The sequence below is a fragment of the Novosphingobium olei genome, assembly GCF_012927405.1.
Taxonomy (GTDB): Bacteria; Pseudomonadota; Alphaproteobacteria; order Sphingomonadales; family Sphingomonadaceae; genus Novosphingobium; species Novosphingobium olei.
In genome coordinates this window covers 55849-113519 of record NZ_JABBGM010000004.1, presented here as the reverse complement: position 1 = coordinate 113519, position 57671 = coordinate 55849, and the positions used below count along the sequence as shown (strand labels likewise).

The window sequence follows — 57671 nt, the reverse complement described above, 5'->3', positions numbered from 1 at the left end:
CCCTGCGCGCTGGGCCTTGCCGTGCCGGTGGCGCAAGTCGTGGCGGCGGGCGCGCTGATGAAGCGCGGCATTCTCGTCAAGGACGGCTCGGCGATGGAGCGCCTAGCAGAGGTGGACCGCGCGCTGCTCGACAAGACGGGTACCCTCACGCTCGGACGGCCCGTGCCCGATGAGGCCGCGCTCGATGCACTGTCGGCCGCTGATGCATCGGTCGCGCTCGCGCTGGCGAGTCACAGCCGCCATCCGCTCTCGCTCGGCCTGGCGCAGGCGCTCGCCGCGCGCGGCGTCCATGCGGCGGAACTGGGCGATGTGGCGGAAGAGCCGGGCAGGGGCGTCAGCGCAACCTGGCAGGGCCGCCGCGTTTCGCTGGGCCGTCCGTCGGTGGCCGATGGCATGGCCGCCGCACTCGATACCGGGATGGGCCCCGCGCGCGTGATCGGCTTTGCCGACCGCCTGCGGCCCGATGCGCTGGACGCGCTCGATGCGCTGGAAGGGCTTGGCATCGAATGCTCGATGCTGTCGGGCGACGGAATCGCCGCCGTCACCGAGATCGCGCGCCAGACCGGGCTCACTGCGCGCGCCTCTGCCTCGCCGGCCGACAAGCAGCAGAACATCGCCAGCCTGCAAAGCGTCGGGCGCAAGGTGCTGATGGTGGGGGACGGGTTGAACGACGGCCCCGCGCTCGCCGCAGCCGATGCCTCGATTGCGCCGGGCAGCGCGAGTGACGTCGGGCGGCAGGCTGCGGACTTCGTGTTCACCGGCGACAGCCTGCTGGCCCTGCCGCGCGCCGTCCGGGCGAGCCGCCGGACGATGCGGGTGGTGCGGCAGAACTTCGTGCTGGCGATCGGCTACAACGTGCTGGCGGTGCCGCTGGCGATGGCCGGGATCGTCACCCCGCTGATCGCGGCGGTGGCCATGTCGACCAGCTCACTGATCGTGGTCGCCAATTCGCTGCGGCTGCAGGGGGCGGCGCGATGACATCGATCGCCTTCCTGTTGCCCATCGCGCTGGGTATGGGTCTTTGCGGATTGGCGGCATTCTTCTGGGCGCTGAAGCGCGGCCAGTTCAGCGATCTGGATGGCGCGGCGGCGCGCATCCTGATCGAAGAGGACGAGGAGCGGTGAGCCGCGCGCTCGCCTTCCTCGCCCCGCTCGCGGTGCTGCAGATGGCGCTGCCGGCGCCTGCGCAGGCGGCCTTCGTTCTCGTGCCGATCTGCGGCGAGCCGGGCCATTCCGCACCGATCCGCATTCCTAGTCGGAACGAGGGGCCCGGTCGCAGCGACGGGCCGGGTGGCGCGCCGTGCTGCAAAATTTGCCATATCTCAATGCGCAAGCGGATCGGCGGCGATAGCTGTTGCGACCATGGCGAACCTTCTGAGGATGAGGCCGATGTCGGCTGATGCGTCGCGCAGCGAAAGCTACGGCGACTGGACCTATTATCCGGAGCTGCTGGCAACGCCGGTGCCCCGCTACACGAGCTATCCCACGGCGGCCGAGTTCGTCGAGGAAAGCTTCGAGGAGGCGCAGCGAACCGCGTTGCAGGCCGTGCGCGGCAGTGCCTCGCTCTACATTCACATTCCCTACTGCCAGGAAATCTGCTGGTATTGCGGCTGCAACACCGGCGCCGCCAACAAGCGCCAGCGGCTCGCCTCCTATCTCGAGGCGCTGCATCGCGAGATCGAGATGGTCGGCGAACTGCTCGATCCGTCGGTACGGATCGGGCGGATTTCGTTCGGCGGGGGCAGCCCCAACGCGATCAAGCCTACCGACTTCGTCCGGCTGATCGACGCGCTGACGCTGAACTTGCGGATGGAGAGCCCGGTGCTTTCGATCGAGCTCGATCCGCGCAGCATCACGCCCGACTGGTTCATGGCGATCCGCGGCATCGGCGTGATCAAGGCGAGCATGGGCGTGCAGACTTTCGATCCGCGCGTGCAGACGGCCATCGGGCGCGTGCAACCGGCCGAGATGATCGAGCGCGCGGTCGAAGGTCTGCGCCGGGCCGGCGTCGATTCGATCAATTTCGACCTGATGTACGGCCTGCCGTTCCAGACGGACGCGGTGCTGGCCGAAACGCTCGACCGGACGGTGGCGATGGGCGCGGACCGGGTGGCGCTGTTCGGTTATGCCCACGTGCCGCACATGATCCCGCGCCAGCGCCGCATCGATGCGAGCGAGCTGCCCGACCAGCGTGCGCGCTTCCGCATGGCGGCAGAAGGGCACGTGCAGCTGGTCGATGCAGGCTATCAGGCGGTCGGCTTCGATCACTTCGCGCGGCCAGGGGACGATCTTGCCCGTGCGGCGCTGGCGGGCACGCTGCGGCGCAATTTTCAGGGCTTCACCGATGACGATGCCTCCACGCTGATCGGCCTTGGCGCGAGTTCGATCAGCGAGTTCGACGGGCTGTTCGTGCAGAACGAAAAGAACGCCGGGCGCTATCGCATGCTGGTGGGGGCAAACCTGCTGCCGGGGCGCAAGGGCGTGGTTCGCACAGTGGAGGACCGGCGGCGCGGGGCGATCATCACCGACCTGCTGTGCCAGGGCCACGCCCGTGTGGACCGCGACCTGCTGATCGCCGCGCGCGACCGGCTTGATGGATTTGCCGATCGCGGGATCATCAGCCTGGACGGGGATATGCTGGTGCTCGAACGGGGCAGCGAACCGTATGCCCGGTCGGTGGCGGCGCTGTTCGATGCCTATCGCGGCGGGGCGCACCAGTTCAGTTCGGCGGTTTGACCGCACCTGTCGTGGGGTAATAGCTATGCGCGGGCGCGGTTAGCGGCTGCACAATAAGGTGTTGCGCGTTAGTCGTGAGGCAGACCATCATCTGTCCCATGAAAGAGTAGCGCCCCATGAAGCCGATCGAAACCATCATGCGCACCGCGCCCGTGATTCCGGTGCTGGTGATCGACACGGTGGAACATGCCGTTCCGGTGGCCCGCGCGCTCGTCGCCGGCGGCCTGCGCGTGCTGGAGGTGACGCTGCGCACGCCCGCCGCGCTCGATGTGATCCGCGCGATGAAGGGTGTCGAAGGTGCCATCGTCGGCGCCGGGACCGTGCTCAACCCTGATCAGCTGAAGGCTTCGATCGATGCGGGCGCGGAATTCATCGTTTCGCCCGGCCTGACCCCGCGCCTGGGCGAGGCGGCGGTGGCTTCGGGCATACCGTTCCTGCCCGGCACGGCGAATGCGGCCGATCTGATGCTGGGGCTGGATCTCGGCCTTTCGCACTTCAAGTTCTTCCCGGCGGCAACCTCGGGCGGGCTGCCCGCGCTCAAGGCGCTTGCCGCGCCGTTCCACACCTGCAAGTTCTGCCCCACCGGCGGGATCACGCTCGAAACCGCGCCGGACTGGCTCGGGCTCGATCCGGTCCTTTGCGTGGGCGGGAGCTGGATCGTTGGCAAGGGCGTTCCCGACGAGAGCAAGATCGAAGCCGCGGCGCGCGCCGCTGCGGCGCTAGCACAAGGCTGAAGCGCGCGCATCGTGGCAAAGAGTGCGCGCAAGGGGGGTAATCGGGCGATGAAGACGGTAGAAGCCTTGCGCGAACGCCTGCAGGTCCTGCACCAGCGGACGGCGGAAACCCCGCTGTTCAATCCCGTCTTCCAGCTGAGCCACGACTTGTCGCGCCAGCTCGAAGGCGGGGCGCTCTCGCTCGACGGGGTTGAGTCGCTCGTGGCGGAGCTGGAGTGCGAGGCGCTGCAGAGCCGCGCCGCGCGCCTGCGCCGTCTGATTGCGCCCACCGATCCCGCCCAGAACCTCGAGCGCGTCGCGGCGCTGCTGAATGAGGAAGACGGCTTTTCGGAATTCCGCGCGCGCTGGGAAAAGCCGCTGCTGCATGCGGTGTTCACCGCGCACCCGACGTTCCTGCTCAACCCGGTTCAGTCCGATGCGGTGGCCACTGCCGCGCTGGCTGATGATCCGCTGGCCGCGACGGTCTGCACCGTGCCTGCCGATGGCCCGGCGATCACGCTCGATTTCGAGCATGTCGAGGCGATGGACGCGATCGAGCGCGCCGGCACCGCGCGCGACAGGATCGTCGCCGCGCTGCTCGGCCATGCGCGCGCGCGCTGGCCGGGGCGCTGGCTCGATTTCCGCCCCCTGCCGTTCCGCTTTGCCACCTGGGTCGGATACGACATGGACGGGCGCACCGACATCGGGTGGCATACCTCGATCTCGTATCGCCTCGCCGAAAAGGCGCGGCGGCTTGCAGGGTATCTCGCCTCGCTGCAGGCGATCGATGCGGCGCATCCGCTGGTCGCGACGCTCGAAGCGGCGCAGGCCCATGCGGCCGAGATGGCCAGCCTGTTCGTGCGCCCGCTCGATGCGCCCGATGCGCTGGCCGCAGCGGCCAATCGCCTGACGGCGGACGATCCGGCCAAGCTGCTGAGCCTTGCCCCGCTGATCGCCACGCTGGAGGCCGATGCCAAGGCAGCGGACGGCGAGAAGGCGCTGGCGCTCGCGACGCTGGCGGCGGCGATGCGCGCCGACGGCCTCGGCATGGGCTGGATCCACTTCCGCGTGAACGCCAGCCAGCTGCACAACGCGCTGCGCCGCCGGATCGACCCCGACGCCACGCTCGACCTTTCAAGCAAGAGCGCGATTTCGCGGCTGCGCGAACTGCTGGCCGACGTGAAGCCGCTGCGCGTCAACTTCGCCGCGCTGGCGATCGAGACCAGCACGGCGATGCGCCAGTTCCTGGCCATGGCGCAGATCCTGCACCATATCGACGCCGATGCGCCGATCCGCATGCTGATCGCCGAATGCGAACAGCCGCAGACGGTGCTTGCCGCGCTCTATTTCGCCAAGCTGTTCGGCATCGATGACAAGGTCGACGTATCGCCCCTGTTCGAGACGGAGACCGCGCTGGAACACGGCGGCCGCTTCCTCGAAGCGCTGCTGGCCGAGGAAAGCTATCGCGATTACGCAAGGCTGCGTGGCCGCGTATCGATCCAGACCGGCTTTTCGGATGCCGGCCGCTTCATCGGCCAGCTTCCAGCAGCGCTCGCCATCGAACGTCTGCAGGGCCGCCTGGCCGAAGCGATGAAGGCGAGCGGCCTCACCGATGTGGCCGCACTGATCTTCAACACGCACGGCGAATCGATGGGTCGCGGCGCGCATCCCGCCGGCTTTGCCGATCGGCTGACCTGGCCGCTCTCGCGCTGGGCACGGGCGCGCTTTGCCAAAGCCGGGATCACGCTCGAACCCGAAGCAAGCTTCCAGGGCGGCGACGGCTACCTGTTCTTCCGCAACGACGACCTAGCGCTCGCAACGCTGACCCGGATTGCCGAGGCCGAGGCGGCCATCGCCGGGGAGCTCGTAGAAGGGGCACGCGATCCGTTCTACGACCGCACCGACCTCAGCCTAGATTTCTACCGCTCGATCCGCCGCGTGCAGCGCGAACATCTGGAAAGCGCGACCTATTCGCGGGCGGTCACCGCGTTCGGCCTGGGCCTGCTGAAGGCCACCGGCAGCCGCGTGTCTCGCCGCCAGTCCGACGTGGGCTCGGACCGGACGATGAGCCTGCGCCAGATCCGCGCGATCCCGCACAACGCGATCCTGCAGCAGATCGGCTATCCGGTGAACGTGATCGCCGGCGCAGGCACGGCGGCGGGTGACGAGATGGAGGCGATTGCCGACCTGCTCGGCCATTCGGGACGCGGCAGCCAGCTTGTGCGCCTGCTGCGCAGCGCAAACGGGCTCGCCTCGATCAAGACGGTCGCGGCCTATGGCGAACTGTTCAATTCGGCCTATTGGGCGAGCCGCCCCTATCGCGGCACCGAAACCGCGCTGGAGACGGCGTGCCTGACGATGGCCGAGCACCTGACCAAGGACGATCGCGCGGGCGTGTTCCGCCGCCTGGTTTCGCGCCTGCGGGTCGATTGGATGAAGCTGCATCGCCTGCTGGCGCTGACCGCCGGGGGTTCGACCGAGCGCGATCCGGCAGCCGATGCGGAACGGCGCAATATCGGGCTGCTGCAGTCGGTCCGGCTCGCGCTGCTGATGCACATGTTCCTGCGCGCGGTGCAGGTGCCGCCGTTCGCGCGGTCGAACGACGTCAGCCGCGACGATGTGCTGGAAATGGTGCTGTCGCTGCGCGTGGAGGATGCGCTGGCGCAGATGCGCCGTGCCTATCCGGTGGTCGAGCCCGAAATCTCGGACTTCGCGGTGGACGAGCCGACCGACTTCCCTGACAGCCAGGGTGAGGATTACGGCGCGATCCGGGCGCGGTTCATCGATCCCATCGAACGCGCGCACGCGCTCAACCTGCGCATCGCGGTGGCCATCGCCAACTATTTCGGGGCCCACGGCTGAGCAGCGCAGCTGGGCCGCTTGCGGGCTCGCGGCTCAATCCTCGGCCAGCACCGCAACGCCCCAGGCCGGCAGGTCGATAGGCTGGCGCGCGCCCACGGCCTTGCCGCTCAGCAGATCGTGCGCGGCAGGCAGGGCGATCGGTACGCTGGCGGGCGTTGCGGCGTAGTTGAGCACGTAATGCACCCGCTTGCCATCGGTCAGGATGCCAGATCGCTGGATCAATGGCCAGTGCAGTGCCGGTCGTTGCACCCCGGCGCGATCGCTCGCTTCGGCAAGGATCTTCTCGGCCAGTTCCGGTGAGGGCATGAAGCCCAGGTATTCCACTTCGCCCTTGCCGAAGGCGTTGCGGGTCAGGGCTGCCGTCCCCGGCCAGCCGCCGCCATCGTAACGCGCCAGCACGCTGGCCGTCGTCGGCTGAAGCATCTCCTGCCAGTCGCTGGCGGTGTTCGCGGGGCCCGCCTTATAGGGATCTCCGGCCAAGGTGACGCCTTGCGGCACCGCGAATTGGCTGAAGGTAACGCCCGCCGCTTCGGCCAGCCCGCCCGGCTGGACGCTGGCGCGTACGCGGGTGTTCTCGTCCGAAAAGCCGCTCTTGAAGGTGTAAAGCACGTGCCCGCCTGCCTTGGCATAGGCATTCAGCTTGGAGATTTCGGCATCGCTCGCGGCATAAAGCGCAGGCACGATGACCAGCTTGTAGCGCGACAGGTCGGCTGCGCCGTCGGGCGAGACGATGTCGGCCTCGATGTTCTGGCGATAGAGCGCATCGTACATCCGGCGCACCACGTCGTTGTACTTGAGCTTGTCGCCGGTGACGAAGGCAAAGGAATCCATCCCCGTAAGCGCGGCGTTGCTGACATAGAGGGCGACCTTGTTATCCTTCTTCAGGTTCACCAACCGCTTGCCGAGACGCTTCAGGTCGGCGCCGATTGTGGACGCTTCGGCCAGGACAGGATTCGGCGCGTAGTCCTGGGAAAGCAGCCCCTTCCAATAGGTTTCCAGCCCGGCGCCGGTGCTGGCCCAGTGCCAGTAGGCGATCATGTTCGCGCCACTGGCAAGGTGGCTATACGCCTGCAGCCGCAACTGCCCGGGGTAGGGCGTCCATTGCGGAAAGCCCTGTGCCTGCGTTTCCACGACAATGTAGTTTTGGCCACCCTTGATCGAGCGGGCAAGGTCGCCGCCAAAGGCAATTTCGGCGCCGGTCAGCGCACCTTGCGACGGGTGGTAGATATCGACGCCGGCCACGTCGAGCGGGCGCGCGGCCTGCCAGTGGTTGACCTCTGGCTGGACGCCATAGGAATAGCCGCGCCATTCAAGGTCGAAGTTCTGCGTCAGGAATTGCTTCGGCCGGGCATGCGCTCGGACGAGGCCCGCCTGCCAGGCGAGGTATTCGTTGACCAGCCCGCGCTGGTATTCGGCGAACGCGTTGCCGAGGCTTGCGTTGATCGTGCCGGTCACGTCGGGAAAATCCTCCCAACTGTTGATCCGGTTCGACCAGTAGTCCAGCCCGAATGTCTTGTTCAGCGCATCGGTGGAGCCGAAGCGCTCGCGCAAGCTTGCCTGGAACGCAGCCTGGACGCGGGCGGAGGCTACGCCATAAGCCTTGGTTTCGTTGTCGAGCTGGTACCCGATCACGGCCGGGTGATCGCGCACGTGGTCGATCAGTGCCACGATCACGCGTTCTGCGGCTGCGCGGAAATCGGGGTCGGTGATGTCCATGTTCTGACGCGGGCCGTAACGCGCGGGGCCGTCCTTGCGCACCACCAGCACGTTGGGATGGGCCTTCGCCAGCCATGTCGGAATGGCATAGGTCGGTGTGCCGACGATCACCTTGATGCCGTTGCGGTGCATCGCGACAAGCGTGCGGTCGATGCTGGTGAAATCGAACTGGCCAGGCTGGGGTTCGAGCGTCGACCACGTGCTTTCGGCGATGCGCACCACGGAGATGCCGGCCGCCTTCATCATCGCGGCATCCTGCTCTGCGCGAGGCGATGGCGTGTATTCGTCGTAGTAGGCCGCGCCGAACAGGACCGTATCGGGGAGCGAAGGCGCTGCCTGCGCGGGCACCGCTGCGATCGAAGCGGCAATTGTGGCGACGCTGCAGACAAACTTCACCACGTTCTCCCACCCTAATGACTTACGCTGTCAATCGATAGCGAGCTGCATTGCCCGCGCAAGTCAATTGTATGAGTAATTGCAGCGATCGAGCCATCAAGGGTTTTGGCCCGCCACGCTTAAGCGCGTAGCATTGCGGATCGGACGCGAAGGGCCTTTGCCAGCTCTGCGCGCGTAAGGGGAGTGTCCTGACAAGGCGCCAAGCGCCGGTTCTTGCAAGATCTTGCGGGAGTCCGTGCGCCAGTGCTGGGGGGCACAAGGCATGGATGCATATGACCTGATCGTCATCGGCTCGGGACCGGCGGGCCGCCGCGCGGCCGTGCAGGCGGCCAAGCTGGGCAAGCGGGTGCTGGTGGTGGAAGGCCGCCGCCGGGTGGGCGGGGTCTCGGTCCATACCGGCACGATCCCGTCGAAGACGCTGCGCGAAACCGTGCTGAACCTTTCGGGCTGGCGCGAGCGCGGGTTCTATGGGCATTCGTATCGTGTGAAGCAGGAGATCGGCGGAGACGACCTGACCCACCGCCTTGGCAAGACGCTGGAGCACGAAGTGGCCGTGCTGGAGCATCAGTTCCACCGCAACATGATCCGCACGATTTCGGGCACGGCGCGCTACACGGGTGCGCACGAAGTCACGATCACGCGCGGCGACGGCAGCGAACTTGCGGTGCATGGCGAGCGCGTGTTGATCGCGGTGGGCACGGTGCCGTTCCGCCCCGACAACGTGCCCTTCGATGGCACCCACGTGATCGATTCCGATACGATCATCGAGGACCTGCGCGTGCCGCGCAGCCTGTGCGTGGTGGGCGCGGGCGTGATCGGCATCGAATATGCGACGATCTTTTCCGCCATGGACGTGCCGGTCACCCTGGTCGAGCCGCGCGAGACCTTCCTCGATTTCGTCGATCGCGAGATAATTGACGAATTCACCCACGAACTGCGCGATCGCGGCATGATCATCCGCCTCGGATCGCCGGTCGCATCGGTGGTGAAGGACCCCGGAGGATGGGTCACCACGACACTGGCCGACGGACGGAGCGTGCGCAGCGAGATGCTGCTCTATGCCGCCGGGCGCACCGGCGCGACCGCAGACCTCGGGCTCGAGCATTGCGGGCTGGCCACTGACCATCGCGGGCGCATCGCGGTCGATCCCAAGACGTTCCAGACGAGCGTGCCCCACATCTATGCCGCGGGTGACGTGATCGGCTTCCCGAGCCTTGCCTCCACTTCGATGGAGCAGGGCCGCATCGCCGCCTGCCACGCCTTCGGCCTGCCGCTGCCGCCCGCGCCGCAGTACTTCCCTTATGGCATCTACGCCGTGCCCGAGATCTCGACCGTGGGCATGAACGAACAGGAAGTGAAGGCGCGCGGCATCGGTTACGAAGTGGGCATCGCGCGCTTCCGCGAAACCAGCCGGGGACACATCATGGGCCTCAACTCCGGCATGATGAAGATGCTCTTCTCGTTGAAGACCCGCCGCCTGCTCGGCGTGCACATCATGGGCGAGGGCGCGACCGAACTGATCCACATCGGGCAGGCGGTGCTGAACCTCAAGGGCACGCTCGACTACTTCATCGAGAACACCTTCAACTATCCGACGCTCGCCGAAGCCTACAAGATCGCCGCCCTCGATGCCTGGAACCGCATGCCGAAGTGAGGTGATCTGGTTCTACATAAGCGTGGGGCGCACCAGCGGGAAGTGGAGCAGGGCGGCGAGCGGCGCTGCAGGATCGGGCACCCCTTGCACCACGTTGTCGGCCACTTGCAGCACGGCCTGCTCGTGCTCGCCCATGAAGCGCGCGATCGCTGCGGCTTCGGCGTCCTCCTCCGGCGTGACCAGCGTGGCGAGTTCGAGATAGCGGGGCAGGTAGGTCGCGCGGATCATGTCGCCCAGCGCGTCGAACCGGTCCGTCCACGGCAGGGAACTGAGCTGGTTGGCCGCCGCCGCACCGCCCACACTGGTGCCTTCGCTGTCGGTGATCGGAAGGCCAAGCCGGGTGAGCAGTGGCCGCATCACCACCTTGGCCTCGGTTTCCGCCTGGAGCAGCGTCGAGAGGATATAGCGCTGCTCGCCGTCCTGCGCCCGAACCAGCATGACTTCGAAAACCGCTTCGGCGGCATAGACGCTCAGATAGACGTCGAGCAGGCATTCCTTGAACCGCGCCGAAACCATCGCTCCCCCCCCCCCCTTGTTCACCAAAATATATGCGCGACGCAGCTTGCGGGTGATAGTGGCCCAAGGGGTGAGCCAATGCCCCGCAGTCGTTGCGGCGGGGATTGACGTCTGCCGTGCAAACGCCACTTTGCGATGAGGGTGACCGACCCTTTGTGCATAGGCTCGCCATGAAATTCAAGACACCCGCTCCGTGGTTTGCCGCCAAGCGATACGGCTATGGCGTAGGGATGCCAATCGCGTGGCAGGGCTGGGCACTGCTGGCGACCTATATCGTGGCGATGGCGCTTTCGAACGCGATGCTATCGGGTTGGCAGCGCCCGGTCGCGATGGGCGTGGCAACTGTCCTGCTGGTGGTCATCGCATCGCGCCGCACGCAAGGCGGATGGCGCTGGCGCAACGGGCGGGATTAGGTCGACCAGGTCCGCCCCTGCTTCACCGGCCGCGCCGGCGTGGTGAAGATCGCGCCGGCCGAAAGGCGGCTGCCGCGCACCACCAGCATGACCTGATCGCCCGCCTCGATCTTCACGTCCTCGCCCGGATGCTCGATCGACTGGCCATTGGCGCGCTCGATGCGCACGATGAAGAACGCACCGTTGCCGCGCCGCTCTGCTTCGCCCACGCTTTCGCCGGTCAGCGCGCCCTTTTCGGCGGCCCGCACCACCTCCAGGTCAAGGCCGAAGTCGTGGAGGTTGCGCTTGACCGCCCCCATCTCCGCGCCTTGCGTCACCGCATCGGTCGCGGGGTAGAGGATCAGTTCGGTGATCCGTTCGGCGCCGATGTGCGTGGGCAGCACGACCTTGTCGGCGCCGGCGTGGAACAGCTTGCTTTCGGTGCTGGGGGCTTCGCCGCGCGCGATGATCTGGACGCGGGGGTTGAGGTTCTTGGCCGAAAGCGTGATGAACACGTTGGCGGCATCGTCGGGCAGCACTGACGCGAGCACGCGGGCGCGTTCGATCCCGGCATCGCGCAGCGTCTCCTCCTGCGTCGCTTCGCCGATCAGCGTCAGGTAGCCATGCGCCTTGGCCTCCTCGGCCTTGGCCACGCTTCGTTCGAGGATCAGGAAAGGTGCCGCGCCTCGGTCAACGCCTTGGCGAGTTGCACGCCGATCCGGCCATAGCCGCAGATGATCGCGTGGTTGTTCAGCTTTTCGATCTCGGTCTGCATCTTGTCGAGCCCCAGCAGGCGACGGAACTGGAAGAGGGTGAAGACCTGCACGAGCGCGCCGGTCAGCACGATCATGCCGGTGCAGCCGAGCACGATCGTCATCGTCGTCCACAGCCGCAGGAACGTGGTGTCGACCGGGCGGATCTCGCCATAGCCGACCGAGAAGATCGTCAACAGCACCATGTAGGCCGCATCGCCGAGCGGCCAGCCCGCGCGGACGTAGCCCATGGTCGAGATGACGAACAGCGTGGCGACATAGATCACCGTACCCGACAGCAGCCGCAGCGGCGAGCCGAGCACGGAATTGGCGCCCGCCGAGAGCGCCGAGAGGTCCCCGTTTCTGTCCATCCCGCGTGCGATCTTGGGGGAAGCGCGTGGAGCTTGTCCAGTGTGTCTCGACTTCGCTCGACACGAACGGATCGGTGTGAGCTTACGGTGGCCGTTCCACCCCGTCCGCCCTGAGCTTGTCGAAGGGCTGCCCTTCTTGTCGGTCAGGGAGGGGCTGCAACGAAGAAGAACGGCCCTTCGACAAGCTCAGGGCTACGGAGACGGAAACCTTGCCTCCGATACTGGCGAGCGAAGTCGAGCGGTATTACAGGCCTAAATCGCGTCGAGCGCCTGCGCGAAGTCGGCGATCAGGTCGTCGGGGTCCTCGATGCCGATCGACACGCGCACGAGGTTGTCGGTGATGCCGAGCGCGGCCTTGCGCTCGTCCGGTACGGAAAGATGCGTCATCGCGGCAGGATGGCTGGCGAGCGTTTCGGTGCCGCCGAGGCTGACCGCGAGCTTGGCGATGCGCAAGGCATCGAGGAAGCGGAAGGACTCCGCCTCGCCGCCCTTGATGAACAGCGAGAAGGTGGAGCCGGCGCCGCTGCAGTGGCGGTCGAAGATGTCCTGCTGGCGTGCGTCGGCGATCATGCCGAGGTAGCCGAGGCCGTCGACCTTGGGATGGTCCTTGAGGAAGGCGCAGACCTTGGCGGCGTTCTCCCCGGCGCGGGTCATGCGCAGCTCGACCGTTTCGAGGCTCCTCAGCAGCATCCACGACGAATGCGGATCGAGGATCGTGCCCATCACGTTGCGAAGCGAGCGGATCGGGTCCATCCACTTCTTCGCGCCCGACAGGCCGCCGGCGACAAGGTCGGAATGGCCGCCGACGTACTTGGTCAGCGAATAGACCACCACATCGGCGCCATGGCGCAGCGGCTGCTGCCACAAGGGGCCGAGGAAGGTGTTGTCGATCGCAATCGGCGCGCCGTCCGCGCCCAGCACCGCGTCGCGCGCGGCGCGCACCGCCTCGATGTCGACCAGCGCGTTGGTCGGGTTGGCCGGGCTTTCGAGATAGACCAGCGCCAGCTTGCCGCCCTGCTTCGCCGCCTGCGCCTTGCCCTGTTCAAGCAGGGCCGCGATTTCGGCCTGCGTCGCTCCGGCAGGGAAGTCCAGATACGTCACGCCGAAGCGAGAGAGGATCTTGGCGATGAAGGTTTCGGTCGCGGCATAGAGCGGGCCCGAATGCACCACGACATCGCCTTGCCCGCATTGGGCGAGCAGCAGCGTGGCGATGGCGGACATGCCGCTCGAGAACACGAGGCTCTGTTCCGCTTCGTCCCAGATGGCGAGGCGATCTTCGAGGATTTCCTGGTCGGGTCCGTTGAACCGGCCATAGACGAGCCCGTCCGCGCCGCCCGGGCGCTTGCCGGTGATGCCTTCGAAATGGCGCTTGCCCGCCGCCGCGCTTTCGAAAGCGAAGGTCGAGGTGAGGAAGATTGGCGGCTTCAATGCGCCTTCGGACAACTTGGGGTCGTAGCCCGCGCCCATCATCCGGGTGGAAGGCTTGAGCGTGCGGTCGGACGGGCTGGCGGTCATCGGAAATCCTCTGGCAAAACTCTATTGGTTTCAACTGTAACCAACAACTGACTGCTATGCCAGCCCGGTTCGCTCGGCGAGCCAGACAAGCGCGGCAAGGCCGGTCGCGCCCGCCAGAACGAGCCGCACTGCGTTGCCGTTCCGCAGCCGGGGCAGCGTCATCAGAACCGGCAGAGCGACCAGCACGACGATCAGCTGCACCGCCTCGATGCCCAGGTTGAAGCCGAGGATCGCGGTGGCCCGCGTCGCAAGGTCGAGCCCGAAGTTGGCGATGGTGGTGGCGAAGGCGAGGCCGTGGACAAGGCCGAACAGCCCTGCGACGATCGCCTCGCGCCCCGGGAACAGCGGCCTTGCCGCATGGATCGCAGAGACGAGGACCGAGAAGGCGATCCCCGCTTCGACCGGCGCTGCGGGGAGGCGTGCGCCGAACAGCGCGGCGAGGATCAGCGTGGTGCTGTGACCGATGGTGAAAGCGGTAACGATCGCGGCGAGATGGCGAATTGTCTCGCGGGTCGAGCGCCTTCCGCTCCAGCGACCGCCGCGCGCCAGCAGCGGCGCGGGGAGCAGCAGGGCTAGCAGGAACAGCAAGTGGTCGGTCCCCTCCGCGATGTGCCGCGCACCGAGGCGGAACGCGCTGGCAAGGAGCGAGGGCAGGCCGACATCGCCTCGGTCGACCATAAGGCTGGGCCGCGCAGCGGTGAGCGCGCCTACCAGTTCGCGCGCCTCCGCCGTGCCGCCGACGAGATCGCCGCCGACGACCAGCAGCGCGAAATGGGTCGGGACTTCACTGGTTATGACGCGCCAGTCGAAGCGGAAAGCGCGGTCGCTTGCGCCGGGAGGTGGCAGCAGCACGAGGCTGGCGTGGAGATCTGGCGCCCCGGCGATCGTCTCGAAGCGCAGCCGGCGTATTTCCACCTTCCAGTGCGCGCCCGATGGGGCGACGACGGCCATGTGCGAGAGCAGGTAGCGCGATGCGGCGCTTATGCTGCGAGGGCTGTTGTCGGTGGCAAGCCCGGTCGCGTAGCCGAATTCGCTCTGCGGCACGACCACGTCGGCGGTGACTGCACCGGGGGCGAAGTCTAGCCGAATTTCGGAATTGGGCGTGAGGTGTGCGGCGGCAGGCGTGGACAGGAAAAGCAGGAACAGTGTCGCCAGCCAGCGCCGCAATTCAGTCATGCCCGAACCACACGTACCGCGCGGCGGGATCGGCGGCGTGGGGATTGATCGCCAGCGCGGCATTGCGCGCGGCTTGCGCCTCGCCGTCGCGGCCCAGCGCGTCCAGCGCCTCGGCCTTTTGCATCAGCAACAGCGCAGAGCGCCAGCCGCCCTTTTCGGCGCGCTCGATCGTCGCCAGCGCAGCCTTGGCATCGCCGGTCAGCAGTTGTGCGCGGGCGAGCAGCGCCAGCGTCGCGCCGTGGGGGCGCAGCGCGGCGTCCTTGCGCGCAAGGTCGAGTGCGCGGGCCGGATTGCCGACCGCCAGTTCATGCTCGGCAGCGTGGGCATAGGCTGCAGTGGGGAGGGCCGCCACGCGCCTGGCCCACAAGGTTCCGGCGCGCGCAGCCCACACATTGCTGGCATCGCGCCGCCCCTGCAGACGCAGCAGGTGGGCGAGCGCGTCCATGACTTCGGGCGCGTTGCTGCGGTTCGCAAGATCGGTGTAGCGGTGCACCGCTTCGTCCGCGCGCCCCTCCACTGCGGCTTGCTGCGCGACGAAGGCCTGCGCCAGCCATTGCCCGGGAAAGACCGCATCGGCCCAGCGGACCCATCGACCGGCCGTGGCCCAGTCGCCCGTGGCATAAGCGATGGTCGCGCGCTGCAGCGCGGCGGTCTGCAGCGCCTGGCGCGTCAGCCGCTTGCCGCGAAGCACCGCATTGACCCGGCGACGGGCAAGTTCCGGATCGCCGGTGCGCAGCGCGAGCATCGACTGGCGCAGCGCAAGGCCAGCATTGTTGGCCGCTGCCTCTGCCTTGCCGTAAAGATCGCGTGCTGCTGCATAGTCGCCACGCTGCATCGCGACATCGCCGCGCAGGGCGAGGGCGCTCGATGCTTCGTCGGGCAAGGGCTTTGCTGCTTGCGCGTCAAACCTCGCCAGCGTCGTTTCGACTTCCGGTAGGCGGTGCAATGTGTTCGAAAGCGCCGCGCGGCTGAGGCTCGGCCCGGCGGGGTATTCGGCCAGCGCAAGCGCTTCGGTCAGCGTGCGGTCCGCCTCGGCAAGGTCGTCCCAGCGGCCGGTCAGGCGGTAACGACCGACCAGCGTGTCGCCCAGGATCTCAAGATGGAGCCAGTCCTTTTGCCCGCGCTCGATCCGCTCGCGCGCGCCGGTGATCTGGCTATCGGCCAGCACAATGGCTTCGGCCGCGGTCTTCGGGCCGAACCACGGACGGATGGCGACGGGGTCGGGGTCCGGAGGGCCCTGATGGTGCTGGCGCCATGACCGTACGCCAAAGCCTGCCGCCAGCACCACCAGGACGGCGATAAGCAGGAGCAACGGCCAGGGCGCGCGGCGCCTGCTTTCCCCGGTTTCGTTCATTTAAAGGGCGACCGAAACGCGTGGGTCAGGAGGTCTTGGCGCAAATCTTGAGGCCCAGCCCAACCAGATCGTCTCCGATCAGGTGGAACAGCTCGCCAAGATCGGCCTTCTCCTCCGCGAAGTACTTGTCCGTTTCGTCCGTAGCGGGATTGTCGTCGTTGTACTCAACCTTTTTAGGGCTGCGGATCAGTGCGGTGGCCACGGCCGGATTGCCCATGCGGTCGACGTTGACGTAGGCGCTGTCGGCATCGGTGCGGAAGTTGAAGCCACTGCCCGTGCCGCTCGCCACCTGCGGTGATCCGTTGGGCGTCGCCAGGAACGGGAAAGTGAGGCTGAAGGGCTTGTCGTTCGATGGCGGATCGAGCGGGATATTGGCCAGTGTGTTCGGACCCTGTCCCGAAGCGCTCATGTCGAGGAACAGCGTTGCCAGCAACAGGTCGACCACGGGATCGGACGGGTGGCGGCCATTGGGCCAGCGTGTCGCGCGGGTAATATCGAGTTTGAGCGTATCGGGGATGATGATTCCCTTCAGGGTGGCGGTAGCCCCCGTCTGGCCCTGGATCGTCTGGGTGAAGCACGGGCTGACATCGTAGGCGATCTCGGTCGCGGTGGGCGTCGCAGTGGGCGTGCTGGTAGTGCTCGGCAGCGGAGCCGGCACGACGACGGTGCTGCCCGCGCCATCATCGCCACAAGCCGCGAGGGTGAGGACCAGCGCAAGCGGCGCGGCAAACAACGCAGCGGCGCGGATGGGGAACGTGTTGGCCATCACAGGTTCCCTCCGAAGCGCAAGGTCTGGCCCCACAATTCCAGCTGGCTGACATCACCGCCGAACTTGGCGTCAGGAATTTCGAACACGATTGCAGTGTCGTTCTGCCCGTCGAAGAAATTGCGGTTGTTGCGGATGCGGATCTCGCCGAACGAGCGCGTTTCTCGAAAGCCGATCAGGTCGAAGAAGAACGGTTCGTCGAACAGGCCGGCGCGCGCCTTGACCCCGTCTTTTTCCAGCGTGGCTTCGACCGGCCCTTCGATCGTGCCGACCCCGGGCACGCCTTCGAAGCGCACGCCCCAGTCCTTGTCGCCCGATCCCTTGCCGAAGCGGGCCCGGATCGTGAATTCGTCGGTGGTGCCGGGCGCCTTGGTCGAGATGTGGATCTTGTAGAGAACGTCTCGATCGTAGTGCAGCGGATCGGTCGTCGCGACAGGGCCGGCAAAGGTCATCGCGATCTTCACCGTGCCGTTCGAATGCCAGGCGAAAACGTCGGCGATATCGGCGGGCACATCGGGCGTGGCGTCGAAGCCGGCGTCGGTGCGCGTCGGCGGATCAAGATGGTCGGCGCTCATCGCGCTGTCCGACGGTACGAATGCGATACCAACGAGCGCCGCGCTCAAGGCGCCGCCTGCCAGCAATGACGTGATGATCCTGCGCACGGTATGGCCCTCTTCCCGTTGCCGGTTTGTGGTGGTGCGCCCTATCTGGCCTGCTCGCCCGGTTCTTGCTGTGTCGCCGGTCACAATGGTGAACGACGACGGGGCGGCGGCCTACGCGTGATATCTTAGTGCCAAATTGGCGGAATGGGGAAGAGGGAAATGTGCGGAGCGCACTGGTCAGAAGTGCAGCACCTGCGCCACCGACCAGACCACCACGACAATCAGGACCGCGCCTGCAAGATCGAGCGCAAGCCCCGCCTTGAGCACGCGCGGCATGGCGATGTGCCCGGTGGCCCAGGCGAGCGCGTTGGGGCCAGTGCCGGCCGGTAGCATGAAGCCCCAGCTGGCGGCGAGCGCGGCGGGCAGGGCAAGGAGGATCGGATCGGCCCCCAGCGCGCCGCACAGCGCGGCGACAACCGGCATGATCCCGCTGGCCGCGGCAATGTTGCTGGCAAATTCGGTCACGACCACGACGAAGGCGACCAGTACCAGCGCCACGATCGGCAGGGGCACGTTGGCCAGCGGCAGCATGGCTTTTCCCAGCCAGTCGGCGAGCCCCGATTCGCTCATCCCCATGGCCATCGACAGCCCGCCGCCGAACATCAGCACCACGTCCCACGGTGCGCGGTTCGCTTCCTTCCACAGCAGCATCGGACGGCCCGTGCCATCGGGCAGCACGAACAGGACAAGGCCGGCGATGGCGGCGATGGTGCCGTCGGTCAGCCCGCCTTTCGGAAACAGCGGCTCGGTCAGCGGCTGCGTCACCCAGGCGAGCACGGCGAGCGCAAACACCGGGACAAGGCGCTTTTCGGGAAGCGTCCATTCGACCGAGTGCTCGATCGCGTCGCGCGCGGCGGCGGGATCGAAGCTGTCGGCGCGCAGGCCGTGGACCCGCGCGATCAGCCACGCGGCAAGCGGCACACCGATCAGCACCACCGGCATGCCGAAGGCCGACCACTCGATGAAACTTATTTGGACGCCCAGCGTGCGGTCGAGCAACGCGACGGCGATGGCGTTGGTCGGCGTGCCGACGATCGTTCCATATCCGCCCAGCGTGGCGGCGAAGGCGACCCCCATCGGCAGCGCACCGGCCATGCCGTTGGTCTCGCCCGGCTTCACCCCGCCCGAGGCGAGAATAGCCAGCGCCATCGGCATCATGATCAGCGCGGTCGAGGTGTTGGAGATCATCGTCGAGATTGTCGCCGTCGCTGCCATCACCGCCAGCAGCAGGCGAAACGGACTGGACCCCGCGTGGCGCAGCATGGCGAGCGCAAGGCGGCGGTGCAGACCGGTGCGTTCAATCGCGAGGGCGAGGAACGCGCCGCCGACGAACAGGAACATGATCGGCGAATAATAGGCGGACGCGGTCTTATTGGCATCGGCCACGCCGGTGAGCGGCAGGACGATGAATGGCAGCAGCGCGGTGGCCGACAGCGGCATCGCTTCCGTCATCCACCACACCGCCATCCACCACAGCAGGCCGGCGGCGTACCACGCGGGTTGCGGCATGCCTGCCGGGGGCGCGAACATCAGCGTGGCCGCAAAGCCGAGCGGGCCGACGACGAGCGCCAGCTTGCGTAGATCGAATGCCGCCACGGTGTTCCCCCAAATCCCTTTGGCATGTGGGGTAGCATGGCACGGCCGGCACGGGGAAGGGGGGCTGCCTGCAAAGCCCGACCCGCTCCCTTCTTGGCTATCCCGCCTTGAACTGCGCAGACGCATCGCCGAGAAGGACGGCGTAATTGTTCGAGGGGGACGTCATGTTCAAGCGCTGGATCGTTCTTGCGGGCCTTTGCACGGGCCTTGCCGCCTTGCCGTCAGCGCTGGCGGCGCAGCCCGTTGCCGCGCCCGCTGCACCGGCGGCGGCGCCAGCCCGCGCGCCCTTGGTGCTTATGACCGACTTCGGCACCGTCGATGGTGCCGTCTCGGAAGTGAAGGGCGTTGCCTATGGTGTGTCGCAGGACCTGCTGATCTCGGACTTGTCGCACCAGATCGACGGCATCTGGGACGGTGCCTATCGTCTTTACCAGGTCGCGCCGTACTGGCCCAAGGGCACGGTGTTCGTCACCGTGGTCGATCCGGGCGTGGGCACCAGCCGCCTGTCGATCGGCGTGCGCACCCGCGCCGGGCATTACTACATCGGCCCCGACAACGGGCTCTACACCCTGATCGACGAGGTCGAGGGCATCGACGAGGCGCGGGTAATCGACGAGAAGGTCAACCGTCTGGCCGGTTCTGAAAAGAGCAACACCTTCCACGGGCGCGACGTGTTCGGCTACACCGGCGCGCGGCTCGCATCGGGCACGATTTCATGGGAGCAGGTCGGGCCCAAGGTCGATCCGGCCAAGCTGGTGCGGCTGTCCTACCAGCATCCTGTGCTTGAAGCCGGCGTGCTCAAGGGCATGATCCCGGCGCTCGATGTCGCCTATGGCAATGTCTGGACCAATGTGCCGCAGGACCTGTTCGCCAAGGCCGGGTTCAAGCTGGGCGACAAGGTGAAGGTCGAATTCCTGAACGATGGCAAGGTCGTCGATACGGTGGTCGCGCCTTATACCCGCACGTTCGGAGACGTGCCGGTCGGGCAACCGATGGTCTATATCAACAGCCTGCTCAGCGTCGCTGTGGCGCTGAACCAGGGTGATTATGCCAAGGCGCACGGGATCAAGGCAGGCGCGGGCTGGTCGGTGCGGATCACCCGGCCGTAGACCCTGATCCCGACGCAGAGGCGGTCACGCGTCTGCGCGGACCCAGACGCAGACGCTGCCGCCGTTTACGGGAAAGCGCGCGCGGCCTTCGCCGTCCGTGGTGACAGTGTCTTCGCGGTGGGCCAGCCAGCAGCGGAACGTGGCGTCGGCCTGTTCGGGGCCGAGATCGACGTCCTTGCCGTTCTCCCCGCCTTTGGAAACCACGACGACGCAGCCCGGTGCTTCGGCGGTGCCGTGGCGCACGAAGCCGATGCATGATGGATCGTCGTCGACCAGATCGGTCTGCGGCCCGTTGGCGAAGCGCGCCCGCGCGGCAATCAGCGCGGGCAGGCAGCCGAGCGCCGGCAGTTCCACTTCGTGACTTTCGCCATCGCCCCCCGTGTCGGAATAGCGCGCGCCGTAAAGATCGGCGTGGAACACGCAGGGAATACCCTGCTCACGCAGCAGGATCAGGGCGTAGGCGATCGGTTTGAACCACGGCTCGACCGGCGTCTCCAATGCCTGCAACGGCTGCGTATCGTGGTTGGCGACGATGGTCATGGCGTGATCAGGCAGGCACTGCACCAGCGTGCCGTCGAACAGCGTGCGCAAATCGTAGTCCGCCCCATCGCGCGATGCGTGATGGATCGCGTGCTGCAGGCCGACGTCGAACAGCATCAGCTGATGATCCACCGCATCGAGATAGCCGCGCAGCACATCGACATCGGGATGCCAGTATTCGGCAACGACGAGTGCTTCAGGCGCCACGCAATCGCGCATGTGACCAACCCAGTCGCGGAAGAACCAGGCTGGCACGTGCTTGGCAGCATCGAGGCGGAAGCCGGCGATGGGGAATTGTTCGCCCATCCAGCGGCCCCAGTGCTTTAGCTCTTCCTGAACCGCCGGGTTGCGCATTTCGATGTCGGCGCCCATCAGGTAGTCGAAGTTGCCGTTCTGTGCGTCTACCTCTTCGTTCCAGCCGCCCAGATCGTGCTCATTCTCGATCTTGAACAAGCCGTTCTCGTCTGGCTGCTCGATATGGTCGACCCCGCCGAAGCAGTGCTTGTCCCACACGAAGTCCGAATGCGCGCCCTGCCGCCCCGGAAAGGTGAAGCGCGTCCAGGCAAGCGCGGTGAAGGCATCGTCCTCGATTTGGTTGCGGTCCTCCGGGTTGACACGGCGCACGGTCACTTCCTCGCGTTCGTCCGCACCCATCTTGTGATTGAACACCACATCGAAGATCGCGCCGATGCCGTTCGCGCTGAGCGCATCGACAGCGTCTCCCAGTTCGGCGCGGGTGCCGTACTTCGTCGCGACCGTGCCCTTCTGGTCGAATTCGCCAAGGTCGAACAGGTCGTAGGTATCGTACCCCACCGACATCGCCCCGGCTGCGCCCTTGCACGCGGGCGGCAGCCAGACGTCGGTCACGCCCATCTCGGCGAGCCGCGGCGCCTCGTCCCGCAACTGGCGCCATATCGCTCCGTCGCCGGGGGAGTACCAATGGAAGAACTGGATCAGCGTGCGGTTGGCCATCTATCGCTCCATGCTGCCCCGACATGCCGCGATAATGTTGCGCTGCAGCGAGACGGGAGCGATACGCCGTGCAAGCAGAAAGGTTGCGGCAGAGGCAAACAAAAAGGGCGCCGGAACAGATCCGGCGCCCTTTTTTGGCTATTGTCGGTGGCGCCAGTGCTTACTTCGGCGCGAGCACCATCAGCATCTGCCGGCCTTCCATGCGGGGGAAGGCTTCGATCTTGGCGATTTCGGCAACATCGTCCTGCACCTTGCGCAGCAGGTTCATGCCCAGCTGCTGGTGCGAAAGCTCGCGGCCGCGGAAGCGCAGGGTGATCTTGACCTTGTCGCCTTCGCCGATGAACTTGACCACGTTACGCATCTTGGTTTCGTAGTCGTGGTCATCGATGTTCGGACGCATCTTGATCTCCTTGATCTCCTGCGTCTTCTGGCTCTTGCGGGCGAGATTCGCCTTCTTCTGTGCCTCGTAGCGGAACTTGCCGACATCGAGGAACTTGCACACCGGCGGATCGGCGTTCGGCGAGACTTCGACAAGGTCGAGGCCGACTTCGGCCGCCTGCTCGATCGCCTCGCGGGTGTACATCACCCCCAGGTTTTCGCCTGCTTCATCGATCACGCGCACCTTGGGCACGTTGATCATGTGGTTGTAGCGGGGCCCGCTCTTGACGGGGGGCGCCATCATGCGCCGGGGAGGGGGTGCTATTGTGTGCTCTCCTGATGTGGTCGGATAATGCGGCTTTGCGCGCGCTCATATCACAATGGCGCAGCAGATAAAGGCCTAGTCTTGCGAGATGGTGCGCAAGGACCTCCGGTTCAACCAGGAGCGCGTCCATCCTGCCACAGCGGGTCGCGCCAGACCGGGAAGCGGGCAAGCCGCTCGCCAGCTGGAACCAGCGCATCGATCGCCGCGGCGGGCTGCATCGCGCGCACGATGGCCGGGTCGCCTGCGTCGAGCCCGCCGGTCAACGCCCCGAAGGCGGGCAGGATCAGCTTGTGATCGCTCATCACCGCGCAGGGGCGCGCGATACGGCGGCCGCGCGCGGCGATGCGCAGCTTGGGATGGTAATGGCCGGAAAGTTCTGGAGCGGTTTCGCCCGACTTCGCCACGTGCCGCAGGGCCACGCCGCGCACCGCCAGCTCGGGTACATAAGTGCCCGGCGCCGCGCCGCCTTTTTCATCGTGGTTGCCGGTGATCCACACCCAGTCGACCGCGCGGGTCAGTGCTTCGAGCATGCCGGCAGCGTGGGACTCGAGCCGTTCAGGCCCGGCAGCATCGTGGAAATTGTCGCCCAGGCAGAAAACCCGCGTCGCGCCGGTTGCGCGAATCGCATCGGCCATTCGGCCCAGCGTCTCGCGGCTGTCGTAAGGAGGCAGCATCTGGCCGAACCGGGCAAACCAGCTTGCCTTTTCAAGGTGCAGGTCGGCCACGAGGAGCGCGTTCTCCTCTGCCCAGAACAGCGCGCGTGCCGCCCCGAGATGCCATTCCTGCCCTGCGAACGAAAAGGGAACCATGGCTTCCCCTTGCCGCAGGGCGGATTGCTTGGCAAGGGCCTCGCCATGGACACGCCCAAGACTGACTGGTCGCAGGAGACCGCCGCCGCCCGCGCCTGGTTCGAATCCCTGCGCGACAGGATCTGCGCCGAGTTCGAGGCGATCGAGCGTGAGGCGGGAAGCGATGCGCGCTTCACGTACACGCCGTGGGATCGCCAGCATGACGGCGAGCCGGTCGAAAACGGCGGCGGCGGCGTGCAAGGGCTGATGAAGGGCCGCGTGTTCGAGAAAGTCGGTGTCAACGTGTCGACCGTGGGCGGCGCGTTTTCGAAGGAATTTGCCGGATCGATCAACGGGGCGAGCGCGGAGAATCCGGGCTTTACCGCCACGGGCATCAGCCTTGTCGCGCACATGGCCAACCCGCACGTGCCGGCCGTGCACATGAACACCCGCTTCCTGACGACGCAGAAGGCGTGGTTCGGCGGCGGCGGCGATCTTAATCCGCCAATGCCCTATGCCGAGGATACGGCGGAGTTCCATGCCGCCTACAAGGCTGCCTGCGACGCCCACAATCCCGAATACTACCCGCGCTTCAAGGCCTGGGCCGACGAGTACTTCTATATTCCCCACCGCAAGGTGCATCGCGGCGTCGGCGGGATCTTCTACGATCACCTGGAATGCGCAGACGAAGCGGGTTTTGCCGCCAACTTCGCCTTCACCCGCGACGTGGGTGAAGCATTCTTGTCCGTGTTCCCAAAGCTGGTGCGGCGGCGGATGGGCTTGGCATTTACCGATGCCGACAAGCTGCAGCAGCTGCAGTGGCGCGGCCGCTACGCCGAGTTCAACCTGGTCTACGACCGGGGCACGCTGTTCGGCCTGAAGACCGGCGGCAATATCGACGCGATCCTGATGAGCCTGCCGCCCGAAGCCGTGTGGAGCTGAGCGTTCCTATCCGTTCTCGCTGACGGCGCCGGGCCCGAAGCTGGGCGGGGTGCGGCTCTTGAGTTTGCGCAAGGTGGCGGTGAAGCCCATCACCGCCTCTCCATCCTGCCGCAACGTGCCGCGGATGAAGGCAAGGCGGCCTGTCTCGCGGATGCACGCGATCTCACCCTCGAGCGGCACGCCCAGCGCAGCGGCGGCGAGGTACTGCATCGCAAAGTCGACCGTCAGCGTGCCGCCGGCCGTGCCTAGCCGGTCGTGCAGCGCCAGCGGCAGGTAGAGCACCTGTTCGCCGAGTGCGGCGAGGAACGCGCCGTGGGCAAAGCCCTGATAGTTTGCGCTGCTCTCATCGGGCAATACCCAGCATTCTGCGCCCTGTGGTGTGGCACGGGCATAAATGGGCGGCATAGTACGGCCATAGCCAGCGGGTGTTTCGTTGATGCGCCGCCAACCGGCGCCCTGTGGACGATCAAGAACCAGAGTTTCCAAGAATTGTAGCCTTCTGCCGCGCGCGCCGAACAAGCGCGCGCTGTTGTCCTGTCGTGACAGACGGAAGCGTTCAGATGCGCGCGATGGCGTCCATGACCTGGCGCCCGTCACTTGCGAACGCGCCCAGGACCAATGCGTCACCCTCGCTTCGCAGTGCGAGGTTCAGCTCCTCGCCGCAAATCGCGGGCGACGTGCCGCGAAAGGCGAAATGGCGCAGGCTGTTCTCGCCAAGTTGCCGACGCGCAAGATCAAGGAGGAGCGTCGCGGTCAGTGGTCCATGGACGACGAGCCCGCGGTAGCCTTCTTCGCCAGTCGCATAGGGCAGATCATAGTGGATGCGGTGGCTGTTGAAGGTCAGGGCCGAAAAGCGGAAAAGCAGCGCCTCGCTTGGCGTCACGCTGCGCACCACATTCCAGGTGGAGCGATCAAACGTGCTGCTGCCGGGTGGCGGTGGCGCCGGGGGAACTCCTGCGGGAGCAGGCTCACGGTACACGAGCGACTGCACTTCGCGAACGCAGATGACCTGATCGGCCAGCGTTTCGCGCTCGATTTCGACAAAGACGAGGCGACCCGAGCCACCGCTCTTTTCCTTGACCGAACTGACGCGGCTGATCCTTTCCACGTGCGCCCCCAGCGGAAGTACCTCGCAGAAATCGACCTTGCTCGATGCCCACATTCGCCGTGGCAGCGGAACCGGCGGCAGAAAGCTGTCGGCGCTTTCGTCTCGAAGCGGGTGCCCGTCTTCGCCAAGGCCTGCGGTCGGCGCGTCTGGCAGGCAGAGGCACCAATGCAGGCCTTGCGGGATCGTGGCAGGGACGGGGCGATCGAGCGTTGCGCACCAGCGGGTCAGCAGACCATCAGTCACCGTGTCGCTGCGGCGCTGCTCGCGCCCGACCCACGCCTGCCAGTCCATCAGTTGCGACCACCGACGAGGCCGCGCGCGATGACCTGCGCCTGAATCTCGGCCGCGCCTTCGAAGATGTTCAGGATGCGGGCATCGCACAGTACCCGGCTGATTTCGTATTCGAGCGCGTAGCCGTTACCTCCGTGCACCTGCAGCGCCGAGTCCGCGTTGGACCAAGCCACACGTGCCGCGAGGAGCTTGGCCATACCGGCCTCGATGTCGCAGCGCTTGCCCAGGTCCTTGGCGCGCGCCGCATCGTAGGTCAGTTCGCGCGCCACGACGAAGTCGACCAGGCTCATCGCCAGCTTGTCCGACACGCGCGGGAAATGGACGATTGCCTTTCCGAACTGTTTACGGTTCAGCGCATAGTCGAGCGCAAGTTCGAGCGCGCGCCGGGCAACGCCCACGGCACGGGCTGCCGTCTGGATGCGCGCGCCTTCGAAGGTGCGCATCAGCTGCTTGAAGCCCTGGCCCTCCTCGCCGCCGAGCAGCGCGTCCTCCGGCGCGGTCATGCCGTCGAACTGCAGTGCGTATTCGCGCATCCCGCGATAGCCGAGGACCTCGATCTCGCTTCCGGTCATGCCTTCTGCGGGGAAAGGATCGGCCTCGCTGCCGCGCGGTTTGGGCACCAGCAGCATCGAGAGGCCAGCATAGCCCTTGGCATCGGGCAGGGTGCGCGCCAGCAGCGTCATCAAGTCGCTGCGGCTGGCGTGGGTGATCCAGGTCTTGGCGCCATCGATGACCCATGCCCCGTCGACCAGGCGAGCGCGCGTCTGCAGCGAGCCGAGGTCGGAGCCGGTGTCGGGTTCGGTGAACACGGCGGTCGGCAGGATCTCCCCACTGGCGATCTTGGGCAGCCAGTAGGCCTTCTGCTCCTCGGTGCCGCCGCCGGAGATAAGCTCGCCGGCAATTTCCGACCGGGTGCCGAGCGAACCCGCACCGATCCACCCGCGCGAGAGCTCCTCGGTCACGAGGCACATCACCAGCTTGTTGAGGCCCAAGCCGCCATAGCTCTCGGGGATGCAGACGCCAAACGTACCCAGATCCGCCATCGCCTGAACGGTCGCATCGGGGATCAGTTCGTTGGCGAGATGCCACTTGTGCGCGTGGGGCAGGATCTCGCTATCGGTGAAGCGGCGATACTGGTCGCGGATCGTGTCGAGATCGGCATCGTGGAAGCTTTCGCTAGGCCATTGGCCCTCGGCCAGCTTCTGCGCCAGTTCCAGCCTTATTGCGGCATGGTCGGCTTCGATGAGCGCTGCAAACGCAGCGTGAAGGGCGCGCGCGGCATCGGTCAGGTCCAGATCCGCCGGGCGGAACATCTCGTTCTGGCCCATGGCAAGGCCGCCGGTGAGCTGCGCGCCGAGTTCGGCAAAGGCGAGCCTGGCAACGAGCGCATCGACCGGGTTCGAAGCGCCGTTGCGTTCGAGCCATCCCGCAACCGATTCCAGCGCCGCGACGGTGGTTGCAACCCAGGCAAAGCCGTGGGCGGCGCGCTGTTCGTCATCGACCTTGCGCGTCTCGAGACGCTTCGCCAGCGCCGCTTGCGCGGCAGCACGGTAGGTCCGGGCGGCATCCAGTTCGTGCGTGAACATCAGGCCCTCTCGAACACTGCGGCAATGCCCTGTCCGCCGCCGATGCACATTGTCTCGATCCCGTAGCGCCCGTCGCGTCGCACCAGTTCGCGGGTCAGGTTGGCAAGGATGCGCCCACCAGTGGCACCGATCGGATGGCCGAGCGAGATGCCCGAGCCGTTGACGTTGAGTATCTCGTGGCGGCTGTCGTCCTTCGACCAACCCCAGCCTTTGAGGCAGGCAAGAACCTGCGGCGCGAAGGCTTCGTTCAGTTCAACGAGATCGATGTCTTTCCACGAAAGGCCATTGCGCGCGAACAGCCGTTCGACCGCAGGGACGGGGCCGATCCCCATGCGGCTCGGCTCGCAGCCCGCTGCCGCCCACGAATGGAACCAGGCGATCGGTTCGAGACCCAACTCCTCCAGCTTGTCCTCGGCCACGAGCAGACACGCGGCTGCCGCGTCGTTCTGCTGGCTCGCGTTGCCCGCCGTAACCACGCCGCCCTCGATCGGCTTCAGGGCGCCGAGCGATTCCATCGTGGCGTCGGGGCGGTAGCCCTCATCGTGGTCGAACAGCTTAGGTTCGCCTTTCTTCTGCGGCACCGGCACGGCGACGAGTTCTTCTTCGAAGAGCCCCTTTTCCCAGGCAGCGGTGGCGCGCTGGTGCGAGCGGACGGCGTAGGCGTCGGCTTCCTCGCGGGTTATGCCGTAATCCTTGGCGAGGTTCTCCGCCGTTTCGATCATGCCGGTGATCACGCCGAAGCGTTCGACCGGCTGGCTCATCACGCGGCCACGCGTCAAGCGGTCATGGATAGTCAGGTTGCCCATGCGCACGCCCTTGCGCAGATCCGTTGTGTAGTGCTCCACGTTGGACATCGATTCCACGCCGCCCGCGACCACGACGTCCGCCGCGCCGGTCTGGATCATCATCGCGGCGTTGACCACGGCCTGCAGCCCCGAGCCGCAGCGGCGATCCACCAGATAGCCCGGCACTTCGAGCGGCAGCCCGGCGGCAAGCCAGGCCCAGTGGCCGATGGCTGGCGCTTCGCCGCTGCCGTAGCCTTGCGCGAAGATGACGTCGTCGACGCGCGACGGATCGATCTTCGTGCGCTCCATCAGCGCCTTGAGGATCACCGCGCCAAGCTGGCCGGCGTTCATGCTGGAGAGCGAGCCGCCGAACTTGCCGACGGCGGTGCGGATCGGGGCGACGATGGCGACGCGGCGCAGGGTCATGGCAGTCATTCTCCGGTTCGTCCGACGCCGACGATGCCGGTGTCGATCAGGCGGGCTATCTCGCCCGAGGAAAGCTTGAGGCGGGTGCTGAGGACTTCCTCGCTGTGCTGGCCGTTCAATGGGGCAGGGCGGGGCTCGCCCCGTTCCAGACCCGGCAGCGTGGCGAAGGCCCCCGCCGCAGGATAGGCGCAGCCGCTGGGATTGGTACTGGCACCAAAGATCGGGTTGCCATCGACCAGCGCCGGATCGCGCGCGGCATCGAGCATCGTGCGATAGGCCGAATGGACGATCCCGGCAGCATCGAAGGCGGCGGCAAGATCGGCGTGGCTGCGCGCGCCGATGGCGGCTTCGAACAGCGGGAAGAGCGCGTCGCGATGATCGAAGCGCAACCCATCGTCCTTGGCGAACGAGACGCCGCGGGCCGCTTCGATCGCCGCGACCGCCTCTTCCATCCCCAGGGTTTTCAACAGGTTTGCCCACTGGCGATGGGTCACGACCACGATCATCGTGCGCACGCCATCGGCGGTGACGAAATCGCGCCCGAACAGGCCATAGACGGTGTTGCCCATGCGCGGGCGGTTCTGGCCGCCGACCAGCACTTCGGCGAGGCTACCAAGGTTGGCGACGGTGCCGATGGCGACATCGGACAGCGGCAGGCGCACTTCACCGCCCGTGCCGGTGGCATCGCGGCGGCGCAACGCGGCAAGCAGGGCGAAAGCGGCATAGGCGCCGGTGAGCAGATCCCACGCGGGCAGGACGTGGTTGACGGGTTCCGGCCCAGGCCCTGTCAGCATGGGATAGCCGACCGCGTTGTTGACGGTGTAATCGAGCGCCGGGCTGCCATCGGCCCAGCCCATCACGCGTACGGTGATCAGGTCGGCGCGTTCGCGCGCGAGCAGATCATGGGCGAGGAAGCCTTCGGCCGGGAAGTTGGTGATGAACTGCCCGGTGGCGCGCACCAACGCCTGTAGCAGTTCGCGCCCTTCCTGCTTGCCCAGATCGAGCGCGACCGACTTCTTGGCGCGGTTGAGGTTTTCCCAGTAGAGCGAATCTCCCGAAGGTCCCAATGGCCAGCGCTTGAAGTCCGGCCCGCCGCCGATCTGATCGACGCGGATGACTTCTGCGCCCATCTGCGCGCAATAGAGCCCGGCGGTGGGGCTGGCGACGAACGACGACGCCTCCACCACCGACAATCCGTTCAGGAGATCGTACAAGCGTCAGCCTTCCACGCCGGCGGCGAAGTTGCGCAGCATCTGCTTGGCGATGACCAGCTGCATGATCTGTGTGGTGCCTTCGTAGATGCGGTAGATCCGGCTGTCGCGGAAGAAGCGTTCGGCTTCGTATTCGGCAAGATAGCCGGCGCCCCCGTGGATCTGCACGCAGCGATCGGTGACGCGGCCGCACATTTCCGAGGCGAACATCTTAAACGAGGCGGCTTCCATCAGGACCTTCTGCCCGGCGTCCGCCTTGGCGATGGCATCACGCATCATGCACTGCGCCGCATAGATTTCGGCCTGGCTGTCGGCCAGCATCGCCTGGATCAGCTGGAAGTTGGCGATGGGCTCGCCGAAGGCCTTGCGCTCGTTGGCATAGCGCACCGCAGTATCGAGCGCGCGCTTGGCATAGGCGGTGGCCGCCGCGCCGACCGACAGGCGCCCGTTGTCGAGGCTCTGCATGGCCACGGCAAAGCCCTTGCCCTCTTCGCCGCCGAGCAGCGCTTCGCCGGGGACGTAGACGTCCTCCATGATGATGTCGGCGATGTGACTGCCCCCCTGACCCATCTTCTTGTCGCTCTTGCCCACGGTGATGCCGGGCGTGTCCATCGGCACGATGAAGGCCGAAACGTGGGCGTTCTTGGGCAGTGATTCCTTGTTGGTGCGCGCCATGATCAGCGCCACCTTCGCGAACGGCGAATTGGTGATGTAGCGCTTGGTGCCGTTGAGCACGTAGCCATTGCCCGAGCGCACGGCGGTGGTCTGCAGGCCTGCCGAGTCCGAACCCGAGCCGGGTTCCGTCAGGCCGAACGAGGCGATTTCACCGGCAGCGAGGCGGGGGAGCCATTCGGACTTCTGCTCTTCCGTGCCGTTCAGCTTAATTGCCGAGCAGACCATGCCGAGGTTGATCGAGGTGATCGAGCGGTAGGCCGGCAGCGCATAGCTGAGCGTGTGGATCGTCTCTACATACTGGGTGATGTTCATGCCCGCGCCGCCGTATTCGACCGGCATGGTGAGGCCGAACAGGCCCATCTCGCGCATCTCTGCCAGGATGTCGTCGGGGATCTTGTCCTCAGCGATCACCTGCGCTTCGGCGGGGATCAGGCGTTCACGGACGTAGCGCTTGAGTTGTTCGTGGAACTGCTCGAAAACGTCAGCGTCCATACCGGGGTTGGCTGTGGTCATCTGGGTCTCTCCTCAGACCGGATCGTAGGGGAAGACGTGCGCTGAAACCTCGTCGGCGCGCGCGAAAGCCGGCTTGAATGCGGGGACCAGCTCGTCGGCGATGGCCTGCGGAGTCCAGCCTTCCAGCTTGACCATCGAACGAACCGGGCGCGGCTTGTTGAACAGAAGGATCTCGTTCTTGCGCACGGCGAAGATCTGGTTGTTCACGCCGTGCGCGGCATCCGAGGCGAGGAAGGCTACCAGCGGCGCGATCTTGTCCGCGCTCATCGTTTTCATGCGTTCGACGCGCAGCTTCTGTTCTGGCGTTTCCGACGGAATCGATGCGGTCATGCGGCTCCACGCGAAGGGCGCGATACAGTTCGAGCGCACGCCCCAGCGCGCCATGTCGAGCGCGATCGAGTGCGACAGCGCGACGAGGCCGAGCTTCGCGGCGGAGTAATTCGCCTGGCCGACGTTGCCGATTAGGCCGCTGGTCGAGGTGAAGTGGATGAAGCTGCCCGAGCCCTGTTCGCGGAAATAGGGCGTGGCGGCTTTCGACACGTTGAAAGCCCCGGTCAGGTTCACGTCGATGACGCTGGTCCAGTCCTCGTAACTCATCTTGTGCCAGATGGTGTCGCGCAGGATGCCGGCGTTGTTCACCACGGCGTCGATACGGCCGAAACGCTGTACCGCGTCCTCCACGATGGAGGCTGCTGCTGCGGGATCGGCGACATTCGCGAGATTGGCATGAGCGCGTCCGCCAGCGGCCACGATGTCCGCAACCGTGGTGTCGGCCGGGCCAGCATCCCCGCCATCCCCACCTTGGGCGACGCCAGGGTCGTTGACCACCACCGCGGCGCCTTCGCGCGCGCACAGCAATGCGATCTCACGGCCAATGCCACGCCCCGCGCCGGTTATTGCGACAACCTTGCCTTCCAGAATGCCGGGCATCGCGACTCTCTCCTCTTCCTTTTTCCACCGCTAACTGCTCGGTTAAAACAGTTCAACGTATCGAATTGCTTTTCACAATCATGAAACCTATGCCAGTCGGCATGTCAGGTCCCGTGCGCTCCGTTTCCCAGGCGTTTGCCATCCTGCGCCTGCTCGCCGAGCAAGGCGCACTCACCTTGTCAGAGGTCGTGCGCGAGACGGGCCTGTCACCGTCCAGCGGGCTCAATCTGCTCCGCACGCTCGTTGCCGAGGGCGTTTGCGAGCGTGAGAGCATTGGCAAGCGCTATCGCCTTGCCGATGCCTGGGCGCACGCCGGTGTGCTTGATGGCGGAGACCTGGCTAGCCGGATTGCCGCCGCGCGCCCAGCCTTGGCGCGCTTTGCCCGCGAACATGATACCGCGACCGGTCTATGGCAGGTTGTTTCAGGCGAACGCCTCGCCCTTGTCGCTCTCGGCGAATCCGGTGAGGCGACGCGGATCCATATGGTGGTCGGCCAGCGACAGCCGATCGGCGGCGGCTCCACGGGCAGGGCGCTGGCTGCCGCGCTGAAGCTGGATCATGGCGAACTGGTTCGCCGCTTTTCCAAGGTGCGCTGGCGCAGGCCGATCGATCTCGCCGCGTGGGTCGAGCAGGTCGCCCGTGCGCAGGGTCTTGGCTATGCCGTGGACGATGGGTTCAACCATCCTGGCATCTGCTCGCTTAGCGCAACGGTGCCACCTCGCCCCGGCGAGGATGGCAAGGTGCACTTCTGCGTCTCGGCCTCGATCTTCGCCAATTCGCGAAGCGAGCGGGAAATCGAGACACTGGGCCGCGCGCTGGTCGATCTAGCAAGGGGGCCGGCGTTTGACGGTGCCGGGGCTAAGTAGTTTTAGCTAGTCAGCGGAAGCGGGCTTCGAAGCGGAGAAGAGATAGCTAGCGGATACAACCATTTGCGGTCCGGGGCATGCTCAAGCGCGTCGAAACAAACGAAGTCCGACTGGGAATGTTCATCCACAAGCTGGAAGGGAGCTGGTTCAAGCACCCCTTCTGGAAATCGCGCTTCCTGCTTGAGGATGAAGATCTGCTCCAGTCCCTGCGCGACAGCGCGGTGCCTGCCGTGATCATCGACACGGCGCGCGGCGCCGACGTGTCTCGTGCCCGCATGGCGGCGCCTGGCATGGCAGAGCGCCATAAACCAATTCAGACATCGATGCCTCGGGCCAGCTTCGGCCAGGCCAGGCGGTCGCCGGTAAGCGGAAACCGTCTGCCACCGGCGACTGCCATGCGCGCTGTGGGCACGAGTACCGCGGCAGAATTCGGCGCGGCGCGGCAGGTTGCGGGGCGGGCGGGGCGCGTCGTCAACAAGCTGTTTCTCGAAGCGCGCCTGGGCAAGACGCTCGCGGCAAGCGATGTCGAGCCGCTGATCGAAGACATCTATGCGTCGATCCAGCGCAATCTCTATGCGTTCAACGGTCTGCTCCGTTGTCAGCAGGATGGGGGGAACATCTACCGGCACTCGCTGGCCGTCAGTGCCCTGATGATCGCGCTGGCGCGGACGATGCGGTTGACGCCGCTCGACACCCGCGAGGCCGGCATGGCGGGGCTGCTGATGGACATTGGCGTGGGGCAGCTGCCCCCGGATGCCTTGCCGCAGGACGGCGATTACAGCCGGCTGCCCGACGATCTGCGTGATGGACACGTGGTTCTGGGTCACGCCCTGCTCAAGGCCGCGGGCGACATACCCGACCAGGTGCTGAGGGCCTGCCTTCGCCATCACGAACGCCTTGATGGCAGCGGCTATCCCTATCGCCTTGGCGCGGAGGATCTCGATGTAATTTCACGCATGGCAGCGGTCTGTGACAGCTATGATACGCTGGTGAATGGGCTGGCGGGAGGTGAGGCTCTCGATCCTGCCCAAGCCATTCTGGCCTTGCAGGCGATGGAACCGGCGCTTGATGGCGAGGTGATCCGGCACTTCATCGACAGCGTCGGTGTCTATCCGATCGGATCGCTGGTGGTACTGCGATCGGAACGGGTGGCAATGGTCGTCGACGAGGACCCGACCGACAACGCCAAACCAACGGTCCGCGTTTTTCATTCGCTGCGCCAAGGCAGCGCTGTCCGTCAGGCGACGATCGTGCTGTCGCAGTGCTATGGCGAGGACGAGATTGTCGGCATCGCAGATCCAGTTGCGCTCGGCCTCGGCGATGTGGCGGCGCTGCGCGCCTCTCTGCTTGGTGCCGTCGAGCGCGGAGCGTCGTGAGCCTGCAAGCGACTTTGCAGGCGCTGGACAAAAAAGGGGCCGCCTGGTTGCCCGGGCGGCCCTTTGAAGTCTTGGGAGAGGATGCCTGAAAGGCCTGTCCTATGTGTCCCCGACTCGGATTTTGTGCAAGTGCGAACAGAGCAATTGATGTTGCAGTTTATGCAATCATACGAATGCAGGCCTGGAAACGCTGACTTTTGCCGCCGTAGCTAAATGCCATTCAGGCGCTGACGGACATTTTTTCGCGCTGCAAAAGATCGAGCGCGAGCGCTTCTGCCACCTTGATGCCGTCCACTGCCGCTGAAAGAATGCCGCCCGCATACCCGGCCCCTTCGCCCGCGGGATAGAGCCCGGCGGTGTTGATGCTCTGGAAATCGTCGCCGCGCCGAATCCGCACGGGTGAGGACGTGCGGGTCTCGACCCCGGTCAGGATAACGTCCGGATGATCGTACCCCGGGACCTGGCGGCCGAACACCGGAAGCGCCTCGCGGAATGATTGCATCACATAATCGGGCAGGCACTGCGCAAGGTCGGTCAATTGAACTCCGGGCTGATAGCTGGGCACGACGGCGCCAAATTCGCCGCTCGACGCCCGGCCCGCCAGCACATCGGACAGCTTCTGGCCGGGCGCCTTGTAGTTCGATCCGCCGGCGGTGAACGCAAGGCTTTCCCATTTGCGCTGGAAGGCGACGCCAGCCAAGGGGCCTCCCGGGTAGTCGCGAGAAGGGTCGATATCGACTACAAGCCCCGAGTTAGCGTTGAATTCTGCGCGCGAATACTGGCTCATGCCGTTGGTAACGACGCGGCCTTCCTCGCTGGTGGCGGCAACGACGCGGCCGCCCGGGCACATGCAGAAGCTGTAGACCGTGCGGCCAGTCGATTTCGCCTGATGCGACAGGGCGTAGGCCGCAGCCCCCAGTATGTCGTTGCCGGCGAAGGGGCCATAGCGCGCCTTGTCGATCCAGCTCTGCGGATGTTCGATGCGCACACCAATGGCAAAGGGCTTCGCCTCCACGTGCACACCGCGATCGTGCAGGACCTGGAAGGTATCGCGCGCCGAATGGCCCACCGCCATGATCACGTGACTGGCTGGCAGGAATTCGCCGTTCGAAAGATGCAGGCCCTTTAGCTTCCGCGCGCCGTCCCGTTCCTCTACCTCGAAGTCCTCGACGCGGGTCTGAAAGCGATATTCTCCTCCAAGGCTTTCGATCGTTTCACGGATCGACATCACCATGGTCACGAGGCGAAATGTGCCGATGTGCGGATGCGCTTCGGTCAGGATGTCGTCCGGTGCGCCCGCCTTCACGAATTCGACCAGCACCTTGCGGCCAAGGTGGCGCGGGTCCTTGATCCGGCTGTAGAGCTTTCCGTCGGAAAAGGTTCCTGCGCCGCCTTCGCCGAACTGCACGTTCGATTCCGGCGTCAGTACCGAGCGCCGCCACAGGCCCCAGGTATCCTTGGTGCGCTCGCGCACGGCCTTGCCGCGCTCGATAATGATCGGCTTCAATCCCATCTGCGCCAGGATCAGCGCAGCAAGCAGGCCGCAGGGGCCCGCGCCGATCACCACCGGCCGCAGTCCCGACCAGTCGTGAGGAGCCATGACGGGAAAGCGATAGCTAGTATCCGGCGAGGGGCGCACGTGCTGATCATCGACATGGCGCGCAAGGACGGCGGGTTCGTCCCTGACGGTCGCGTCGATCGCATAGACAAGCTTGATTGCCGACTTTTTGCGTGCATCATTGCCGCGCCTTGCGACGGCAAACCGGACCAGATCGGCCTGTTCGATCTCGAGCCGTTCGCAGATCGCGCGCTCCAGTTCCTCCGGTGTGTGGTCGAGGGCAAGTTTCAGTTCGGTCAGGCGGAGCATCATTCTGCCCTAGACGGTGGAGGCCGCCAAGAAAAGCTGCTCAGGCGCCGCACCGCGCGATGATCGCGTCATAGATGGCGGGGTGGAGCGGTTCGGGAAACGAACAGCCCGCGATGAACCCTTGCGACCACATGACGATCGCACGGCGGGGCTCAAGTCCGGGCAATGTAACCCATACCGTTTCGCCAACGTCCAGACGGTCTGCACAACTCAGCCGCAAGCCATGTAGCGAAAGGTCGATCACATCCGCCCCAAGGCGGGCAACCCGTCGACGATACTGGGCACGCACGTTGAGCACACGCCGGGGAGAGCGGCGCTCTATCTGATCCGTCTTGCGTTCGGGCGAATTCATTTGCAGCCCCCCGGGCGCCGCACTTTCTTCGCAAGTGCGGAGCGTGATTTATAACATGGTCCGATGTGAATGGTAGTTAACTCGATGTCAGACTTCATTATCCTTCAACGGGCTTGCACAACGGATTTGACTCGCCACGCTCCCTGCGGTGCTATGGTCGCGATGATATCCTTCAGACTTTCCACACTCGCCCTCGTTGCCCTTGCCGTGTCGCTCGGCGCAGACGGGGCGCAGGCGAAGGCACCGCCCCGGCTGCAGGATCGCTTGCTCACGCTCGACACCCACCTCGACACGCCGGCATCCCTGGAAATACCGGGCTGGTCCATCGTCGCCGAACACAAAGGCGATTACACGCAGGTCGATTTGCCGCGCATGAAACGCGGTGGCCTGGATGGCGGTTTCTGGGCGATCTACACCCCACAAGGGCCCCTCGATCCTGTTTCGACCGCGAAGGCGCGGGATTTTGCCTTTCACCGCGCCGTGCAGATCCACGAGATGGTTGCCGCCCATCCCGAAGCCTTTGCCTTGGCGGACAAGGCCGACGATGCCGCCCGCATCAAGGCTGCGGGCCGGCGGGTCGTCTACCTTTCGATCGAGAACGCCTGGCCGCTGGGCGATGATCCCGGCCTGCTGCAGACGTTCTACCGCCTCGGCGTGCGGATTTCCGGCTTCGCACACTTTCGCACCAACCAGTATGCCGACAGTGCAACCGACAAGCCGAAGTGGGATGGTCTGAGCCCGCTTGGCGTGCAGCTGCTGGCCGAGATGAACCGTCTGGGCGTTGTCCCCGACCTGTCGCACAGCTCCGATGCCGCGCTCGCAGATGCGCTGCGGCTGTCGAAGTCCCCCATCATCCTGTCGCATTCGGGCTGTCGCGCGATCTACGACCACCCGCGCAACGTGTCGGACGACCAGTTGCGCGCGCTCGCTGCACAAGGCGGCGTCATCCAGATCAACTCGGTGTACCTCCGAAAGGCCGAGCCCAACCCCGAGCGCGAAGCGGCGCTGAAGGCGCTCGAGGCGAGATATCCCGAGGGCAGGGCGCTGCCGGCCGAACAGTATGCCGCTTTCCTCGCCGAGCGGCGTGCCATCGACAAGGCCTATCCCGAACGTGGCCGCGCCACGTTTGACCTGTTCATGGCCAACATGCTTCACGCGCTGAAGCTCATCGGTCCCGACCATGTCGGTATCGGCGCGGACTGGGATGGCGGCGGTGGTGTCGAGGGGATGGAGGACGTCGCTGACCTGCCGAAGGTTACCGCTGCCCTGCTCGCCGCCGGCTACAGCGAAGCCGACATCGCCAAGATCTGGTCGGGCAATGTCCTGCGCGTGCTTGCCGCTGCCGAAGCGGAAGCCGCACGCGAATCCGCCGCGGCCACGTCATCCTGATTCAGGAGCCGGCACCCTTCCTCGCCGATGCGATCAGCGTGTCCCAAGTTGCCCACGGGATTGCGCGGCCGGGATAGGCTACCGTGCGGAACGGCCAGTCCTTGGCGATCCACGCCGACACCCAGTCCTGCAGTTTGGCATCGAACCCTGCGTCGTACTCTGCCTTCGTCACCCAAAGCTGCACCAACGCATCGTAGCCGGGCACGGGGCTGGGATAGACGTAGACGCAGCCCCGCTCGCGCTTTCCGTCCGGCGTCAACACCGAATAGGCAAACGACGTGCGGGCGCTGAACCGGGCCTGCTCCGTCTCCATGTCCTTCAACGCATCAGCATCGGATATGCCGGCGGTCGGCCAATCGTTACTACGGGTGAAGGTGCGCTGGAGGTGTTCGATCGAGGACATGTAGGCGTCGAAATCGATCTTCACCAAGGCGGGCCCAAGCGGCACAAGGACAAATCCCGGGCCTTCGATCCTGGCAGGTGGGGCAAAGTCTGCGGGCACGAACTGCGGGGCTGGCGAACCGGCCTTGGCCGACAGCTCTTGCGCTGCTGCGGGAAGAGCGCCAGCCAGGGCCAGCATCAACCCTGCGGCGGCAAGCGGTATTCTCATCCGGTCGGTCCCCGAAAGCCTTGTGCAGGGAAGGTGTCGGGCGCGGACGCTTTCCGCAATACGCCGTTCTGCGCCTATCCGATGCGGATTTCGGGCTTGAGCGCCATGAAGTTGGCAAGTGCCCGCAAGTCGCGCTCGGTGCCATCGTTCACCAGCGCTGCGATTTCATCGCTGACGGTAAGGATTAGCCTGTCCCCTTCTGCGTGCAGCGAACTTCCGGTCAGGCCTTGCGCAGTGCAGCCGCTGAACCGGCGGCACAGCCGGGTTGCGAGGCCCCAGGCGACGGCTTCACGCAACTGCTCTTCCGAAGCGATCCGCAGCAGGTCCTGCGGCAATTCGGTCTTGCCAGTGTTGGCGACGAGCGCGGCGGCAAGCATCGCCCGGTCGCGCGCACTCGCGCCGATCCAGCGCTTGCGCAGTGCCCAGTCCCGGGCGAGGTCCGGGCGCAGGTTGGGTTCGACCATGGCGGAGGCAAGGCAAAGCATGATTGCCGAAAGCCGCAGGCGCTCGCGGCGCTCCGCACCGTCGGATAGCGACGCACTGGCCGTCCATCCCGCAACCATCGTCGCCGTTCCAGGCGAGATTCCTTCGTCGCGGACGAAGTCGGCAATGCCCGCCACCAGCGGATCCTGTGAGCGGACATGGGCCGGCATTGCTTCCCATAGCAACCCTTCGCGCAGCCCCCAGGCGGAGAAGACCAGGCGGGAGGGTTGCAGGGTCTTTACCAGCACGCTGATCAACGCGGCCGCATCAGGAAGGCCCGCAAGACGCGAAGCTGAGACATTGGCGATCGGCGCCAAGCTTTCCGGACTGACCCGGGCGAGGGGACGCGCAAGCTTGTCCGCCGCGGCTGCATCGATGGCAAAACCATGTGGATCGTCGATCGGCCAGCCTGCATGGTCCATGGCGTATCGGGCGAAGGCCCGCAGCGACCCACCCACTAGGTAGAGCGTCGAACCGGGCTCGACTTGCCAGTCGGCCTTGGTGAGCGCCTTGGCAACCTTGCGCGCAAATGCCACTTCGCCTTCCGCCCGCAACGCCGGCAGACGCAGCGTGCCCAGCGGCATGGAGATGCCGTGCCGACATTGCCCGTTTTCGATGTCGACCAGTTCCAGGCTGCCGCCGCCAAGATCGCCGACCACGCCCTTGGCTTGCGGAAACGCGCCGATCACACCGTGCGCGCTGGTAACCGCCTCTTCCTCACCCGAAAGAAGGCGGGGGGCAAAGCCCATGGCCTCCACCGCCGCCAGAAACTCCTGTCCGTTCGCCGCATCGCGCACGGCGGCCGTTGCCACGACTTCGATCTGTTCCACGCCCTTCAGGCGAAGCAGCGCGCGATACCTGCGCAGCGATGCGAGCGCCGCGTTTCGCGCCTTTTCCGACAGCAGACCCGTTTCAGCAACCGCCTTGCCGAGCCGCGCCGTGACCTTTTCGTTGTGCAGGACCGCAGGCGCACGCGCAGGTCCCCCGTAGATCACGAGGCGCACGGTGTTGGAGCCGATATCGATGGTCGCGCGTGGCGGGACGACGATGGGCTTCTTGCGATTGGTGGCCATGATCCTCGTGCGCCGGGCTAATCGTGCTTTGCCGTAGCGCCCCCCCGGCGCAACGCAAGCTTCGGTACCTTTCGCCCTTTGGTAAGCGCAGCGCCTCGCCCGGAAAGCGAGGGGTTGGTCATGAAATAGCGGTGGACATTGAACGGCTTGGTCACATCGCCGATCCGGTGATAATTCCCGTCGGCCTCAAGCCGCCAGCTTTGCTCGGTATCGATCAGGTTTGCCAGCATCACCTGATCCAGAACCTGATCATGCACTGTCCGGTTCCGCACCGGCACCATGACTTCGACGCGGCGGTCGAGATTGCGCATCATGCCGTCGGCCGAGGTGAGAAACACCCGGGCGCGCCGATTGGGCAGGGCGGCGCCGTTGCCGAACGCCCATATGCGGCTGTGTTCGAGGAAACGGCCGATGATCGACTTCACGGTGATCCGCTCGGACAGCCCGGGCACGCCGGGGCGAAGGCAGCAGATTCCGCGCACGACCAGCGCGATCTCGACCCCGGCAGAACTGGCCTCATAAAGCCGGTTGATGAGCTGGCTGTCGGTCAGCGAATTCAGCTTCGCCCATATGGCGCCGGCCTTGCCCGCCTTGGCGAAGGCGATCTCGCGGTCGATGCATTCGTAAAGCTTGCGCCGCAGGCCGACGGGCGAAATCGCCAGCATCTCCGTTCCGCGCGGCTCGATGTAGCCGGTGATGAAATTAAACAGTTGCCCAGCATCGCGGCCAAAGCGGGGGTCGGCAGTGAAGAAGGACAGGTCTGTGTACACCCGCGCGGTGACCGGGTGATAGTTGCCGGTGCCGAAGTGGCAGTACGTGCGGTATCCATCGCCCTCGCGGCGCACCACCATCGAAACCTTCGCGTGAGTCTTCCAGTCGACGAAGCCGTAGATTACCTGCACGCCTGCGCGTTCCAGCTGGCTGGCCCACATCAGGTTCTGTTCTTCGTCGAACCGTGCCTTGAGCTCCACCACGGCGGTCACCGATTTGCCCGCCTCGGCAGCCGCGATCAGCGCGGCGATCACGGCAGACTGTTTGCCGGCGCGATACAGCGTCTGCTTGATCGCCACCACGTCAGGATCGGATGCGGCCTGCCTGAGGAAATCGATCACCACGTCGAAGCTTTCGAACGGGTGGTGGATCACGATGTCCTTTTCGCGAATGGCAGCGAAGCAGTCGCCATCATGCTCGAGGATCCGCTCGGGATAGCGCGGTGAATAGGGCTCGAACTTGAGATCGGGCCGTTCCTCTTCGACGATCGCGGCAAGGCCGGTCATCGAAACGAGACCGGGCGACTTCAGGACCAGCGCGTGGTCGAGCCGCAGCTTCTCGCGCAGCAGTTCCTCCGCGCCGGGATCGAAGTCGGCCTGCAATTGAAGCAGGATGACCTTGCCGCGGCGGCGACGCTGGATCGCCGTGCGGAAATGGCGAACAAGGTCCTCTGCGTCTTCCTCGATTTCCATGTCGCTGTCGCGCAGCACGCGGAAGACGCCGCTCCCGTTGATCTTGAATCCGGGGAACAGCCGCGCAGCCTTTCGGCGGATCATGTCCTCGATCGCGATCCACGCGCCTTCCTTGCCGGGCAGGCGGACGAACCGGGGGAAGGCAGGCGGGATCACGATCATTTCGCGCACTTGCGCGCCGTCAGCCGCGCGGGTCAGCGAAAACAGGATGCCGGTCCCCTGGTTCGCGATGAACGGAAACGGGTGCGCCGGATCGATCGCCTGCGGGGTCAGAGCAGGCAGCATGTGCTGTTCGAAGTACTGCGCCAGCCATTCGGCCTCGTGCTTTTCAAGGCGGCGATCGTTGATCAGGCGGACGCCGGCCTTCTCGAGCTGCCGCGAAAGCGACGCCAGGATCGCGTGCTGTTCGTGGACGAGATCGGAAACCGCGCCGTTGATCGCCTGCAGCTGTTGTCCCGGCGTCAACCCGTCGATCGAGATCTCCTCGATCTGCTGGCGGACCTGCCCGGCAAGACCGGCCACGCGCACCATCATGAATTCGTCCAGGTTGCTGCCGGAAATCGACAGGAAGCGCAGACGCTCCAGCAGTGGGTAGCTCTTGTTCTGGGCTTCGGCGAGCACGCGGCGGTTGAACTGGAGCCAGCTCAGCTCTCGGTTGAAGAAGCGTTCGATTGGAGGCTTCACCTCTGCAGCAGCGTCAGTTTCGGCGCCACTTGGCGATCGCATCGGTTCGGTTTCCACTTTCATTGTCATGGCAATGGTCATTGTGCCACGGCCATGGTGTCACTGTGTTACATTAAGATTGCATTCCATCCGAGTGCAACCTTGGCGACCCCGGATCCCGCAGCCGTCGGATGGCGCAATACTCTGTGCGGCAACTCTACTCATTTGGTCGACAATATGGCGCGCTTGGGCGCAGGGCCATTATCTACTGATCAGGTTGAGTTAAGCTTCGGGCACCGCGCTGAGGACCCCGATTCGGTCAACCTTTCAACGCAGCAGAGGAACTTACGCGGCGTATCGCCGCTCCTTCTGCAACTGCGCCGGAAAGGTAGGCTTTAGAGGGCAACAGAACTCCTATAATGTCTACTTTGTAGATTGAGTTTAGTCCGACGGCGCCAACAGGGGAGTACGCACCATGAATCGCCGCACGTTTGTTTCGGCTACCCTCGCTCTCGGTCTGATCGGGCCGGTGCTCGCAGGATGTTCGAGCAAGCCGACGAATCCCAACGCGGTCGAGCTGACCAACGTCTCGTACGACCCCACGCGCGAACTCTACCAGGCGATCAACCCGGCCTTCGCCGCTTACTGGAAGCAGAAGACCGGCAAGGACGTGAGCTTCCGCATGAGCCACGGCGGCTCGGGCAAGCAGAGCCGCGCGATCATCGATGGTCTCGAAGCCGACGTGGCAACGCTGGCGCTCGCCTACGACATCGATGCGATTGCCACGAAGGGCAAGCTGCTGCCGGCCGACTGGCAGAAGGCGCTACCCGACAATTCGTCGCCCTACACCTCCACCATCGTACTGCTCGTCCGCCAGGGTAATCCCAAGGGCATCAAGGACTGGTCGGACCTGGTGAAGCCCGGCGTACAGGTCATCACGCCCAATCCGAAGACCAGCGGCGGTGCGCGCTGGAATTTCCTCGCCGCCTGGGCCTATGGCAAGAAGGCTGGCGGCGGCTCGGATGCGGCAGCTGAAGCCTTCGTCAAGAAGCTGTACGCCAACGTGCCGGTGCTCGATAGCGGCGCGCGTGGCGCCACCACCACCTTTGTCGAACGCGGCATCGGTGACGTGCTGATCTCGTGGGAAAACGAGGCATTCCTCGCCGAGAAGGAACTGGGCAAGGGCAAGTTCCAGATCGTGGCGCCATCGCTCTCGATCCTGGCCGAACCGCCCGTGGCGGTTGTCACCGAGAATGCGAAGAAGCACGGCACGACTGAAGTTGCCGATGCCTACCTGCGCTACCTCTACACGCCCGAAGCGCAAACGGCGATCGCCCACGCTTTCTACCGCCCGCGCGATCCCAAGATCGCCGAGCAGTTCAAGTCGCAGTTCCCGCAGATCCCGATGGTCACGGTCGACAAGGATTTCGGCGGCTGGACCAAGGCGCAGAAGCAGTTCTTCGACGATGGCGGCGTGTTCGACCGCATCTACACCGGCAAGAAATAACAGCCCTTTCCCTGATCGAGCAGGCCACTGCAGATGTCGACGCAATATCCTTCGCCGAAGGCGCGCGCCCGTAGCTGGCGCAAGCCGTCGGTCCTGCCGGGGTTCGCCCTAACATTCGGGACCACGATCGGTTGGCTCACGCTGATCGTCCTGATCCCGATCGCCACCATCTTCCTGAAAGCGGCCGGTCTCGGCTGGCAGCAGTTTCTCGAGGTAGGCTTCAGCAGCCGCGCGCTTGCCGCCTATCGGCTGAGCTTCGGCACGGCCGCTGCAGCTGGCCTCGTGAACGCGGTGTTCGGCCTGCTCGTCGCCTGGGTGCTCGTGCGCTATGCCTTTCCCGGCAAGCAGATCGTGTCCGCACTCGTTGACCTGCCGTTCGCCTTGCCGACGGCAGTCGCCGGCATCGCCCTGACTGCGCTCTACAGCCCGAATGGGTGGATCGGCCAGGTTCTCGAACCGCTCGGGATCAAGGTGGCCTTCACGCCGCTTGGTATCACCATCGCCCTGGTGTTCATCGGTCTGCCTTTCGTGGTGCGCTCGGTGGAGCCGGTGCTTGCCGATCTCGGTCGCGATGTGGAGGAAGCCGCCGCGACCCTTGGCGCCAACCGCTCGCAGACCTTCAGCCGCGTGATCTTCCCGGCCATTGCGCCGGCCCTGTTGACCGGCTTTGCCATGGCCTTCGCTCGCGGGGTCGGCGAATATGGGTCGGTGATCTTCATCTCGGGCAACATGCCCGGCAGGACCGAGATCGCCCCGCTGCTGATCGTCACCCAGCTTGAACAATATGCCTACGCCGGCGCGACTGCGATAGCGGTGGTGATGATGCTGGTGTCGTTCGGCATCCTCCTTGCCATCAACGCGCTGCAAGCCGCCGGGCGTCGGAGGATGGGCGCATGAAGCTGCGAACCGTCACCGAAGGGAAGGGCACCCAGATTGTCCTGATCGCCATCGCGCTCGCTTTCCTTGCCTTCTTTGTGCTGTTGCCGCTGATTTCGGTGTTCAGCGAGGCTTTGAAGGCCGGGATCGGCGGGTTCGTGGCTGCCATCGAGACCCCCGATGCGCTCTCGGCCATCAAGCTGACCCTGCTGATCGCGGCCATCAGTGTGCCGCTCAATGTCGTCTTCGGCATCGCGGCGAGCTGGGCGATCACGAAGTACAGCTTTCCTGGCAAGAGCCTGCTGATCACGCTGATCGATCTGCCGTTCTCGGTCTCGCCGGTCGTGTCTGGCCTCATCTTCGTGCTGCTGTTCGGCGCGAACGGCCTGTTCGGGGGCTGGCTGGCGGCGCACGATCTCAAGATCATCTTTGCGGTCCCCGGGATCGTGCTTGCGACGGTGTTCATCACCTTTCCCTTCGTAGCCCGTGAACTGATCCCGCTGATGATGGAGCAGGGCAAGGACGACGAGGAAGCCGCGCTTTCCCTGGGCGCGAATGGCTGGCAGACGTTCTGGCACGTCACGCTGCCCAACATCCGTTGGGGCTTGCTCTATGGCGTGCTGCTCTGCAACGCGCGCGCCATGGGTGAATTCGGCGCGGTCTCGGTCGTCTCGGGCCACATTCGTGGCGAGACCAACACCATGCCGCTGCATGTCGAGATCCTCTACAACGAATACGACTTTGTCGGAGCCTTCGCCGTTGCTTCGCTGCTGGCCGGCCTCGCGCTGGTCACGCTCGTCGCGAAGAGCGTGCTTGAGTGGCGCTTCGACCTCCATTCGGGAGCAAGGCATTGATCAAGGTTCAGAACATCACCAAGCGTTTTGGTGATTTCCCGGCGCTCCATGGCATCGACCTGGAGATCCAGGATGGCGAATTCGTTGCCCTGCTCGGGCCCTCTGGTTCGGGCAAGACGACGCTGCTGCGCATCATCGCGGGTCTGGAATTCCAGGACACGGGCGAGGTGTTCTTCAACGGGAACGATGTCTCCCGGCTCAAGGTGGCCGATCGCCAGGTCGGGTTCGTGTTCCAGCAATATGCGCTGTTCCGCCACATGACCGTGGCAGAAAATGTGGCCTTCGGACTTACCGTCAAGAAGCGCCGCGAGCGGCCGTCGAAGGCAGCAATCCGGGAACGGGCGGACGAACTGCTCCGCCTCGTCCAGCTTGATGGTCTCGGCAAGCGCTACCCCGGGCAGCTTTCCGGTGGCCAGCGCCAGCGTGTCGCGCTCGCTCGTGCCCTCGCCATCGAGCCCAAGCTGTTGCTGCTCGACGAACCGTTCGGCGCGCTCGATGCCAAGGTTCGCAAGGACCTGCGACGCTGGCTGCGTGATCTCCACAAACAGATGGGCCTCACCTCGATCTTCGTGACGCACGATCAGGAAGAAGCGCTCGAACTCGCCGATCGGGTCGTGGTCATGGATCACGGCAAGATCGAGCAGGTCGGCACGCCCGAGGAAATCTACATGAACCCGCAAACGCCGTTCGTTTCGCACTTCGTGGGCGAAACCAACCGCGTCGCGGGCGAGGGCGGTGAAGTCCACTTCCGCCCGCATGATGTCGACGTGGTCGAAGAGGGCGGCGAACTCGTCCTTGTCGACAATGTCTTTCGCAAGGGTGGCGCATGGCGCGTCGAAGGCATGCTGGTCGAAACCGACCTGCTTGTCGAATTCGACGTGGATGCCGCCCTTCCGCAACCCGCCGCCGGGGATCGCCTGCGCATCGTTCCGCGCCGATCCCGCCTGTTCAACCCCGCCTGATTTCGAAAAGGAGCACAGCCATGACAACTCCACCCGCTGCGCCCCGCAACGATGCCGAGCGCCACCTGGAAGAATCGATCGCCAGCGTGCGCGAAGCTCTTGCCGGCCTGCGTTACGGCAATGTTTCGCTGACCATTCACGAAGGCCGCGTCGTCCAGATCGACGTGACCGAGAAGAAGCGTCTCAAGCCGAACTAAAACTCAAGAAAAACAAAGACCCATTCAAGCGTTCCCGACTGCCAACCGGACCACTGGAGGCATCGTGACCCTGACCCAAAGGATCACCTCAAGATGTCTCGTGTAACCCTGCTTGCGGGTGCCGCGCCGCTTGCGCTGCTCGCGCTTTCCGCTCCCGCCTTCGCCGCCGACGCGGCGGCCGCTACCGCCGCCGATGAAGCGACCGCTCCAGCCGCTGAACGCACGTCTGTGGGCACCGGCCAGTCCGACGTGGACGACATCGTCGTCACGGCCCGCCGCCGTCAGGAAACGGCGCAGGATGTCCCGCTCGCCATCTCGGTCGTCGGTGGCGATCACATCGATTCCACCGGCAGCTTCAACGTCGGCCGGCTTCAGCAGCTGACGCCAACGCTGCAGTTCTACAGCTCGAACCCGCGCAACACCTCGGTCAACATCCGTGGCCTCGGCGCGCCGCTTGGCTTGACCAACGATGGCATCGAGCAGGGTGTCGGCATCTATGTCGACGACGTTTATATGGCGCGCGTGGCATCGAGCACGTTCGACTTCCTCGACGTGAAGCAGATCGAAGTTCTGCGCGGGCCGCAGGGCACGCTCTACGGAAAGAACACCACTGCTGGCGCGATCAACATCACTACTCGCCAACCGACGTTCACGCCCGAAGGCCGCGCCGAAATCAGCGTCGGCAACCTCGGCTTCATGCAGGCCAAGGCGGCCCTGTCCGGGCCGCTGACCGACACGCTGGCGGCTCGCATCGCGGTTTCCTCGACCCGTCGCGACGGCACTATCCTGAATGTCGCCACCGGGCAGAAGGTCAACGAACAGGACAACCTTGGTATCCGCGCACAGCTGCTGTTCCAGCCCAACGATGGCGTTGCCTTCACCCTCGCAGGCGATTTCAGTAAGCAGAACCCCCGCTGCTGCGTGCAGATCTACGCTCGCACGGGTTCGACCCAGCGTGCGCTCAACCGGCAGTACGCGGCGCTTGCCGCATCGCTGGGTTACAGCGTGCCGAGCACCAATGCGTTCGATCGCCTGACCGATGTCGATGTGCCGCTGCAAGCCAAGAACAAGATCGGCGGCGTGTCGCTGCGCGGCAAGATCGATACCGGGATCGGCACGATCACCTCGATCACCGCATGGCGCTTCTGGGACTGGAACCCGTCGAACGATCGCGACTTCCTCGGGCTTCCGATCACCACGAAGTCGAACAACCCGTCCAAGCAGAACCAGTACACGCAGGAACTGCGCCTTTCGGGTGAAACTGGCCGCCTGGGCTACGTCCTTGGTGCATTCGGCTTCTACCAGACGATCCGCACCAGCGGCGTGCAGCAGCAGGGCGCTGCGGCGTCCAAGTGGCTCATCCGTCCGTCGGATGCCCTGTCGAAGGACCCGTCGGTGCTCAACGGCCTGACCGCAACCAACGACATCAGCCTCAAGAACACCAGCGCAGCCGTGTTCGGCCAGCTGACGTTCAAGGTTACCGACGCCTTCAAGATCCAGCCCGGCTTCCGCGTCAATTATGACAAGAAGGTTGGTGACTACAATTCGGTGGTGACCAACGGCGCGGGCCAGTTGGTCGTGTTCAAGACCGCCGCGCAAGGTGGAAACACTGCGCGCGAGAAGGCCCAGCTTGCAGTGCTCGCGCCGCAGCAGTTCAATGTGCGCTTCTCCGACTGGAACTTCTCGTATGACGCCACCGCATCCTACGATGTGGCGCGCGACATTCATGCCTATGCGACCTACGCACACACGTTCAAGTCGGGCGGCGTCAATCTGAACGGTGTTCCTGCCGATACTGCGGGCGTGCCGATCCTCAGCCTGGCGACGGTGAAGCCCGAAACGGTCAACCACTACGAAGCGGGCATCAAGACCCAGTTCTGGGATCGCAAGGCCACCTTCAACGTCTCGATCTTCCGGACCGAAATCGAAAACTACCAGGCCCAGGTGTCCAACTACACCGTGGGCGCGCTGCGCGGCTATCTCGCCAATGCCGACAAGGTGCGCACGCAGGGCGTGGAATTCGACTTCTCGGCCCGCCCGAGCGAGCGGTTCAACGTCTACGGCAACGGTGCCTATACCGATGCCACGTACCGCAAGTTCACCAACGCGCCGTGCCCGCCTGAACTTTCCGGCGGTACCCAGAACGTCGACGCCAATGGCAACCTGATCGGCACCCCGGGTGCCGCTGGGACGCCGGGCGCGATCAGTCCGCTGTCGTGCGACATTTCGGGCCAGCGGCTGCCGGGCGTGTCGAAGTGGTCGTTCTCGTATGGCGCTGAGGCGAACGTCCCGGCAAAGCTGTTCGGCACCGACGGACAGGCCTACCTCGGCTTTGACGGCAACTATCGCTCGTCGTTCTCGTCCAACCCGTCGCCCTCGGCCTACACCTGGATCGATGGCTATGCCCTGTCGAATTTCCGTCTGGGGTATCGCACCGACAACGGCTTCGACATCTATGGCTGGGTTCGCAACGCGTTTGACGTCAACTATTACGAACAACTTGCGGTCGCATCGGGCAGCACTGGCCTGATCGTCGGCCAGCCGGGTGACCCCCGCACCTGGGGCGTAACCTTCAAGGCCAGCTTCTGATCTGAGGCTGATATGGATTGCCCGCCGGTTCGGGGAGTCCGGCCTCATCGGGCCGGCGGCAATCACCAGATTGAATACGGTATACCCTTGGCCTCGTCCCGGACGCCTCATAGCAAAGGTGGGGCAGGGTTGGGGGACGCATGGCAAATCTGAAGTCTTGGCTGGTGGCAGCGGTGGTCGCGTGGGCGCTTCCCGCGCCCGCTATGGCAAACTGGCTAGAGGCTTCGAGCGCGCATTTCGTGGTCTATACAGACGACAACGAAAAGAACGTGCGCGCCTTTTCGGACCAGCTTGAACGCTATCACGCGGCGATTGCCCTGCTGACGTCGAGCGAGGCGATCATTCCCAGTCCGTCCAACCGGGTGACCGTCTATGTCGTCCGGACAGAGGGCGAGGTGCGCAAGCTATATGGCGAGGGCAACAAGTATCTCGGCGGCTTTTATCTGCCCCGTGCCGGTGGCTCGATCGCCATCGTTCCAAGGGTGAAAGCCGCCAAAGGCGATCTGGAATGGTCGATGATCGCCCTGCTGCACGAATACGCCCACCACGTGTCGATCTCATCGTCGATGATGAGCATGCCGCGCTGGTACACCGAAGGCAGCGCCGAGTTTTTTGCATCTGCGCGTTTCGACACCGACGGCGCCATGGAGATCGGCCGACCGGCCATGCATCGTGGTGCAGAGCTCTATCTTGCCAAGGACGTCTCGGCCGAGGATCTGCTCGACCCGGCGGTCTACGAGAAGCATCGCAGCAAGACCTACGACGCCTATTACGGAAAGGCATGGCTGCTTTTCCACTACCTGACCTTTCACAAGCCGCGCGCTGGGCAACTCGACAAGTATGTGAAGCTCATCACCAGCGGCAAACCGCAGCGTGAAGCAGCTCTTGAAGCGTTCGGGGACTTCAAGGTGCTCGAGAAGGAGCTCGAGACTTACCTTACCGGCAACAAGTGGAAGTACATCAAGGTGGGATCGTCAGCCTTGAAGGTCGCTGTGATCCAGGTGCGCCCGCTCAGCGCCGGGCAGGCGGCAATGATGCCGGTGCAGATCCGTTCGCGGCGCGGCGTCAACACGGAGCAGGCAAAGGAATTGCTGGTCGAGGCAAGGGCCGTGGCAGCCAGGTATCAGCAGGATCCGGCCGTGCTGGCAGCGCTTGCCGAGGCGGAGCACGATGCGGGCAATGACAACGAAGCGATTGCCGCCGCCGACAAGGCGCTTGCCATCGATCCCGGCCAGACCAACGCCTATGTGCAAAAGGGCTACTCGCTGTTCCGGCTCGCCGAAAGCGCGCCCGATCGCGACGCGGCGTTCCGCAAGGCCGTGGCGCCGTTTGTTGCGCTGAATCGCATCGAGAACGACCACCCGCTACCGCTCTTCTACTTCTACGAAAGCTTCGCCAAGCGTGGAAGAGATCCCACGGAACTTGCCTACCGCGGGCTTGAGCGGGGATTGAACCTCGCGCCATTCGATGTCTCGTTTCGCATGACGCTGGCGCTTGAACAGATCCGCAGGCATGCCTTGGCAGACGCACGCGCGACGCTGCTGCCGGCCGCTTACGAACCGCACGGTGGTCCGGCAGCGCGCGCCGCACAGCGGCTCGTGGCCAGGATCGATGCCGATCCGAAGTGGGATGGGGCCGGGGTCGATGCGATCATGCATCCGGCTAAAGCTGACGACGAAACTTCTGACGATGCGCCGAAGGACGGTGCAGGGGATCGTACGTCCAACTGGCCGGGCGTGGCAGAACCTGCCGACGACTGACCCTCAGTTGTTGCCTTCGATGAAATCGCCCAGCGAGCCCAGCATCGATCCTTCGCCCCGGTTCTGCCCGCCGCCGCGTGCCGCCGCCGCCATCCGACCTGCGAGCCGGGCGAAGGGAAGCGACTGGATCCACACCTTGCCGGGGCCGGTCAGGCGAGCAAAGAACAGCCCTTCGCCACCGAACAGCACGCTCTTCACCCCACCTGCGGTGACAAGGTCGAAGGTGACCGACGGGGTATAGGCGGCAAGGCAGCCGGTATCGACGTGGAGTTCTTCGCCAGGAGCCAGATTCCGTTCGACCAGCGTCCCGCCCATTTGCACGAAGACCCAGCCATCGCCGTCCAGCTTCTGCATGATGAAGCCTTCACCGCCGAACAGGCCGGTCATCACTTTGCGCTGGAAAGCGATTCCAATCGATACGCCGCGGGCTGCGGCCAGGAAGCTGTCCTTCTGGCAGATCAGCGTTCCGCCCACCTCGCATAGCTTGATCGGCAGGATGGTGCCTGGCGTTGGCGATGCAAAGGCAACCCGCGCCTTGCCTGTCCCGCGATGGGTGAACACCGTGGTGAACAGGCTTTCCCCGGTTACCAGCCGCTTGCCCGCGCCGAGCAGCTTGCCCATGAACGAACCGTCCCCTGCAGAGCTCCCATCGCCGAACACGGTGGTCATGTCGATGCTGGCGTCCTTCCACACGAAGGCGCCGGCTTCGGCGACGGCACTTTCGCCCGGGTCCAGCTCGATCTCGACGAACTGGAGTTCCTGCCCCTTGATCTCGAAATCGACATCGTCCGCGACCGACTGGTTTCGCGCGTGTTGCCAAGGACTGTTTGCCATCTCTTCCAAATCCCCATCTGCCGTTGTGACGCAGATAGACATTTTACCGACCTTGCAGAAGTGACGTTCGCCTAGGCCGCACGTCGTTGGTCGATCAGCGCGAAGGCCGACTTTTCATCAAGCGGCACGCCAAGATGGAAGCCTTGGCCGAATTCGCAGCCCATCTCCACCAGCACACGCCCCTGTTCCGGGGATTCGATCCCTTCGGCCACGACGGAAAGGTTGAGGTTGTTGGCAAGGTCGAGGATGGCGCGGATGATGTTGCGGCTTTTGGGATCTTCGATCGAGGCCACGAAGGATCGGTCGATCTTGAGCGTGTCGAACGGCAGGTTCTGCAGATAGCTGAGCGAGGAATACCCCGTGCCAAAATCATCGAGGCTGGTCCTGACCCCCCAGGCGCGAATTTCCTCGAGCACCTGACGCGTCCGGTCTGCATCGATGATCGCGACACCCTCGGTTACTTCAAGCCTCAGGCAATCCGACGGAACTCCGGTTTCGATCAGCACGCGCTGAACCTGCTGGGCAAAGCTTGGCTGCAGGAACTGCTGCGGCGCGATGTTGATCGAAACGAAGGGCAATTCGCAGCCGGGCGTCTTATTTACCATCCGCTTGTGCAGCGAGGCGAGGGCGGTGCACCCTTGCCGCAGGACCCAATCACCGATGAACACGATCAGGCCGCTCTGTTCGGCGGCGTCGATGAACGCACCCGGATCAAGCAGCCCGCGCGTCGGGTGCTGCCAGCGGATCAGCGCTTCATAGCCCATAAGCCGCTGATCTTCGGTCAGCGCGAAGATGGGCTGGTAGAACAGCAGGAACTGCTTGTCGCGGATTGCCTCGCGCAGCTCGCGCTCCAACGCCATGCGGTTGCGCGCCTCGGTGCCGAGGGCATCGGTGAACGTGACAGTATGGCCCGATCCCGACGCCTTCGCCTCGTACATAGCAAGGTCGGCATCGCGGCGGATCTGTTCGACGTCGTCGTATTCCGGGCCGGACAGGGCAATCCCGATCGATGCTCCTGCCGTCACCTGATCGTTGTCGACCTGCGTGGGCGGGCGCAGAACGTCGTGCAACAAGGTTGCCAGTTTTTCCGCTACAGATCCGTCCTTGATCGAATCCAGCAAGATGACGAACTCATCACCGCCCACGCGGGCGAGCGTGGCATGTCCTGCCTGCAAGTGGGATTGCTGGAAGGCGTTGATCGCCGCCTGAAACCGTCCTGTCACGTCGACCAGAAGCGCGTCGCCTGCGTGGTGGCCGTACTTGTCGTTGATCGCCTTGAAGCCGTCGAGATCGATGACCATGATTGCCAGCCGGGCCGTCCCCGTGGACAGGCGCTGGAAGGCCGATCGGCACCGTTCGTCCAGCAGGACCCGGTTGGGCAATCCTGTCATCGCATCGTGCAGCGCATCGTGCAGCAGGGTCGCCCGGGCCCTTTCCCGCTCGATCACGCGGCCGAGCTGCGTTGCCGACTGGGTGATGGTCAGCAGGATCGCATCCTTGTCGATCATTGGCTTGGACGAGAAGAACTCGATCACCGCCACCAGCTCGTCGCCGATGCTGATCGGGAAGGCGCAAGCCGACAGCAGCTTTGCCTCAACGGCTTGCGGCCGCCGGGCAAGCCAGTCCTCGGCGGCTATTTCATCAATCCAGTGCGGATGATGATCGCGCAGGACGCGTCCTGGCAGACAATCGCCGACCCCCACCCGGATGGCCCGCGAAGCCTCAACGAACGGAAATAGGCGATCTGGCTCGGATGCGAACCAGGTATCGCACGCCGCCGCCACGCGACCATTGTCTGAAACACGGATGCCGTTGCCGAACTCCCAACCCATGTGCAGGCAGATTTCCTTGAGCGCCATGTCGAGCACTTCGGCAAAGCTGTTTGACTGGTTGGCAAAGTCGGTGATCCGCTGGAGCAGCGCGAGCCGTACCTGGCTTTCGTAGAGCTCGCGCAAACCTCGCTCGGCGATCGCCTCGGCCTCTAGCCTGGCCTTCCTCTCCTGCTCGAGTTGGCGCTCCAACCTGTCGACAAGGTCGGTACCCCTTGGCTCGGTCTTGCCGGAAAGCGGGATTCTCTCGTACTTCATTGCCAATCCAGCGCCAGACGGCAAAGGGCGTCGCCCTTGCTGGTGCAGGCGAGATGTTCGACGTCGATCGCATCACCGAAAAAGGCAGCCGTGCCCAGGACAAAGCCGTGAGCAAGGTGACAGAGCTGCCGGCGCGATTGGTAAGCCATCGCCAATCGACCATCCGCCAGATCGTAGAAATGGAAGTGTGGACAAGCAGCGCCTGCGTAGAGCTTGCGGACTTCGAGGTGGATCACATCGTTCACGCTTGTGATGAACGAGCGACTGCCGCGGTGATTTGCGAAAAGCGTGGGGTAGCGTTCCGCTAATCGGGGAATGGCGCCTTGGCCAAACCATCGCAACACGTCGGGAACGGGCAGGGCAAGGCCCGCGGCGGCATGATCGACGATGGCATACAGTTCCTCGTCGGGATAGGAACCGAGCGACGAATAAGTCCCGCGCGCGCCCGCAAGGTCCATGATGTCGACCCAGGCAGCGACACCATGTTCCGCGACAATCGCCTCTTCCAGCAAATTGAAGATGACGCCTTTCATTCCGCCCCACGCTGACTTCTGTCGCGCAGGGTTCTGCCGTCAAATGCTGGGAAAGCGATGAAGAGCGTCCCCCGGTTCGCCCACCGGGGGCGGATCAGGAACGATTAACCATCCCATCAATGCCACGGAAAAAGAACTGGGCGTATTCGCGTGCCCATTCCGCTCTTCCGTTCAGTCCTTCGGCACCCTCGCTTGCGGCAAGGCGCGCATGGCCAAGCAGACCTTCCAGCCAGAAGCGCGCGGCCAGATCGACATTCGGCACAGAAGCGCGGCCAGCTTCGTTCAACTCGGCAAATTCCTGGGCGATGGATTGCAAGGCGCTGCGGTAGACTTCGCCGCGAGCGTTCCCGGCGCCAGCTTCCAGATCGACCCAGTCGATCAGGCGCTCCAGCAACATTCCGTCGGGCGAGAAGAGGACTTCAAGCACGCGTTGCGCACGGAAGGTGAAAGCCTCGACCGGCTCCATTGCGCTGCTTTCAGCCATGATCTGGCTTCGCTGCCGCTCCACCCGCCAGGTAAGCAGTGCGCGCATCAAGTCGGTCTTGCCGGCAAAACGCGAATAGATCGTCGCCTTGCCTATGCGGGCATGGCGGGCCACCCGATCGAACGTGAAGTTCTCGAACCCGTTCGCAAGCAGTACCTGCCAGCTCGCCTCCAGGATGCGGTCAAACAGCAACCTGGCTTCGGCAACGGAAGGCCTGCCCCTCCGGGGGTTCAGGCAATCATTGCCGCAATCGCCATGGGTGCCGTCCAGTACGGCGGGCTCATCAGTGGCGGACAGTGACGCTTTGTTGGAGGAAGACTTCGACGTCATGCTGACGCATGTCGATATGACAGGGCGAAGCTGCTGCCTTTGTCTCGTCCTCGCATACAATCCGGTACACCGGGCAGCTCATGGTGAGCCCATCGGTGTAAGCCTTCAACAAGCGACGACCCATGTCCGAAAACCAGTCCATCTCTCTTCCCGTTCATTCGCCTTTGCGGCGTTCTGAGTGGAAATGAGACTGCTACGGAAATGATCCGATGAAAAGATAGAACAACGAGACGCTGAAGGTTCATTTTCGCTCCCTGCGGCAACGACACTGGCGCGTTTTGAGCCGCTGGTCCAGCCCAGTCCGAGCGACTTTTCTACCGCTATGAAGCTGTTTGTCAGATCGCCCCGTGCAGTCGCCGCGCCAAGTGCGCTCTGCAGCGCCGTGCGCTCGGCCGAAAGCGCATCGCTGCGCCCGACCGTACCCCCGCGGAAACGCTGGCCCTGCAACGTCGCGGCGCGTTCGGCCTGCTGCTGCGCGATCACGCTCTGGGCATAGGCGGTGCGCTGCCCCCCGAACCGCGTGAGCGAGCCTTCGGCATCCTGCAGGCCCCGCAGCACCGCCGCGCGATAGTTGGCTTCCGCTTCGGCATAGGCGCCCTTGGCATTGCGAATCTGCGCTTCGGTGCGGCCACCGTCGAACAGGCTCCACTTCAGCTGCGGCAGGGCGAGGCCGATAACCTTCGACGGATCGAGCACGTCGCCGATGTCCTGGCCACCAAGACCGATGAGGCCGAGGATCGAGAGCTTCGGGAAACGGTTGGCGATCTGCACGCCGACATCGGCATTCGCAGCGGCAAGCTGGCGCTCGGCGGCGCGGATGTCGGGCCGGCTGCGCAGAAGCAGCGAGGGATCGCCGATTGCCACTTCGGCCGGGGGGAGGGGGATCGGGGCGGCGGTGGCGAGCTGTGCGTCGAGCGAGCCGGGCTCACGCCCCGTCAGGACGGCCAGCTGATCAATCAGGACGGTCGTTTCTGCCCGTGCCTTGGCACGGTCAGCTTCGGTCTGTGCCCTTTGTGCGCGCAACTGGTCGAGCGGCTGCTCTGGCGCGGTCCCGCTGCTCAGCCGTTGTCCCGCCAGCGAAACCAGCGCATCGTCGATTTGCGCCTGCCGGTCGAGCACGATCAGCGCCTGCTGCCGCGTGCGCAAGCCGACATACGTCCGCGCCACTTCGGCCGAGAGGGTAACCTGCGCATCGGCGAGGCTCGCTTCGGCAGCCTGCGACCGCGCAGAAGCAGCCTCGATCTTGCGCCGGGTGCCGCCAAACAGGTCGATCTCCCACGAAGCGTCGAAGCCGACGTTATACACCGTGAAAGAATCGCGCCCGCCCGACTGGCCATCGCTGCTGAGCAGGCCGCCCGGTACGTTGACGTAAGGCGTGGCGGCCGAAACGTTGAAAGTCGGCAGAACGGCGGTCTTGTTGGCGGCAAGGCCGGCACGAGCCTGCGCGATGCGCGCGTTGGCAACGGCGATATCGGGCGAGCCGGCAAGCGCATCCGCGATCAGCTGGTCGAGAACCGGATCGTTTAGCGCGGTCCACCATGTTGCGGCCGGGGCGTCTGGGCGCACGGCATCGCCCGCCCGGACGAAGCTGCCGCGGGCCGCGGCGTTGGCGGCGACTTGCGGCGGGCCCTTGTAATCAGGCCCCACGGTGCAGGCGGAGAGCAGCAGCCCCGCGCAAAGGGCAGGGGCAATGGAAAGAAGTGTCGTGCGTCGCATCAGTGCATCGCCATTTTGAAGCGGCCCTTGGGAAGGGGCCGGAGAAGAAAGACAAGCGGCAGAACCACCGCAATCGCCACCACGAGCGCGATGAACTCGTCGCTGAACGCCATGACCAGCGCCTGCTGCAGCACCGTGCCGTCGATCGATCGGATCGCGGTGGCGAGGCCTTCGGGGCCGCCACCCGCGCTCATCGCCTGGCTGCTGACCCAATCCTGGACCGAGGGGTCGTTGCTGCCAAGCGACGCGTTGAGCGTCCAGTGGTGGAAGTCGAGCCGGCGTTCCTGCAGCGTTGCCAGCAGCGCAAGGCTGATCGACCCGCCGAGGTTGCGGGCGGCGTTGAACAACCCCGACGCATCACCCGCATCGTCCGCATCCACGCTGGCCAGCGCAGCCTGGTTCAGGAACAGCATGCACAGCGCCTGTCCCAGCCCGCGCATCAGCTGGGAGACGACGAAGTCCGACCCGTCGGACGTCAGGGTCAAGGTCGTGTCGAGGTAGCACGACGTCGCCATGATCAGCATGCCCATGCCCACCGCGACGCGCAGGTCTATCCGGGTGATCAGCAGGGGGAACAGCGGCATCATCATCGCGGCGGGAATGCCGGACAGGAACACGATCTGCCCGGATTGCAGCGCGTTGTAGCCGGCAACTGCCGCAAGGAACTGCGGGATCACGTAGCTTGTGCCGTAAAGCACCGCACCGATCAGCAGGCCGAGCACGAAGACCGAGGCAAAGGCCCGGTTGCGCAGCAGCGCAAGTTTGACCACCGGCCGCCTGGCGGTCAGTTGGCCAACGCCGATCAGGATGAAGCCCACGACCGTCACCGCCGTCAGCTGCCAGATCAGGGTCGACTGGAACCACTGCTCGCGATTGCCTTCCTCCAGGACTACAGTCAGCCCGCCGAGCCCCAGCGCCATCCCGGCAATGCCGAGCCAGTCCGCGCTCCAAAGCTCATCGAGCCGCGCCTTGGCCCCCTTCAGGCCGACCAGCAGGAATACCATGAGGATGATGCAGATCGGCACGTTGATGAAGAAGGCATAGT

The 57671-nt window shown here is 65.0% G+C and carries 51 protein-coding genes (2 of these 51 only partly in view); 20 read left to right on the top strand and 31 right to left on the bottom strand.

Going from position 1 to position 57671, the window contains the following annotated elements:
* The 6 genes from HHL27_RS10655 to HHL27_RS10630 form a co-directional block, all read left to right on the top strand.
* On the top strand, positions 1-978 hold the 3' portion of the coding sequence (locus HHL27_RS10655) for a heavy metal translocating P-type ATPase (RefSeq protein WP_169493396.1). Its footprint begins 1173 nt before the window's first position; 978 of the gene's 2151 nt are visible here — the last part of the coding sequence; its start codon lies off the left edge, out of view; its stop codon occupies positions 976-978.
* Positions 975-1124, top strand: a complete 150-nt coding sequence (gene ccoS, locus HHL27_RS10650; RefSeq protein ID WP_169493395.1) for a cbb3-type cytochrome oxidase assembly protein CcoS — start codon at positions 975-977, stop codon at positions 1122-1124. The genes HHL27_RS10655 and ccoS overlap by 4 nt, the downstream gene beginning before the upstream one ends.
* The gene (locus tag HHL27_RS10645; protein ID WP_169493394.1) at positions 1121-1399 is read left to right on the top strand and encodes a hypothetical protein; all 279 of its coding nucleotides are present in this window, start codon (positions 1121-1123) and stop codon (positions 1397-1399) included. The genes ccoS and HHL27_RS10645 overlap by 4 nt, the downstream gene beginning before the upstream one ends.
* Complete coding sequence (gene hemN / locus HHL27_RS10640) at positions 1389-2735, top strand: oxygen-independent coproporphyrinogen III oxidase (protein ID WP_169493393.1); 1347 nt, start codon at positions 1389-1391, stop codon at positions 2733-2735. Before HHL27_RS10645 ends, hemN begins: the two co-directional genes overlap by 11 nt.
* 116 nt (positions 2736-2851) lie before the next feature.
* On the top strand, positions 2852-3469 hold the full coding sequence (gene eda, locus HHL27_RS10635; RefSeq protein WP_169493392.1) for a bifunctional 4-hydroxy-2-oxoglutarate aldolase/2-dehydro-3-deoxy-phosphogluconate aldolase: 618 nt from the start codon (positions 2852-2854) through the stop codon (positions 3467-3469).
* Positions 3470-3517: 48 nt separating this feature from the next.
* Positions 3518-6310 carry a phosphoenolpyruvate carboxylase gene (locus HHL27_RS10630; RefSeq protein ID WP_169493391.1) on the top strand — a complete coding sequence of 931 codons (2793 nt, stop codon included), beginning with the start codon at positions 3518-3520 and terminating at the stop codon, positions 6308-6310.
* 33 nt (positions 6311-6343) lie between these two features.
* Here the strand turns inward: HHL27_RS10630 and HHL27_RS10625 are convergent, their stop codons facing one another.
* Positions 6344-8422 (bottom strand): beta-galactosidase, encoded by a 2079-nt coding sequence (locus HHL27_RS10625; RefSeq protein ID WP_169493390.1) that lies wholly within the window; start codon positions 8420-8422, stop codon positions 6344-6346.
* 262 nt (positions 8423-8684) lie between these two features.
* Between HHL27_RS10625 and sthA the strand changes: the two genes are divergently transcribed.
* On the top strand, positions 8685-10076 hold the full coding sequence (sthA, locus tag HHL27_RS10620) for a Si-specific NAD(P)(+) transhydrogenase (protein WP_169493389.1): 1392 nt from the start codon (positions 8685-8687) through the stop codon (positions 10074-10076).
* 12 nt (positions 10077-10088) lie between these two features.
* Here sthA and HHL27_RS10615 read toward each other — a convergent pair whose 3' ends face one another.
* The gene (locus tag HHL27_RS10615) at positions 10089-10592 is read right to left on the bottom strand and encodes a hypothetical protein (RefSeq protein ID WP_169493388.1); all 504 of its coding nucleotides are present in this window, start codon (positions 10590-10592) and stop codon (positions 10089-10091) included.
* Positions 10593-10762: 170 nt separating this feature from the next.
* On the opposite strand from HHL27_RS10615, the gene HHL27_RS10610 reads away from it, so the two are divergent.
* Positions 10763-11005 (top strand): hypothetical protein, encoded by a 243-nt coding sequence (locus HHL27_RS10610; protein ID WP_169493387.1) that lies wholly within the window; start codon positions 10763-10765, stop codon positions 11003-11005.
* On the opposite strand, the gene HHL27_RS22790 is transcribed toward HHL27_RS10610, so the two are convergent.
* The 8 genes from HHL27_RS22790 to HHL27_RS10575 form a co-directional block, all read right to left on the bottom strand.
* Positions 11002-11637 (bottom strand): potassium channel family protein, encoded by a 636-nt coding sequence (locus HHL27_RS22790; protein WP_338114875.1) that lies wholly within the window; start codon positions 11635-11637, stop codon positions 11002-11004. The genes HHL27_RS10610 and HHL27_RS22790 overlap by 4 nt on opposite strands.
* Before the next feature lie 14 nt (positions 11638-11651).
* Positions 11652-12107: an ion channel gene (locus HHL27_RS22785; RefSeq protein ID WP_338114874.1), complete on the bottom strand. Its 456-nt coding sequence runs from the start codon at positions 12105-12107 to the stop codon at positions 11652-11654.
* A gap of 252 nt (positions 12108-12359) precedes the next feature.
* A complete protein-coding gene (locus tag HHL27_RS10600; RefSeq protein ID WP_169493386.1) occupies positions 12360-13622 on the bottom strand; it encodes a cystathionine gamma-synthase family protein in 1263 nt (420 codons plus the stop codon).
* A gap of 54 nt (positions 13623-13676) precedes the next feature.
* Positions 13677-14798: a HupE/UreJ family protein gene (locus HHL27_RS10595; RefSeq protein ID WP_169493385.1), complete on the bottom strand. Its 1122-nt coding sequence runs from the start codon at positions 14796-14798 to the stop codon at positions 13677-13679.
* Entirely contained in the window at positions 14791-16152 is a 1362-nt protein-coding gene (locus HHL27_RS10590; RefSeq protein WP_169493384.1) for a tetratricopeptide repeat protein, read from the bottom strand. Before HHL27_RS10590 ends, HHL27_RS10595 begins: the two co-directional genes overlap by 8 nt.
* Positions 16153-16177: 25 nt before the next feature.
* Complete coding sequence (locus tag HHL27_RS10585; RefSeq protein WP_169493383.1) at positions 16178-16918, bottom strand: hypothetical protein; 741 nt, start codon at positions 16916-16918, stop codon at positions 16178-16180.
* Complete coding sequence (locus HHL27_RS10580) at positions 16918-17580, bottom strand: hypothetical protein (RefSeq protein WP_169493382.1); 663 nt, start codon at positions 17578-17580, stop codon at positions 16918-16920. The genes HHL27_RS10585 and HHL27_RS10580 overlap by 1 nt, the downstream gene beginning before the upstream one ends.
* Positions 17581-17757: 177 nt before the next feature.
* A complete protein-coding gene (locus tag HHL27_RS10575) occupies positions 17758-19110 on the bottom strand; it encodes an SLC13 family permease (protein ID WP_206069555.1) in 1353 nt (450 codons plus the stop codon).
* A 212-nt stretch (positions 19111-19322) separates the two neighbouring features.
* Here HHL27_RS10575 and HHL27_RS10570 point away from each other — a divergent pair, with 212 nt between their 5' ends.
* Positions 19323-20285, top strand: coding sequence for an SAM hydrolase/SAM-dependent halogenase family protein (locus HHL27_RS10570; protein WP_206069535.1), 963 nt, complete (start codon positions 19323-19325; stop codon positions 20283-20285).
* A 24-nt stretch (positions 20286-20309) separates the two neighbouring features.
* Here HHL27_RS10570 and amyA read toward each other — a convergent pair whose 3' ends face one another.
* The 3 genes from amyA to pdeM all read right to left on the bottom strand — a co-directional run bounded on the left by amyA (position 20310) and on the right by pdeM (position 23309).
* Complete coding sequence (gene amyA, locus HHL27_RS10565; RefSeq protein ID WP_169493379.1) at positions 20310-21797, bottom strand: alpha-amylase; 1488 nt, start codon at positions 21795-21797, stop codon at positions 20310-20312.
* A gap of 160 nt (positions 21798-21957) precedes the next feature.
* Positions 21958-22479 carry a translation initiation factor IF-3 gene (gene infC / locus HHL27_RS10560; RefSeq protein ID WP_169493378.1) on the bottom strand — a complete coding sequence of 174 codons (522 nt, stop codon included), beginning with the start codon at positions 22477-22479 and terminating at the stop codon, positions 21958-21960.
* Between the two features lie 131 nt (positions 22480-22610).
* On the bottom strand, positions 22611-23309 hold the full coding sequence (pdeM, locus tag HHL27_RS10555) for a ligase-associated DNA damage response endonuclease PdeM (protein WP_169493377.1): 699 nt from the start codon (positions 23307-23309) through the stop codon (positions 22611-22613).
* A 45-nt stretch (positions 23310-23354) separates the two neighbouring features.
* Between pdeM and hemF the strand changes: the two genes are divergently transcribed.
* Positions 23355-24230, top strand: a complete 876-nt coding sequence (gene hemF / locus HHL27_RS10550; protein WP_169493376.1) for an oxygen-dependent coproporphyrinogen oxidase — start codon at positions 23355-23357, stop codon at positions 24228-24230.
* Between the two features lie 6 nt (positions 24231-24236).
* Here hemF and HHL27_RS10545 read toward each other — a convergent pair whose 3' ends face one another.
* The 7 genes from HHL27_RS10545 to HHL27_RS10515 all read right to left on the bottom strand — a co-directional run bounded on the left by HHL27_RS10545 (position 24237) and on the right by HHL27_RS10515 (position 31755).
* On the bottom strand, positions 24237-24584 hold the full coding sequence (locus HHL27_RS10545; protein WP_169493375.1) for a PaaI family thioesterase: 348 nt from the start codon (positions 24582-24584) through the stop codon (positions 24237-24239).
* A gap of 202 nt (positions 24585-24786) precedes the next feature.
* Entirely contained in the window at positions 24787-25632 is an 846-nt protein-coding gene (locus HHL27_RS10540) for an HTD2 family dehydratase (protein ID WP_169493626.1), read from the bottom strand.
* Positions 25629-27215, bottom strand: a complete 1587-nt coding sequence (locus HHL27_RS10535; protein ID WP_169493374.1) for an acyl-CoA dehydrogenase family protein — start codon at positions 27213-27215, stop codon at positions 25629-25631. The genes HHL27_RS10540 and HHL27_RS10535 overlap by 4 nt, the downstream gene beginning before the upstream one ends.
* Positions 27215-28426 carry an acetyl-CoA C-acetyltransferase gene (locus HHL27_RS10530; RefSeq protein WP_169493373.1) on the bottom strand — a complete coding sequence of 404 codons (1212 nt, stop codon included), beginning with the start codon at positions 28424-28426 and terminating at the stop codon, positions 27215-27217. Before HHL27_RS10530 ends, HHL27_RS10535 begins: the two co-directional genes overlap by 1 nt.
* A gap of 5 nt (positions 28427-28431) precedes the next feature.
* The gene (locus HHL27_RS10525; protein ID WP_169493372.1) at positions 28432-29640 is read right to left on the bottom strand and encodes a CoA transferase; all 1209 of its coding nucleotides are present in this window, start codon (positions 29638-29640) and stop codon (positions 28432-28434) included.
* A 3-nt stretch (positions 29641-29643) separates the two neighbouring features.
* Positions 29644-30825: an acyl-CoA dehydrogenase family protein gene (locus HHL27_RS10520; protein ID WP_169493371.1), complete on the bottom strand. Its 1182-nt coding sequence runs from the start codon at positions 30823-30825 to the stop codon at positions 29644-29646.
* A 12-nt stretch (positions 30826-30837) separates the two neighbouring features.
* Entirely contained in the window at positions 30838-31755 is a 918-nt protein-coding gene (locus HHL27_RS10515) for an SDR family NAD(P)-dependent oxidoreductase (protein ID WP_169493370.1), read from the bottom strand.
* A 113-nt stretch (positions 31756-31868) separates the two neighbouring features.
* Between HHL27_RS10515 and HHL27_RS10510 the strand changes: the two genes are divergently transcribed.
* Entirely contained in the window at positions 31869-32621 is a 753-nt protein-coding gene (locus HHL27_RS10510) for a helix-turn-helix domain-containing protein (protein ID WP_169493369.1), read from the top strand.
* 77 nt (positions 32622-32698) lie between these two features.
* Positions 32699-33997, top strand: coding sequence for an HD-GYP domain-containing protein (locus HHL27_RS10505; RefSeq protein WP_169493368.1), 1299 nt, complete (start codon positions 32699-32701; stop codon positions 33995-33997).
* 220 nt (positions 33998-34217) lie between these two features.
* Here HHL27_RS10505 and HHL27_RS10500 read toward each other — a convergent pair whose 3' ends face one another.
* Together HHL27_RS10500 and HHL27_RS10495 are read right to left on the bottom strand one after the other, a co-directional pair.
* On the bottom strand, positions 34218-35864 hold the full coding sequence (locus HHL27_RS10500; RefSeq protein ID WP_169493367.1) for an NAD(P)/FAD-dependent oxidoreductase: 1647 nt from the start codon (positions 35862-35864) through the stop codon (positions 34218-34220).
* Positions 35865-35904: 40 nt separating this feature from the next.
* The gene (locus tag HHL27_RS10495) at positions 35905-36216 is read right to left on the bottom strand and encodes a PilZ domain-containing protein (RefSeq protein ID WP_169493366.1); all 312 of its coding nucleotides are present in this window, start codon (positions 36214-36216) and stop codon (positions 35905-35907) included.
* A 162-nt stretch (positions 36217-36378) separates the two neighbouring features.
* On the opposite strand from HHL27_RS10495, the gene HHL27_RS10490 reads away from it, so the two are divergent.
* The gene (locus HHL27_RS10490; protein WP_169493365.1) at positions 36379-37605 is read left to right on the top strand and encodes a dipeptidase; all 1227 of its coding nucleotides are present in this window, start codon (positions 36379-36381) and stop codon (positions 37603-37605) included.
* A gap of 1 nt (position 37606) precedes the next feature.
* Here HHL27_RS10490 and HHL27_RS10485 read toward each other — a convergent pair whose 3' ends face one another.
* The 3 genes from HHL27_RS10485 to HHL27_RS10475 form a co-directional block, all read right to left on the bottom strand.
* On the bottom strand, positions 37607-38215 hold the full coding sequence (locus HHL27_RS10485; RefSeq protein WP_169493364.1) for a twin-arginine translocation pathway signal protein: 609 nt from the start codon (positions 38213-38215) through the stop codon (positions 37607-37609).
* 74 nt (positions 38216-38289) lie between these two features.
* Positions 38290-39771 (bottom strand): Ppx/GppA family phosphatase, encoded by a 1482-nt coding sequence (locus tag HHL27_RS10480; protein ID WP_169493363.1) that lies wholly within the window; start codon positions 39769-39771, stop codon positions 38290-38292.
* 17 nt (positions 39772-39788) lie between these two features.
* Positions 39789-41960 (bottom strand): RNA degradosome polyphosphate kinase, encoded by a 2172-nt coding sequence (locus HHL27_RS10475; protein ID WP_206069554.1) that lies wholly within the window; start codon positions 41958-41960, stop codon positions 39789-39791.
* 412 nt (positions 41961-42372) lie between these two features.
* On the opposite strand from HHL27_RS10475, the gene HHL27_RS10470 reads away from it, so the two are divergent.
* The 7 genes from HHL27_RS10470 (at position 42373) to HHL27_RS10440 (ending at position 50642) form a co-directional block, all read left to right on the top strand.
* Positions 42373-43404 carry a sulfate ABC transporter substrate-binding protein gene (locus tag HHL27_RS10470; protein WP_169493361.1) on the top strand — a complete coding sequence of 344 codons (1032 nt, stop codon included), beginning with the start codon at positions 42373-42375 and terminating at the stop codon, positions 43402-43404.
* 33 nt (positions 43405-43437) lie between these two features.
* Positions 43438-44301, top strand: coding sequence for a sulfate ABC transporter permease subunit CysT (gene cysT, locus HHL27_RS10465; protein WP_169493360.1), 864 nt, complete (start codon positions 43438-43440; stop codon positions 44299-44301).
* Positions 44298-45134: a sulfate ABC transporter permease subunit CysW gene (gene cysW, locus HHL27_RS10460; RefSeq protein ID WP_169493359.1), complete on the top strand. Its 837-nt coding sequence runs from the start codon at positions 44298-44300 to the stop codon at positions 45132-45134. The genes cysT and cysW overlap by 4 nt, the downstream gene beginning before the upstream one ends.
* Complete coding sequence (locus tag HHL27_RS10455) at positions 45131-46096, top strand: sulfate/molybdate ABC transporter ATP-binding protein (RefSeq protein WP_169493358.1); 966 nt, start codon at positions 45131-45133, stop codon at positions 46094-46096. The genes cysW and HHL27_RS10455 overlap by 4 nt, the downstream gene beginning before the upstream one ends.
* A gap of 20 nt (positions 46097-46116) precedes the next feature.
* Positions 46117-46293: a YezD family protein gene (locus HHL27_RS10450; RefSeq protein ID WP_169493357.1), complete on the top strand. Its 177-nt coding sequence runs from the start codon at positions 46117-46119 to the stop codon at positions 46291-46293.
* Positions 46294-46386: 93 nt separating this feature from the next.
* The gene (locus HHL27_RS10445) at positions 46387-48882 is read left to right on the top strand and encodes a TonB-dependent receptor (protein WP_169493356.1); all 2496 of its coding nucleotides are present in this window, start codon (positions 46387-46389) and stop codon (positions 48880-48882) included.
* A 140-nt stretch (positions 48883-49022) separates the two neighbouring features.
* The gene (locus HHL27_RS10440) at positions 49023-50642 is read left to right on the top strand and encodes a DUF1570 domain-containing protein (RefSeq protein WP_169493355.1); all 1620 of its coding nucleotides are present in this window, start codon (positions 49023-49025) and stop codon (positions 50640-50642) included.
* A gap of 3 nt (positions 50643-50645) precedes the next feature.
* On the opposite strand, the gene HHL27_RS10435 is transcribed toward HHL27_RS10440, so the two are convergent.
* The 6 genes from HHL27_RS10435 to HHL27_RS10410 form a co-directional block, all read right to left on the bottom strand.
* The gene (locus HHL27_RS10435; RefSeq protein ID WP_169493354.1) at positions 50646-51476 is read right to left on the bottom strand and encodes an AIM24 family protein; all 831 of its coding nucleotides are present in this window, start codon (positions 51474-51476) and stop codon (positions 50646-50648) included.
* Positions 51477-51547: 71 nt separating this feature from the next.
* The gene (locus HHL27_RS10430; RefSeq protein ID WP_169493353.1) at positions 51548-53563 is read right to left on the bottom strand and encodes a putative bifunctional diguanylate cyclase/phosphodiesterase; all 2016 of its coding nucleotides are present in this window, start codon (positions 53561-53563) and stop codon (positions 51548-51550) included.
* Positions 53560-54096 carry a heme NO-binding domain-containing protein gene (locus HHL27_RS10425; RefSeq protein ID WP_169493352.1) on the bottom strand — a complete coding sequence of 179 codons (537 nt, stop codon included), beginning with the start codon at positions 54094-54096 and terminating at the stop codon, positions 53560-53562. The genes HHL27_RS10430 and HHL27_RS10425 overlap by 4 nt, the downstream gene beginning before the upstream one ends.
* Positions 54097-54190: 94 nt before the next feature.
* Complete coding sequence (locus HHL27_RS10420) at positions 54191-54910, bottom strand: TetR/AcrR family transcriptional regulator (RefSeq protein ID WP_169493351.1); 720 nt, start codon at positions 54908-54910, stop codon at positions 54191-54193.
* A gap of 105 nt (positions 54911-55015) precedes the next feature.
* Positions 55016-56626 carry an efflux transporter outer membrane subunit gene (locus HHL27_RS10415; RefSeq protein WP_169493350.1) on the bottom strand — a complete coding sequence of 537 codons (1611 nt, stop codon included), beginning with the start codon at positions 56624-56626 and terminating at the stop codon, positions 55016-55018.
* Positions 56626-57671, bottom strand: the 3' portion of a protein-coding gene (locus tag HHL27_RS10410; RefSeq protein ID WP_169493349.1) for an MDR family MFS transporter. Its footprint extends 559 nt past the window's final position; 1046 of the gene's 1605 nt are visible here — the last part of the coding sequence; the start codon falls outside the window, past its right edge — the gene reads right to left on this strand; the stop codon is at positions 56626-56628. Before HHL27_RS10410 ends, HHL27_RS10415 begins: the two co-directional genes overlap by 1 nt.

Bases quoted from the DNA above. Each gene is read 5' to 3' on its own strand.
- ccoS (WP_169493395.1), top strand. From the start codon at position 975: ATGACATCGATCGCCTTCCTGTTGCCCATCGCGCTGGGTATGGGTCTT.
- hemN (WP_169493393.1), top strand. From the start codon at position 1,389: ATGTCGGCTGATGCGTCGCGCAGCGAAAGCTACGGCGACTGGACCTAT.
- eda (WP_169493392.1), top strand. From the start codon at position 2,852: ATGAAGCCGATCGAAACCATCATGCGCACCGCGCCCGTGATTCCGGTG.
- HHL27_RS10630 (WP_169493391.1), top strand. From the start codon at position 3,518: ATGAAGACGGTAGAAGCCTTGCGCGAACGCCTGCAGGTCCTGCACCAG.
- sthA (WP_169493389.1), top strand. From the start codon at position 8,685: ATGGATGCATATGACCTGATCGTCATCGGCTCGGGACCGGCGGGCCGC.
- HHL27_RS10615 (WP_169493388.1), bottom strand. From the start codon at position 10,592: ATGGTTTCGGCGCGGTTCAAGGAATGCCTGCTCGACGTCTATCTGAGC.
- HHL27_RS10610 (WP_169493387.1), top strand. From the start codon at position 10,763: ATGAAATTCAAGACACCCGCTCCGTGGTTTGCCGCCAAGCGATACGGC.
- HHL27_RS22785 (WP_338114874.1), bottom strand. From the start codon at position 12,107: ATGGACAGAAACGGGGACCTCTCGGCGCTCTCGGCGGGCGCCAATTCC.
- HHL27_RS10600 (WP_169493386.1), bottom strand. From the start codon at position 13,622: ATGACCGCCAGCCCGTCCGACCGCACGCTCAAGCCTTCCACCCGGATG.
- HHL27_RS10595 (WP_169493385.1), bottom strand. From the start codon at position 14,798: ATGACTGAATTGCGGCGCTGGCTGGCGACACTGTTCCTGCTTTTCCTG.
- HHL27_RS10590 (WP_169493384.1), bottom strand. From the start codon at position 16,152: ATGAACGAAACCGGGGAAAGCAGGCGCCGCGCGCCCTGGCCGTTGCTC.
- HHL27_RS10585 (WP_169493383.1), bottom strand. From the start codon at position 16,918: ATGGCCAACACGTTCCCCATCCGCGCCGCTGCGTTGTTTGCCGCGCCG.
- HHL27_RS10575 (WP_206069555.1), bottom strand. From the start codon at position 19,110: ATGTTCGCGCCCCCGGCAGGCATGCCGCAACCCGCGTGGTACGCCGCC.
- amyA (WP_169493379.1), bottom strand. From the start codon at position 21,797: ATGGCCAACCGCACGCTGATCCAGTTCTTCCATTGGTACTCCCCCGGC.
- infC (WP_169493378.1), bottom strand. From the start codon at position 22,479: ATGATGGCGCCCCCCGTCAAGAGCGGGCCCCGCTACAACCACATGATC.
- pdeM (WP_169493377.1), bottom strand. From the start codon at position 23,309: ATGGTTCCCTTTTCGTTCGCAGGGCAGGAATGGCATCTCGGGGCGGCA.
- hemF (WP_169493376.1), top strand. From the start codon at position 23,355: ATGGACACGCCCAAGACTGACTGGTCGCAGGAGACCGCCGCCGCCCGC.
- HHL27_RS10535 (WP_169493374.1), bottom strand. From the start codon at position 27,215: ATGTTCACGCACGAACTGGATGCCGCCCGGACCTACCGTGCTGCCGCG.
- HHL27_RS10530 (WP_169493373.1), bottom strand. From the start codon at position 28,426: ATGACCCTGCGCCGCGTCGCCATCGTCGCCCCGATCCGCACCGCCGTC.
- HHL27_RS10520 (WP_169493371.1), bottom strand. From the start codon at position 30,825: ATGACCACAGCCAACCCCGGTATGGACGCTGACGTTTTCGAGCAGTTC.
- HHL27_RS10515 (WP_169493370.1), bottom strand. From the start codon at position 31,755: ATGCCCGGCATTCTGGAAGGCAAGGTTGTCGCAATAACCGGCGCGGGG.
- HHL27_RS10505 (WP_169493368.1), top strand. From the start codon at position 32,699: ATGCTCAAGCGCGTCGAAACAAACGAAGTCCGACTGGGAATGTTCATC.
- HHL27_RS10500 (WP_169493367.1), bottom strand. From the start codon at position 35,864: ATGCTCCGCCTGACCGAACTGAAACTTGCCCTCGACCACACACCGGAG.
- HHL27_RS10495 (WP_169493366.1), bottom strand. From the start codon at position 36,216: ATGAATTCGCCCGAACGCAAGACGGATCAGATAGAGCGCCGCTCTCCC.
- HHL27_RS10490 (WP_169493365.1), top strand. From the start codon at position 36,379: ATGATATCCTTCAGACTTTCCACACTCGCCCTCGTTGCCCTTGCCGTG.
- HHL27_RS10485 (WP_169493364.1), bottom strand. From the start codon at position 38,215: ATGAGAATACCGCTTGCCGCCGCAGGGTTGATGCTGGCCCTGGCTGGC.
- HHL27_RS10480 (WP_169493363.1), bottom strand. From the start codon at position 39,771: ATGGCCACCAATCGCAAGAAGCCCATCGTCGTCCCGCCACGCGCGACC.
- HHL27_RS10475 (WP_206069554.1), bottom strand. From the start codon at position 41,960: ATGCGATCGCCAAGTGGCGCCGAAACTGACGCTGCTGCAGAGGTGAAG.
- HHL27_RS10470 (WP_169493361.1), top strand. From the start codon at position 42,373: ATGAATCGCCGCACGTTTGTTTCGGCTACCCTCGCTCTCGGTCTGATC.
- cysT (WP_169493360.1), top strand. From the start codon at position 43,438: ATGTCGACGCAATATCCTTCGCCGAAGGCGCGCGCCCGTAGCTGGCGC.
- cysW (WP_169493359.1), top strand. From the start codon at position 44,298: ATGAAGCTGCGAACCGTCACCGAAGGGAAGGGCACCCAGATTGTCCTG.
- HHL27_RS10450 (WP_169493357.1), top strand. From the start codon at position 46,117: ATGACAACTCCACCCGCTGCGCCCCGCAACGATGCCGAGCGCCACCTG.
- HHL27_RS10445 (WP_169493356.1), top strand. From the start codon at position 46,387: ATGTCTCGTGTAACCCTGCTTGCGGGTGCCGCGCCGCTTGCGCTGCTC.
- HHL27_RS10440 (WP_169493355.1), top strand. From the start codon at position 49,023: ATGGCAAATCTGAAGTCTTGGCTGGTGGCAGCGGTGGTCGCGTGGGCG.
- HHL27_RS10435 (WP_169493354.1), bottom strand. From the start codon at position 51,476: ATGGCAAACAGTCCTTGGCAACACGCGCGAAACCAGTCGGTCGCGGAC.
- HHL27_RS10430 (WP_169493353.1), bottom strand. From the start codon at position 53,563: ATGAAGTACGAGAGAATCCCGCTTTCCGGCAAGACCGAGCCAAGGGGT.
- HHL27_RS10425 (WP_169493352.1), bottom strand. From the start codon at position 54,096: ATGAAAGGCGTCATCTTCAATTTGCTGGAAGAGGCGATTGTCGCGGAA.
- HHL27_RS10420 (WP_169493351.1), bottom strand. From the start codon at position 54,910: ATGACGTCGAAGTCTTCCTCCAACAAAGCGTCACTGTCCGCCACTGAT.
- HHL27_RS10415 (WP_169493350.1), bottom strand. From the start codon at position 56,626: ATGCGACGCACGACACTTCTTTCCATTGCCCCTGCCCTTTGCGCGGGG.